General features: G+C 48.3%; 58 protein-coding genes, 1 riboswitch and 1 other annotated feature (2 of these 60 cut by a window edge). Of the genes, 40 read left to right on the top strand and 18 right to left on the bottom strand.

Annotated elements, in window-relative coordinates; translation table 11 throughout:
• Nucleotides 1-715, bottom strand: partial view of a DHA2 family efflux MFS transporter permease subunit gene (locus KJS57_RS01105; RefSeq protein WP_280520348.1) — the start only. It extends 788 nt beyond the left edge of the window; the window shows 715 of its 1,503 coding nt (coding positions 1-715); its start codon is at nucleotides 713-715; its stop codon lies beyond the left edge, outside the window.
• A 125-nt stretch (nucleotides 716-840) separates the two neighbouring features.
• Here KJS57_RS01105 and KJS57_RS01110 point away from each other — a divergent pair, with 125 nt between their 5' ends.
• The 10 genes from KJS57_RS01110 (at nucleotide 841) to KJS57_RS01155 (ending at nucleotide 12,679) form a co-directional block, all read left to right on the top strand.
• Nucleotides 841-1,395 carry a TetR/AcrR family transcriptional regulator gene (locus tag KJS57_RS01110; protein WP_213653435.1) on the top strand — a complete coding sequence of 185 codons (555 nt, stop codon included), beginning with the start codon at nucleotides 841-843 and terminating at the stop codon, nucleotides 1,393-1,395.
• A 76-nt stretch (nucleotides 1,396-1,471) separates the two neighbouring features.
• Nucleotides 1,472-1,969: a DinB family protein gene (locus KJS57_RS01115; RefSeq protein ID WP_213653436.1), complete on the top strand. Its 498-nt coding sequence runs from the start codon at nucleotides 1,472-1,474 to the stop codon at nucleotides 1,967-1,969.
• Between the two features lie 144 nt (nucleotides 1,970-2,113).
• Nucleotides 2,114-2,194, top strand: a riboswitch (glycine riboswitch).
• Between the two features lie 144 nt (nucleotides 2,195-2,338).
• A complete protein-coding gene (locus tag KJS57_RS01120; protein WP_213653437.1) occupies nucleotides 2,339-3,682 on the top strand; it encodes an amino acid permease in 1,344 nt (447 codons plus the stop codon).
• A 54-nt stretch (nucleotides 3,683-3,736) separates the two neighbouring features.
• Nucleotides 3,737-4,002, top strand: a binding site (T-box leader).
• A gap of 65 nt (nucleotides 4,003-4,067) precedes the next feature.
• Nucleotides 4,068-5,744 carry a 2-isopropylmalate synthase gene (locus tag KJS57_RS01125; protein WP_213653438.1) on the top strand — a complete coding sequence of 559 codons (1,677 nt, stop codon included), beginning with the start codon at nucleotides 4,068-4,070 and terminating at the stop codon, nucleotides 5,742-5,744.
• Between the two features lie 178 nt (nucleotides 5,745-5,922).
• Nucleotides 5,923-7,122: a macrolide family glycosyltransferase gene (locus tag KJS57_RS01130; RefSeq protein ID WP_213653439.1), complete on the top strand. Its 1,200-nt coding sequence runs from the start codon at nucleotides 5,923-5,925 to the stop codon at nucleotides 7,120-7,122.
• Between the two features lie 167 nt (nucleotides 7,123-7,289).
• Nucleotides 7,290-7,967, top strand: coding sequence for a helix-turn-helix transcriptional regulator (locus KJS57_RS01135; RefSeq protein ID WP_213653440.1), 678 nt, complete (start codon nucleotides 7,290-7,292; stop codon nucleotides 7,965-7,967).
• A gap of 35 nt (nucleotides 7,968-8,002) precedes the next feature.
• Nucleotides 8,003-9,181 (top strand): MalY/PatB family protein, encoded by a 1,179-nt coding sequence (locus tag KJS57_RS01140; RefSeq protein ID WP_213653441.1) that lies wholly within the window; start codon nucleotides 8,003-8,005, stop codon nucleotides 9,179-9,181.
• 33 nt (nucleotides 9,182-9,214) lie between these two features.
• Nucleotides 9,215-10,705 carry a Na+/H+ antiporter NhaC gene (gene nhaC / locus KJS57_RS01145; protein ID WP_213653442.1) on the top strand — a complete coding sequence of 497 codons (1,491 nt, stop codon included), beginning with the start codon at nucleotides 9,215-9,217 and terminating at the stop codon, nucleotides 10,703-10,705.
• Nucleotides 10,706-10,752: 47 nt separating this feature from the next.
• Nucleotides 10,753-11,136 (top strand): RidA family protein, encoded by a 384-nt coding sequence (locus KJS57_RS01150; protein WP_213653443.1) that lies wholly within the window; start codon nucleotides 10,753-10,755, stop codon nucleotides 11,134-11,136.
• A gap of 157 nt (nucleotides 11,137-11,293) precedes the next feature.
• On the top strand, nucleotides 11,294-12,679 hold the full coding sequence (locus KJS57_RS01155) for an MATE family efflux transporter (protein ID WP_213653444.1): 1,386 nt from the start codon (nucleotides 11,294-11,296) through the stop codon (nucleotides 12,677-12,679).
• 102 nt (nucleotides 12,680-12,781) lie between these two features.
• Here the strand turns inward: KJS57_RS01155 and KJS57_RS01160 are convergent, their stop codons facing one another.
• Genes KJS57_RS01160 through KJS57_RS01175 form a run of 4 tightly spaced genes read right to left on the bottom strand, consistent with a single transcriptional unit; the run spans nucleotide 12,782 to nucleotide 16,722 of the window.
• Nucleotides 12,782-13,591: an ABC transporter ATP-binding protein gene (locus KJS57_RS01160; protein ID WP_213653445.1), complete on the bottom strand. Its 810-nt coding sequence runs from the start codon at nucleotides 13,589-13,591 to the stop codon at nucleotides 12,782-12,784.
• Entirely contained in the window at nucleotides 13,591-14,622 is a 1,032-nt protein-coding gene (locus KJS57_RS01165; RefSeq protein WP_213653446.1) for a FecCD family ABC transporter permease, read from the bottom strand. The genes KJS57_RS01160 and KJS57_RS01165 overlap by 1 nt, the downstream gene beginning before the upstream one ends.
• Complete coding sequence (locus tag KJS57_RS01170; RefSeq protein ID WP_213653447.1) at nucleotides 14,619-15,635, bottom strand: FecCD family ABC transporter permease; 1,017 nt, start codon at nucleotides 15,633-15,635, stop codon at nucleotides 14,619-14,621. The genes KJS57_RS01165 and KJS57_RS01170 overlap by 4 nt, the downstream gene beginning before the upstream one ends.
• Nucleotides 15,628-16,722 carry an iron-siderophore ABC transporter substrate-binding protein gene (locus KJS57_RS01175; RefSeq protein WP_213653448.1) on the bottom strand — a complete coding sequence of 365 codons (1,095 nt, stop codon included), beginning with the start codon at nucleotides 16,720-16,722 and terminating at the stop codon, nucleotides 15,628-15,630. The genes KJS57_RS01170 and KJS57_RS01175 overlap by 8 nt, the downstream gene beginning before the upstream one ends.
• 241 nt (nucleotides 16,723-16,963) lie before the next feature.
• Here KJS57_RS01175 and KJS57_RS01180 point away from each other — a divergent pair, with 241 nt between their 5' ends.
• Together KJS57_RS01180 and hprK are read left to right on the top strand one after the other, a co-directional pair.
• Complete coding sequence (locus KJS57_RS01180) at nucleotides 16,964-17,638, top strand: HAD family hydrolase (RefSeq protein WP_213653449.1); 675 nt, start codon at nucleotides 16,964-16,966, stop codon at nucleotides 17,636-17,638.
• A gap of 66 nt (nucleotides 17,639-17,704) precedes the next feature.
• Nucleotides 17,705-18,619, top strand: a complete 915-nt coding sequence (gene hprK / locus KJS57_RS01185) for an HPr(Ser) kinase/phosphatase (protein ID WP_211024925.1) — start codon at nucleotides 17,705-17,707, stop codon at nucleotides 18,617-18,619.
• Between the two features lie 64 nt (nucleotides 18,620-18,683).
• On the opposite strand, the gene KJS57_RS01190 is transcribed toward hprK, so the two are convergent.
• Complete coding sequence (locus KJS57_RS01190; RefSeq protein ID WP_213653450.1) at nucleotides 18,684-19,628, bottom strand: copper amine oxidase N-terminal domain-containing protein; 945 nt, start codon at nucleotides 19,626-19,628, stop codon at nucleotides 18,684-18,686.
• A 142-nt stretch (nucleotides 19,629-19,770) separates the two neighbouring features.
• Here KJS57_RS01190 and KJS57_RS01195 point away from each other — a divergent pair, with 142 nt between their 5' ends.
• The 9 genes from KJS57_RS01195 (at nucleotide 19,771) to KJS57_RS01235 (ending at nucleotide 26,924) form a co-directional block, all read left to right on the top strand.
• A complete protein-coding gene (locus tag KJS57_RS01195) occupies nucleotides 19,771-20,532 on the top strand; it encodes a spermidine synthase (protein WP_213653451.1) in 762 nt (253 codons plus the stop codon).
• 70 nt (nucleotides 20,533-20,602) lie between these two features.
• Entirely contained in the window at nucleotides 20,603-21,259 is a 657-nt protein-coding gene (locus KJS57_RS01200) for a deoxynucleoside kinase (protein ID WP_373316681.1), read from the top strand.
• 115 nt (nucleotides 21,260-21,374) lie between these two features.
• Complete coding sequence (gene pnuC / locus KJS57_RS01205) at nucleotides 21,375-22,052, top strand: nicotinamide riboside transporter PnuC (protein ID WP_211024764.1); 678 nt, start codon at nucleotides 21,375-21,377, stop codon at nucleotides 22,050-22,052.
• Nucleotides 22,049-23,059, top strand: a complete 1,011-nt coding sequence (locus tag KJS57_RS01210) for an AAA family ATPase (protein WP_213653452.1) — start codon at nucleotides 22,049-22,051, stop codon at nucleotides 23,057-23,059. The genes pnuC and KJS57_RS01210 overlap by 4 nt, the downstream gene beginning before the upstream one ends.
• 24 nt (nucleotides 23,060-23,083) lie before the next feature.
• Nucleotides 23,084-23,977, top strand: coding sequence for an NUDIX hydrolase (locus tag KJS57_RS01215; RefSeq protein WP_213653453.1), 894 nt, complete (start codon nucleotides 23,084-23,086; stop codon nucleotides 23,975-23,977).
• Nucleotides 23,974-24,525 (top strand): riboflavin biosynthesis intermediates N-glycosidase, encoded by a 552-nt coding sequence (gene ybiA, locus KJS57_RS01220; RefSeq protein ID WP_213653454.1) that lies wholly within the window; start codon nucleotides 23,974-23,976, stop codon nucleotides 24,523-24,525. Before KJS57_RS01215 ends, ybiA begins: the two co-directional genes overlap by 4 nt.
• Before the next feature lie 40 nt (nucleotides 24,526-24,565).
• Complete coding sequence (locus tag KJS57_RS01225; protein WP_213653455.1) at nucleotides 24,566-25,393, top strand: TIGR02452 family protein; 828 nt, start codon at nucleotides 24,566-24,568, stop codon at nucleotides 25,391-25,393.
• Between the two features lie 82 nt (nucleotides 25,394-25,475).
• Nucleotides 25,476-26,351, top strand: a complete 876-nt coding sequence (locus tag KJS57_RS01230; RefSeq protein ID WP_213653456.1) for a GyrI-like domain-containing protein — start codon at nucleotides 25,476-25,478, stop codon at nucleotides 26,349-26,351.
• A gap of 21 nt (nucleotides 26,352-26,372) precedes the next feature.
• Nucleotides 26,373-26,924 (top strand): GNAT family N-acetyltransferase, encoded by a 552-nt coding sequence (locus tag KJS57_RS01235; protein WP_213653457.1) that lies wholly within the window; start codon nucleotides 26,373-26,375, stop codon nucleotides 26,922-26,924.
• A gap of 146 nt (nucleotides 26,925-27,070) precedes the next feature.
• Here the strand turns inward: KJS57_RS01235 and KJS57_RS01240 are convergent, their stop codons facing one another.
• Nucleotides 27,071-27,931, bottom strand: coding sequence for a hypothetical protein (locus KJS57_RS01240; RefSeq protein ID WP_213653458.1), 861 nt, complete (start codon nucleotides 27,929-27,931; stop codon nucleotides 27,071-27,073).
• A gap of 206 nt (nucleotides 27,932-28,137) precedes the next feature.
• Here KJS57_RS01240 and KJS57_RS01245 point away from each other — a divergent pair, with 206 nt between their 5' ends.
• The 6 genes from KJS57_RS01245 to KJS57_RS01270 all read left to right on the top strand — a co-directional run bounded on the left by KJS57_RS01245 (nucleotide 28,138) and on the right by KJS57_RS01270 (nucleotide 36,889).
• Complete coding sequence (locus KJS57_RS01245) at nucleotides 28,138-31,044, top strand: glycoside hydrolase family 3 protein (protein WP_213653459.1); 2,907 nt, start codon at nucleotides 28,138-28,140, stop codon at nucleotides 31,042-31,044.
• 139 nt (nucleotides 31,045-31,183) lie between these two features.
• Nucleotides 31,184-31,384 (top strand): hypothetical protein, encoded by a 201-nt coding sequence (locus KJS57_RS01250; RefSeq protein WP_213653460.1) that lies wholly within the window; start codon nucleotides 31,184-31,186, stop codon nucleotides 31,382-31,384.
• 131 nt (nucleotides 31,385-31,515) lie between these two features.
• Nucleotides 31,516-32,169: a hypothetical protein gene (locus KJS57_RS01255; RefSeq protein ID WP_213653461.1), complete on the top strand. Its 654-nt coding sequence runs from the start codon at nucleotides 31,516-31,518 to the stop codon at nucleotides 32,167-32,169.
• A gap of 199 nt (nucleotides 32,170-32,368) precedes the next feature.
• Nucleotides 32,369-33,886, top strand: coding sequence for a malate dehydrogenase (quinone) (gene mqo, locus KJS57_RS01260; protein WP_280520349.1), 1,518 nt, complete (start codon nucleotides 32,369-32,371; stop codon nucleotides 33,884-33,886).
• Nucleotides 33,887-33,901: 15 nt separating this feature from the next.
• Entirely contained in the window at nucleotides 33,902-34,378 is a 477-nt protein-coding gene (locus tag KJS57_RS01265) for a nucleoside deaminase (RefSeq protein ID WP_211024784.1), read from the top strand.
• A gap of 1,071 nt (nucleotides 34,379-35,449) precedes the next feature.
• The gene (locus KJS57_RS01270) at nucleotides 35,450-36,889 is read left to right on the top strand and encodes a S1 family peptidase (RefSeq protein ID WP_211024786.1); all 1,440 of its coding nucleotides are present in this window, start codon (nucleotides 35,450-35,452) and stop codon (nucleotides 36,887-36,889) included.
• A gap of 74 nt (nucleotides 36,890-36,963) precedes the next feature.
• Here KJS57_RS01270 and KJS57_RS01275 read toward each other — a convergent pair whose 3' ends face one another.
• The gene (locus tag KJS57_RS01275; RefSeq protein WP_211024788.1) at nucleotides 36,964-37,350 is read right to left on the bottom strand and encodes a DUF3221 domain-containing protein; all 387 of its coding nucleotides are present in this window, start codon (nucleotides 37,348-37,350) and stop codon (nucleotides 36,964-36,966) included.
• An 86-nt stretch (nucleotides 37,351-37,436) separates the two neighbouring features.
• Nucleotides 37,437-37,790 carry a helix-turn-helix domain-containing protein gene (locus KJS57_RS01280; RefSeq protein ID WP_213653463.1) on the bottom strand — a complete coding sequence of 118 codons (354 nt, stop codon included), beginning with the start codon at nucleotides 37,788-37,790 and terminating at the stop codon, nucleotides 37,437-37,439.
• 185 nt (nucleotides 37,791-37,975) lie between these two features.
• Here KJS57_RS01280 and KJS57_RS01285 point away from each other — a divergent pair, with 185 nt between their 5' ends.
• From KJS57_RS01285 to KJS57_RS01310, 6 genes are all read left to right on the top strand, one after another.
• Nucleotides 37,976-38,980, top strand: coding sequence for an asparaginase (locus tag KJS57_RS01285; RefSeq protein WP_211024792.1), 1,005 nt, complete (start codon nucleotides 37,976-37,978; stop codon nucleotides 38,978-38,980).
• Nucleotides 38,981-38,982: 2 nt separating this feature from the next.
• A complete protein-coding gene (gene aspA, locus KJS57_RS01290) occupies nucleotides 38,983-40,401 on the top strand; it encodes an aspartate ammonia-lyase (RefSeq protein ID WP_373316682.1) in 1,419 nt (472 codons plus the stop codon).
• Between the two features lie 231 nt (nucleotides 40,402-40,632).
• Nucleotides 40,633-41,199, top strand: coding sequence for a TetR/AcrR family transcriptional regulator (locus KJS57_RS01295; protein WP_211024794.1), 567 nt, complete (start codon nucleotides 40,633-40,635; stop codon nucleotides 41,197-41,199).
• A 124-nt stretch (nucleotides 41,200-41,323) separates the two neighbouring features.
• Entirely contained in the window at nucleotides 41,324-42,445 is a 1,122-nt protein-coding gene (locus KJS57_RS01300) for an ABC transporter permease (RefSeq protein WP_213653464.1), read from the top strand.
• The gene (locus tag KJS57_RS01305; RefSeq protein WP_213653465.1) at nucleotides 42,445-43,161 is read left to right on the top strand and encodes an ABC transporter ATP-binding protein; all 717 of its coding nucleotides are present in this window, start codon (nucleotides 42,445-42,447) and stop codon (nucleotides 43,159-43,161) included. Before KJS57_RS01300 ends, KJS57_RS01305 begins: the two co-directional genes overlap by 1 nt.
• Nucleotides 43,162-43,336: 175 nt before the next feature.
• Entirely contained in the window at nucleotides 43,337-44,740 is a 1,404-nt protein-coding gene (locus KJS57_RS01310; RefSeq protein WP_213653466.1) for an enhanced serine sensitivity protein SseB, read from the top strand.
• A 15-nt stretch (nucleotides 44,741-44,755) separates the two neighbouring features.
• On the opposite strand, the gene KJS57_RS01315 is transcribed toward KJS57_RS01310, so the two are convergent.
• Nucleotides 44,756-44,971, bottom strand: a complete 216-nt coding sequence (locus KJS57_RS01315) for a hypothetical protein (RefSeq protein ID WP_211024802.1) — start codon at nucleotides 44,969-44,971, stop codon at nucleotides 44,756-44,758.
• A 173-nt stretch (nucleotides 44,972-45,144) separates the two neighbouring features.
• Here KJS57_RS01315 and KJS57_RS01320 point away from each other — a divergent pair, with 173 nt between their 5' ends.
• Entirely contained in the window at nucleotides 45,145-46,044 is a 900-nt protein-coding gene (locus KJS57_RS01320) for a 3-hydroxyacyl-CoA dehydrogenase (protein ID WP_213653467.1), read from the top strand.
• 79 nt (nucleotides 46,045-46,123) lie between these two features.
• On the opposite strand, the gene nspC is transcribed toward KJS57_RS01320, so the two are convergent.
• Together nspC and KJS57_RS01330 are read right to left on the bottom strand one after the other, a co-directional pair.
• Entirely contained in the window at nucleotides 46,124-47,251 is a 1,128-nt protein-coding gene (nspC, locus tag KJS57_RS01325) for a carboxynorspermidine decarboxylase (RefSeq protein WP_213653468.1), read from the bottom strand.
• A 1-nt stretch (nucleotide 47,252) separates the two neighbouring features.
• Complete coding sequence (locus tag KJS57_RS01330) at nucleotides 47,253-48,491, bottom strand: saccharopine dehydrogenase family protein (protein WP_213653469.1); 1,239 nt, start codon at nucleotides 48,489-48,491, stop codon at nucleotides 47,253-47,255.
• A gap of 654 nt (nucleotides 48,492-49,145) precedes the next feature.
• On the opposite strand from KJS57_RS01330, the gene KJS57_RS01335 reads away from it, so the two are divergent.
• The 3 genes from KJS57_RS01335 to KJS57_RS01345 all read left to right on the top strand — a co-directional run bounded on the left by KJS57_RS01335 (nucleotide 49,146) and on the right by KJS57_RS01345 (nucleotide 51,514).
• Nucleotides 49,146-49,913, top strand: a complete 768-nt coding sequence (locus tag KJS57_RS01335; protein WP_213653470.1) for an SDR family oxidoreductase — start codon at nucleotides 49,146-49,148, stop codon at nucleotides 49,911-49,913.
• 161 nt (nucleotides 49,914-50,074) lie between these two features.
• The gene (locus KJS57_RS01340; RefSeq protein WP_213653471.1) at nucleotides 50,075-50,839 is read left to right on the top strand and encodes an SMI1/KNR4 family protein; all 765 of its coding nucleotides are present in this window, start codon (nucleotides 50,075-50,077) and stop codon (nucleotides 50,837-50,839) included.
• 45 nt (nucleotides 50,840-50,884) lie between these two features.
• Nucleotides 50,885-51,514, top strand: a complete 630-nt coding sequence (locus tag KJS57_RS01345) for a hypothetical protein (protein ID WP_213653472.1) — start codon at nucleotides 50,885-50,887, stop codon at nucleotides 51,512-51,514.
• A gap of 71 nt (nucleotides 51,515-51,585) precedes the next feature.
• Here the strand turns inward: KJS57_RS01345 and KJS57_RS01350 are convergent, their stop codons facing one another.
• Nucleotides 51,586-51,960 carry a hypothetical protein gene (locus tag KJS57_RS01350; RefSeq protein ID WP_213653473.1) on the bottom strand — a complete coding sequence of 125 codons (375 nt, stop codon included), beginning with the start codon at nucleotides 51,958-51,960 and terminating at the stop codon, nucleotides 51,586-51,588.
• Nucleotides 51,961-52,186: 226 nt separating this feature from the next.
• On the opposite strand from KJS57_RS01350, the gene KJS57_RS01355 reads away from it, so the two are divergent.
• The 3 genes from KJS57_RS01355 to KJS57_RS26755 all read left to right on the top strand — a co-directional run bounded on the left by KJS57_RS01355 (nucleotide 52,187) and on the right by KJS57_RS26755 (nucleotide 54,570).
• Nucleotides 52,187-53,068, top strand: coding sequence for a MerR family transcriptional regulator (locus KJS57_RS01355; protein ID WP_213653474.1), 882 nt, complete (start codon nucleotides 52,187-52,189; stop codon nucleotides 53,066-53,068).
• Between the two features lie 131 nt (nucleotides 53,069-53,199).
• A complete protein-coding gene (locus KJS57_RS01360; protein WP_213653475.1) occupies nucleotides 53,200-54,303 on the top strand; it encodes an amidohydrolase family protein in 1,104 nt (367 codons plus the stop codon).
• A 21-nt stretch (nucleotides 54,304-54,324) separates the two neighbouring features.
• A complete protein-coding gene (locus tag KJS57_RS26755; RefSeq protein ID WP_213653476.1) occupies nucleotides 54,325-54,570 on the top strand; it encodes a TetR-like C-terminal domain-containing protein in 246 nt (81 codons plus the stop codon).
• A gap of 118 nt (nucleotides 54,571-54,688) precedes the next feature.
• Here the strand turns inward: KJS57_RS26755 and KJS57_RS01370 are convergent, their stop codons facing one another.
• The 5 genes in view from KJS57_RS01370 to KJS57_RS01390 are tightly spaced (at most 28 nt apart) and all read right to left on the bottom strand, a layout consistent with a single transcriptional unit that may run on beyond the window.
• Nucleotides 54,689-54,985: a spore coat protein gene (locus KJS57_RS01370; protein WP_213653477.1), complete on the bottom strand. Its 297-nt coding sequence runs from the start codon at nucleotides 54,983-54,985 to the stop codon at nucleotides 54,689-54,691.
• Between the two features lie 10 nt (nucleotides 54,986-54,995).
• Nucleotides 54,996-55,196 carry a hypothetical protein gene (locus KJS57_RS01375; protein ID WP_213653478.1) on the bottom strand — a complete coding sequence of 67 codons (201 nt, stop codon included), beginning with the start codon at nucleotides 55,194-55,196 and terminating at the stop codon, nucleotides 54,996-54,998.
• A 28-nt stretch (nucleotides 55,197-55,224) separates the two neighbouring features.
• Complete coding sequence (locus KJS57_RS01380) at nucleotides 55,225-56,361, bottom strand: zinc-dependent alcohol dehydrogenase (RefSeq protein WP_213653479.1); 1,137 nt, start codon at nucleotides 56,359-56,361, stop codon at nucleotides 55,225-55,227.
• Complete coding sequence (locus KJS57_RS01385; protein WP_213653480.1) at nucleotides 56,358-56,744, bottom strand: spore coat protein; 387 nt, start codon at nucleotides 56,742-56,744, stop codon at nucleotides 56,358-56,360. Before KJS57_RS01385 ends, KJS57_RS01380 begins: the two co-directional genes overlap by 4 nt.
• A gap of 12 nt (nucleotides 56,745-56,756) precedes the next feature.
• Nucleotides 56,757-56,790, bottom strand: the final stretch of a protein-coding gene (locus tag KJS57_RS01390; RefSeq protein WP_213653481.1) for a spore gernimation protein GerQ. 209 nt of this gene lie beyond the right edge of the window; the window shows 34 of its 243 coding nt (coding positions 210-243); its start codon lies off the right edge, out of view; it ends in the stop codon at nucleotides 56,757-56,759.

Genomic DNA, 56,790 nt, shown 5'->3' on the forward strand with positions numbered 1-56,790 from the left:
TACTGCCCGCACTGCTGAATCCGTATAACATCAAACCGAATCCGACGGTGGATAAAAGAACGCTTATGACATCAAGCTTCGACTTAGACGTTTCGGATACATTGACTAAATACTTGAAGGCTAACGCTATGACAATAAGGACAAGCGGGATGAGACCGATGAATAACCAGCGCCAAGAGTGATACTCGACTATAAATCCTGAGAGAGTCGGACCAATCGCAGGTGCGAAAATCATGGCCAGACCAAGCAGCCCCATAGCGCTGCCTCTTTTTTCAACGGGGAAAATCGCCAGCACGACACTCATCATGAGCGGCATGACGATTCCCGCACCGGCAGCTTGGATCATTCGACCCAACAATAGCACCATAAAGCTTGGCGCAGCCGCACAAATGATGGAACCGATTAATAAGAACGCCATGGCGCTAATAAATAACTGACGCGTCGAGAAGCGTTTCATTAAGTAGGCCGTAACCGGAATCAATATTCCGTTGACCAGCATGAATCCCGTAGAAATCCATTGTACGGTCGTTGCCGTGACCTCAAATACATCCATCAGATTACTCAAGGCGACATTCAATAATGTCTGATTAAGTGTGGATAAGAAACAGCCAAAGATTAAAATGGTGAGTAAAATCCCTTTGTTGATTTTCTTTATGTCTTCTTGCATTGCTGATGTCCTCTCCTCGTTGCTTTTGCTTTTTCGACATAGTGTCAATAAAATATATCTTATCAAGATTTAAGATTGATGCCTATTTGCAATTTTGCTGAAAATGTCGACTAATCGACAGATGCAGCCGATTGGTTGATGAAGTGACAAATAAACGATAATCGAGGGATGAAATGCCTGAACAAAAAAGAATCGACCCACGGGCCGTTCGCTCAAGAAAGATGCTGAAGAATGCCGTATTTTCATTACTGGCAGAACATATGGAAATTTCCCAATTGACCGTCCAAAAAATTGCCAACCGTGCAGAACTAAACCGGGCAACGTTTTATTTGCATTATGAGGATATTAATGACTTGCTGCGCCAGATTGTACATGAGATCTTTGATGACCTATCCATGAAAGTCGAGCCGCTGTTACAGGTGCCAAGCAACGACGAACAACAGCAGCTGGTTACATTTTTAAACTACTTTTATGAATACCGGAGCATTTTTGCCGTATTGGTTGAGCACACAGGCTTCAAAACCCACCTATCCAACTTATTGAAAAGCTCTATTGAAAAACGTAGAGGAGAAAGGAACATAAATTCCACGGGGAGGGTGGCTTCCGTCGATATTGTTGCCGCCTCGCTGCTGGGGATTATTATTTGGTGGATTAAGGAGGATACTGAATATAGCGCTGAATACATCGCGGATCAGATTACCCTGATGTACAAGAGGCGATATTTGTAACAGTGACAAGGTCTGTCACTATTAGCGATTAAGATAGATTTGAAAGATAACTTAATCGAAATAAGGAGATGAAATGATGTATAACACAGTTGGAGATTTTATCGTCGAATGGAAGAACGAAGCGGCATTAACCCAGAAGGTGCTGGACGGCTTGACCGATGAATCGCTCTCGCAGCCGGTGTACTCCGATGGCCGCACGTTAGGGAGGATTGCGTGGCATTTCGTTACGAATATTCCGGATTATTTAACGGAGTTTGGAGTCTCGATGGAGAAAGTATCGAATCAAGATGAAGTACCAAGTGCAAAGAAGATGGCGGAAACCTTTAAGACAGTTAGCTCTCAAGTGGTGAACGCTCTTCAAGAGCAGTGGAGTAATAGTACGTTGAAGAAAACCCAGAATGCCTTCGGAAGAGAAGAGTCTAACGCAACCATCTTCATGGGATTGATCAAGCATATTGCCCATCATCGCGGTCAAGTTACTGTATTGATGCGCCAAGCCGGATTGCCGATACCTGCTGTATATGGCCCCTCGAAGGAAGGCTGGGCTCTAATGGGGATCACTCCTCCGCGTTGAGGCTTGTGATTCACCGGTATAGCGACTTTTATCACTGATTAAATCATCACATCGCAAGTATTATGGTAAAATATCAGAACGGCAACAGAACTTCAATAATTTCATAATTCGCAAGCTATGATTGCTATGGATCACACTATAGCAGGAGCAGCTTCTGGAGAGACTGCGGGATTTCCGCGGCGCCGAAGGGTTCACAATCTCAGGCAAAAGGACAGAAGAGTACTGAATATTTATTTGTCATGCTGATCGCAATCGCTATTAGCAGGGCAAATACTATTTCATATTCTTTATGAACCGGGAGATTGGATGACATCCAATCTCTTTTTTGTTTTTTACCAAAGTAATGCAAACATTAAGGGGGAACTAGGTATGGCACAACCGGAATTAAAGAGAGAGCTGGCCAATCGGCATGTTCAACTCATCGCCATCGGCGGCACCATCGGTACAGGATTGTTTTTGGGTTCCGGCAAAGCGATTCAACAGGCGGGTCCGTCCATCATGATTACGTATCTGCTCGTGGGCATCGCCGTATTTTTCGTAATGAGAGCGCTGGGAGAACTGCTGTTATCCAAAGCGGGCTATCAATCGTTTACGGACATTGCCGAAGATTATCTCGGACCGCGAGCCGCATTTATCACTGGCTGGACTTATTGGTTTTGCTGGATCATGACGGCGATGGCCGACGTTATCGCTGTGGGCGTATACGTGCAATATTGGTTTGATATCCCGCAGTGGATACCGGCCGTCATCTGCCTGATCATTTTATTGGGGCTCAATCTGTTAACCGTCAAAAACTTTGGAGAACTGGAGTTTTGGTTTGCGTTAATCAAGGTCATCACAATTCTCGCTTTGATCGGCATCGGGATCATTTTGCTGATTATGGGATTCAATACGGATGCCGGATCGGTCACGATCACGAACCTCTGGAAACACGGAGGAGTATTTCCGAACGGTGTCACAGGCTTTTTATTTTCTTTTCAAATGGTGGTCTTCGCTTATGTTGGCGTGGAATTGGTAGGCGTATCGGCAGCCGAAACGTCCAATCCGGAAAAAAACATCCCATCGGCAATCAATAAAATACCGCTGCGGATTTTGTTCTTCTACGTTGGCGCTCTTTTCGTCCTGCTGTGCATCAACCCGTGGACTCAGCTCACGGCGTCGGAAAGTCCTTTTGTAAAAACCTTTAGTTTGGTAGGAATTCCGCTTGCCGCAGGCATTATTAACTTTGTTGTATTGACTTCGGCCGCTTCGGCCTGCAACAGCGGGATGTTCTCGACAAGCCGGATTCTCTATAATTTGAGCAAGAACCGGCAGGCGTCGCCGCACTTCGGAAAGTTGAATAGAAATCATGTGCCGGGGAATTCGCTATTCATTTCTACGCTGGTCATCTCTGCGGGGGCTCTTTTGAGCAAGCTCGTTCCGGAGCAGGCATTCGGAATTGTGACGACCATAAGTGCCATTTGTTTCATCTGGGTTTGGGGTGTCGTTCTCATATGCCATATCAAATATAAGAAAACCCGGCCTGAATTGCAGGCTAAATCGAAGTTCAAGGCTCCTTTCACGCCGGCCGTGAACTATGCCGTCTTAACGCTGTTTGCCGGAATTCTCATCATTATGCTAATCGCAGCGGAAACGCGTCCGGCTTTATTGTTTACGCCGCTATGGTTTGTTCTGTTGTTCATCTTGTATTCGATCGGAAGCAGGAAGGGATAAAATTACAAAAGACAATTGACAAAGCGGCCCGGACGTTATAGCATGACAATAATATCTAATACGTTGAAAAGGAATAGTAAGCTTTTCTAAGCGATCAGAGAGCTGTTGGTTGGTGTGAAACAGCCGCGAGGAATTACTGAACTCACCTTGGAGTTGCCCGCTGAACCAGTGAAGTAGGCGGAGCCGGAGTCCTGACCGTTATCTTCAGGAGGATATGAGTTTACCGGTTTACCGGGAAACCGTATCCGTAGAGTGCATGCCGTGTATGGCGTGAATTCGGAGTGGTACCGCGTAAGATGTCACAGTCTTTCGTCTCTGTTATCTGTTAATGGAGATGGAAGGCTTTTTTGTGTTAAATCAAAAAACGAGAGAAGGTTGGATACCCATGAAAAACGTTGACAAATACGCTAGAGGATACTTTGCACCGCCGGAAACAAGCTTGAAATGGACTACCAAAGAATATATTACGGAAGCCCCGATTTGGTGCAGCGTTGACTTGCGTGATGGAAATCAGGCATTGATCGTACCGATGAATTTGGAGGAAAAGCTGGAATACTTCAAAATGCTCGTGGAGATCGGGTTCAAAGAAATCGAAGTCGGGTTCCCCGCAGCGTCGGAAACGGAATTCGCCTTCTTGCGTACCTTGATCGAGCAGGATCTGATCCCGGACGATGTAACGATTCAGGTGCTTACGCAGTCGCGGGAGCACATTATCCGCAAAACGTTTGAGTCGCTGAAAGGTGCAAAAAAGGCTGTCGTGCATTTGTATAACTCGACTTCCTTGGCGCAGCGGGAACAAGTCTTCCGCAAATCGAAAGAGGAAATTATCGACATCGCCGTGAGTGGCGCCAAGTTGTTGAAGGAATGTGCATTGGAAACGGAGGGGAACTTCCAATTCCAGTATTCGCCGGAAAGCTTCACGGGTACGGAGATTGAGTTTGCTCTGGAGATTTGTAATCGAGTTCTCGACGAATGGCAGCCGACTGCGGAAAATCCGGTGATCATTAACCTGCCCGCAACGGTATCCATGTCGATGCCGCACGTTTACGCCAGCCAGATTGAGTATGTAGGCGAACGCTTGAATTATCGGGAACATGTCATTTTGTCGGTTCATCCGCATAATGACCGTGGAACGGGGGTAGCGGACGCCGAGTTGGCGATGCTGGCTGGAGCTCAGCGCGTGGAGGGCACTCTGTTCGGAAACGGGGAGCGTACAGGTAACGTAGACATTGTGACGCTGGCTCTGAACATGTACTCGCACGGGGTTGATCCGAAGCTGAATTTCGAGACGCTTCCTGAAATTCTTGCCGTTTATGAACGATTGACCAAGATGAGAGTGAGCGAAAGACATCCGTACGGCGGCGAGCTCGTATTTACGGCGTTCTCCGGTTCGCATCAGGATGCGATTGCCAAGGGTATGAAATGGCGCGAAGAGAAGAATCCGCAGTATTGGTCGGTTCCTTATCTGTTGATCGATCCGAAGGATATCGGCAGACAGTACGAAGGTGATATTATCCGGATCAACAGCCAGTCCGGCAAAGGCGGAATCGGTTACGTGCTGCAGCAGAAGTATGGGCTCGATCTTCCTCAGAAGATGCGCGAGCACTTCGGATATTGCGTGAAGAACGTATCGGACCACCAGCAGAAAGAGCTGATGCCGGATGAAATTTACGACATTTTCTTAAAGGAATATGTAAATCTTAAAGCGCCTATCGAGCTGGTCAAATATCGTATTAACGGCGATGAAGACTTTGAGACAGTCGTTGTTGTACGGACGGGCGACGGGGACAAGGAGATTAAAGGTGCAGGGAACGGAAGACTGGACTCGGTCAGCAATGCCCTGCAAACCTATCTTGGGTTGGAATACAGCGACCTGGTCTATACGGAACACGCTTTGGAAATCGGCTCTAAGTCACAAGCGGTCTCTTACATCGGAATCAAAGCTTCGAATGGCCAGGTATACTGGGGCTGCGGCATAGATGTGGATATTATGACCTCGTCGATCAAAGCTTTATTCAGTGCGGTAAATCAAATGAGCCGGAGTATTAACGGGAACCGTTAAGTTCTATACGGAACACAGTTGCAGGATTTCATAAAGGGCGGGGCTTGCTTGCAAAAGCAATGGCCCCGCCCTTTTAGTTCAAAGGTAGAGGCCGTATCTTCCGCCTGTTTTGGAGTCACACTATAAGTAGAATAATAGTATTTTTGTCTGCACATTAGCGTACGAAGGAGTGATAACCATGGCGCGTGTATTGTTTATAAATGCCGGTTCGGAGGGACATATTAATCCGACGATCGGTGTAGTGCAAGAACTGGTGTCACGAGGAGAGGAAGTCATATATTTCTGTATCGAAGCCTTTCGGGAGCGTATAGAGAAGGTCGGAGCTACCGTGCGGACCTTGGATGATCAAAAATTCATCAAGGCTTTTATCTCCGGCGGTAGAGATTATTTGCTTCAAAGAATCAACGGTCTTTTGCTTACGGCAGATATAGTCATACCGAGCGTTCTTGAACAGACCGAAGGGGAGCACTTTGACTACGTCATTCATGACTCCATGTTTGGTTGCGGCCGCATGATTGCTCAAATATTAAAGCTTCCGGCTATTAGCTCTGGTACTACTTTTGCAGAGAACAGAGAATCCTTCGATAAAATGTTGGAACAATTTAATAAGCAAACCCCTGTGAACATAGCCAAGCCCATATACGATCAATTTCAAAGCCTGACGGACACGATTATGGAACAATATGATATAGAAATTCGCTCCCCCTACGAAGTGTATTGTAATCCAGCCCCGCTTACCCTCGTTTACACGACCAGGGAATTTCAACCTGATGGAGAAGCCTTTGATCCCTCTTATAAATTCGTAGGTCCATCCATCGCTGCGCGATCTGCGCAAACAGGTTTCGACCTTCCGGTAATTCAGGGGAAAGAACTCATTTACATTTCGCTGGGTACCGTCTTCAACCAGGCCAAAGATTTCTATAAGCTTTGTTTTGAGGCCTTCGGAGATACGGACTATAGGGTAGTCTTGGTGATCGGGGATAAAGTCGGGGTTTCCGATTTAGGGGAGGTTCCCGGAAATTTCATCGTGAAAAATTACGTTCCGCAAATGGAAGTGCTGCAACGCACGAATTTGTTCATAACTCATGGCGGAATGAATAGCGCCCATGAAGGCCTTTATTTCGGGGTTCCGCTAATCGTCATTCCGCAAAGCGCAGACCAGCCGATCGTCGCGGAGCAAGTTGCCCGACTGGAAGCAGGGATTGCCTTCCCCATGCCAAGCTTGACGGCAAATAAGCTGCGCGAAGCTGCAAACCAGGTGTTAAGCCATTCATCGTTCAAGGAAAATGTCGTAAGGGTTGGAGCATCCTTTCGGCAGTCAGGCGGCTATCGACAAGCAGTGGATGAGATACTCAAGTTTACAGCAAACATTCTGTAAGTCGGACAAATCAGAGAAGATATAGCAACTCTCATTTTATAATTTTTTCAAAAAATTAACTCTTGAAAACGTTTCATCCTCGTTGTAATATATTTTTATCAAGATAATAAATTATTATATCGATAAAAGAGATAAAGGTTATTCGGAAAGGAGAGTGTAAACATTAAATGAACAACAACCGCTATTATCTGGAGAAGTTTTTTCCGGTTGCTTCTTTTATCGCCGCGATTGTCGGGCCCAAATGTGAGGTAGTGGTGCATGATATCAGCGATCCGGAGAGATCGATTATTTTCATTGAAAACGGATTCATCAGCGGTCGGAAAGTAGGCGACGGATCTACCGACCTGGTATTGAAAATTCTAAAAACCGAAGCTTACCGGGAAGAACCGTTTATTGCCAACTATAAGGCTACCGGGAAATTTGGACAGAACTTCAGATCCTCTACTTATTTCATCAAAAATGACGATCAAGAGTTGGTCGGACTCATGTGTTTGAACATAGACGTTACTCACATGGAGGTAGCGGCTGAATGGGTGCAGCATATTTTACAGGGCGGCTCGCCGTCCTTCCTGGCCTCACCGGAAGCTCCCCCGCGCCAGCAAGAAAAGCCGTCAGCCGAATACCTCCAAGGTAATCCCGACGACTTGCTGCAGCATATGATCGGTTCGGTGATCGGCAAGCTGGCCATACCGCCGGATCGGCTATCGTCCCAGGAGAAGATCGACATTGTTCGTGAGCTCAATGATCTTGGCGTCTTCTTATTGAAGGGCGGCGTTTCCGAGGCTGCGGCTGCCTTATCCATTTCGGAGCCGACGGTATATCGTTACTTACAGAAGCTTAAATAACAATTACGTGGCAACATATTAAGGATGGTGACATCATGAAATACAACTTTGACGAGGTCATTTCCAGACTGGGAACGAATAGCGCAAAATGGGACGGAACTACTCAGCAGTTGGGAGACGACATGCTGGTTCTCTCCGTGGCGGATATGGATCTGCAAGCTCCGCCTGCGGTAGTTGATAGAGTGGCGGAAGCGGCCCGGCACGGGATATACGGGTATACGGATCTCTATTCGCCTTATTATGAAAGCGTTCGTCATTGGCTGGACAAGGCTTATGACTGGCAGGTCCCCGCAGAATGGATCGTGTTCAGTCCCCGGATCATTCAGGCGGTCTCTATTCTTATAGACCGGTTCACAGAGAAGGGTGAGCGGATCTTGATTCATACGCCGGCATATCAGCCGATCGCCAATGCCGTCAAGCTGAATGGAAGACAATTGGCGGAGAGCCCCCTTCGGCTCATCCACGGCCGATATGAGATCGACTTCGAAGACATGGAGCGTCAGATGAAGGAAGGCGTGAAGATGGTTCTTCTTATCTCACCCCATAATCCGACAGGCCGGGTATGGACCGAGAATGAGCTGCAGCGCATGGCCGACTTATGTTGCCGTTATGATGCATTGATTGTCTCAGACGATATTCATGCCGATTTTATCCACGAAGGGCATGAGCATACGGTGATTGCCAAGTTGTCTGAGGAGGTGGCGAACCGCTCTATTATTTGCACCTCGCCGGGCAAAACGTTTAACCTGGCTAGCTTGGAGATCGCCAATATCGTCATACCGAATCAGCAATTAAGAGAAAAATTTCAGCTCGGGCTTAAACAGGCCGGCATTCATAATCCCACCTTTTTTGCGGTACCGGCGCTGGAAACGGCCTACACGCAATGCGATGATTGGCTGGTCGAGCTTCGCTCCTATATTGCGGACAATATTGTTTTTACCGAGAAATATTTTGCGGAGCATATGCCGGAGCTAAAGATTATTATGCCGGAGGGTACTTACCTGCTGTGGGTAGATTGCTCGGCATGCAGCACAAATGAAAGCGATTTAGTGGAGTGGATCCAGCAAAAAAGCCGGGTAAGCGTCAGCTTCGGCACCTCGTTCGGGGAGGTCGGAGAGGGGTATATCCGTCTCAATGCCGGAGCGCCCCGGGCTCTTCTGAAGGAAGCGTATGAGCGGATGTCGAGATATTACCCGTTACGTCATAACCAATAAATTATTCTTTTACATCATAAGGGGGAACTTATCATGGCCAAGCCGATTAAAGAGAAAGTCATTAAGCAGCCTACTCTGTTCTTGGCTTTAGTACCGATCATCACCATGGTTTTACTGCTCTCATTGGGTTATGTATTATTTGAGTTGCCGCCGGAGCCGCTCATTATTGCATCCACCATCGTAGCCGGGATCATCGCCATTAAATTGGGGTACAGCTACGACGATATCATGGGCTCGATTGCTCAAAAAATAGGCAAGACGATGCCGGCCATTCTGATTTTGATCACCGTCGGGTTTATGATCGGTGCCTGGATGGTCGGAGGCACGATTCCAATGATGATATTCTATGGACTTAAAATCATTAATCCTCAGTTTTTGCTCATAACTGCGTTTCTTGTAACATCGGTGGTATCCCTGTGTACCGGAACCTCTTGGGGATCGGCCGGGACCATCGGGATCGCCTTTATGGGCGTAGGGGCCGGACTGGATGCCAACCTTGCGGCTGTGGCCGGTGCGGTGGTTGCCGGAGCTTATTTCGGGGACAAGTTGTCGCCTCTGTCGGATACGACCAATTTGGCGGCGCTGGCTACCGGAGTTAATCTCTATGAGCATATCGGCCATTTGCTTTACACCACGGTTCCTTCCTTCATTGTGGCCAGTGTGGTATTTGTAGTTACCGGTTTGAACACGCACGGCGCGGGTACGGCTATTCCTGAAAAGGTTACTGAAATTATGAATACGTTAAGCACGGTATTCCATTGGAATCTGTTGTTAGTGCTTCCGATTCTGATCGTTCTCTATGGATCGGTCCGGAAGAAACCAACGGTTCCCGTCATGCTGATCTCCTCTGCGGTCGCGATGGCGAATGCCCTGATCTTCCAGGGATTTACCCTGCATGATGTCGTTACCTCCGTCGTGAACGGTTTTGACATTGCGATGGTTCATGTTCAAGGCTTTGATGCCGCAGCGGTGATCCCGGATATTCCGAGACTTCTGAACCGCGGGGGTATGAACTCCATGATGGGCACCTTGTTGATCTGTTTCAGTGCTATTACGTTCGCCGGTACGATTTCGCTTACGAAATCGCTTGAATTGATCGTAAACAAGATCCTCAAGCATGTGCGCTCCACGGGCTCCCTTATTCTTGCAACAATTGCTACCGGCCTTACGATGATCGGGGTTACCAGCAACGGTCAGGTATCGATTCTAATGCCGGGCGAAATGCTGCGGGAGGCTTATATCCGGCGGGGATTGCATCCGAAGAATCTGGGACGGACAGTCGAAGACTCGGCGACAATCATTGAACCTATTCTGCCATGGACGGCTGCGGGGGCTTATATGGCCGGCACGCTGGGTGTAGCCACGCTGTCCTACTTGCCATGGGCTGTACTATGCTGGACAGGCATCATCTTTGCAATCATTTGGGGATTTACCGGCTTTGGGATTACCAAGCTCACCCCGGACCAGCAACAGGAAATGCTGAAGGAGTACAGTGGAGAGACTGTTTTGGCGAGTGAAAAATAAATAAAATGGCGTCCCTTAATTGGCGCCTATCAAAGGAGAGAACTTTCATGACACAATCCGAAAGAAAAGCAATTGCAACCAACGAGGCTCCCGGAGCGATCGGTCCTTATTCTCAAGCCGTTCAATTTGGAAACATGATATTTACCTCAGGCCAGCTCGGCATGAACTCCGCCGGAGAATTTCCGCCGACGGTGGAGGAGCAAGCCAAGCAATCGCTAAGCAATGTGAAAGCCATTCTGGAAGCGGCGGGCTTTGGTATGGAACAGATCGTCAAAACGACCGTGTACCTGCAGGATATGACCGATTTTGCCTCAGTGAACGAGGTGTATGCTACCTTTTTCTCCGAACCTTATCCTGCACGCAGTGCCGTTGAAGTAGCCAAGCTGCCGAAGAACGGTCTGGTTGAAATCGAAGTCATCGCCGTAAAATAATCAGATGATAAGCGCATAATTCGGAGTACCGCATAAGTTAAAGTCTTTCGTCTCCTAACGGAGATGGAAGACTTTTTTGCGACCCGTAGACGATTTCCGCAATGGACGCTAAACTAGGGAAGTCGAAAGCAAAAAAACAATTAGGAGCATGTACAACGTGACTGTAACCGATCGAATTCCATCTTGGAAAAAACTTAGTCTCTTTGCCGTGACCTGGCCCATTCTCGTCGATTCCGTACTGCGGATGATGCTGGGCACGGTTGACGTGTTTATGTTAAGCCGCATTTCCGACAAGGCCACGGGTGCGGTAGGTTTGGCCAACGAAATTATTTACTTTTGCATTTTGATGTTTGGGTTTGTCGGCATCGGCACCAGCGTCGCGGTCTCCCAGTATATCGGTGCCGGGCGTGAAAAAGAAGCAAGCCGCATCTCGGCGATGGCCATTACGATGAACCTGATCTTCGGCATCCTCGTCAGTATGACCCTCTTGTTTTTCGGAGAGACCCTTCTGCACTTGTTGAAACTGGATCCCGAACAAATCGGAATCGCCAGCCATTATCTAAGGATCATCGGCGGGTTTATCTGGATTGAGGCACTCTCTTATGCGGTTTCCTCCGTCATCCGTGCCAGCGGACATACGAAGAGCGTGATGTATGTGACGCTGGGCGTCAACTTATTGCATGTGACAGGAAACTATTTACTTATTTTCGGTAACCTGGGCTTTCCGGAGATGGGCGTAACAGGAGCGGCTATTTCGACGGTCGTCAGCCGTTTTCTGGGAATCATAGTTCTCCTCGTGATTTTATACCGCCGCATTCCCGCGCCGATTCGTTTGAAGGATTATGTGACTTGGAAAAGATCCTATGCGAAGCAGGTTCTTAGCGTGGGCCTGCCTGCTGCGGGCGAGCATCTCGCTTGGCAGTCGCAGTACCTGATGATTATGAGCTTTGTTAATATGATTGGCATCACGGCGCTGAACACGCATGTATATGTAATGAACGTATCCAATTACTTCATGGCTCTGGCCTTGGCGATCGGGGCGGGTACGGAAATTATCGTCGGGCAGATGGTCGGTGCGGGAGAAATGAAAGAAGCGTACCGGAGACTGATGAAGAGCGTGAGAATCAGCTTCATATTAACCTTCGCCGTCGTAGGCGTCGCCGTAATCTTCCGGCATGGACTGATTGGCATGTTTACGGAGGACCCTGCTATTATAGCGGCAGGGGCGAGTATTTTCCTGCTCTCCCTCATCATTGAACCGGGCCGGACATTCAACATCGTCATTATCAATTCCTTGCGCGCCGCCGGGGATGCGCGTTTTCCCGTTATGATGGGCGTACTCTCGATGTGGGGAGTCTCGGTACCGCTCGCCTACTTCCTGGGCGTACATCTCGGGTTCGGGCTGATTGGCGTATGGATCGCCTTTACGGTTGACGAGTGGCTGCGCGGGCTCATCATGCTGCTTCGTTGGAGAAGCCGGGCCTGGGAGAAGAAGGCGCTCGTTAAGCCTGTTCATGTGATAGAGAACGACTTGGCTTCCTAAGGATTTGGAATCCCGCACAAACAACCGCCTGATAGCCGGGTTAGGATAATAGTTCAAAAAAAGGACCAGCCTGGAGGCTGGTCCTTTTATATTTCCGCTATCCTAAACTTCCTGATTCACATGATACCTTCCTCTAGGCACCACCAATGGAGATCCCGAAATCGGATCTTCGATCACGGTGCAATCCAGTCCGAAAATGTCCTTAACCAAGGTGCTTGTAATGACCTCTGACGGCTCGCCCTCAGCGACAAGCTTTCCCTGATGAAGCGCAAAAATATGGTCGGCATAACGCGCTGACAAGTTGATGTCATGGAGAACCATGACAATCGTGGTTCCGTGTTTCCGGTTCAGATCGGTGAGCAGGTCCAAAATCTCGACTTGATAGGTGATATCCAAAAAGGTCGTCGGTTCATCGAGAAATAAAATGTCGGTTTCCTGTGCGAGAGCCATGGCAATCCAGACGCGCTGGCGCTGCCCGCCGGACAGCTCGTCGATCGGATGGTTGGCAAACTCCGTGATATCCATAATTCTCATGGCTTCGGCCACGGCCTCGTTATCCTTTTTAGTCCATCCGCCGAACAGGGACTGATGCGGAAACCTTCCCCGACCAACCAGATCCGCTACAGAGATTCCTTCCGGCACGATAGGGGATTGAGGCAGCATGCCTATTACCCGGGCCAATGGCTTGGACGGGAGCTTGCCCAGCGGCTTTCCGTCGAGCGTAATGGTTCCGGAAGTGGGCTTTATCAGCCGTGCAAGTGTTTTAAGAAGCGTTGATTTACCGCAACCGTTGGCCCCGATAATAACGCTTATTTTATGGCTGGGTATGACCAGGCTTACGTCTTGGATAACCGTTTTATTCTCATAGCCCGCTACGAGCTGTTCGGCTTGAAAAAGATGTGTCGGCTTCATTATAACTCTCCCTTTCGATTCATTTGGATCAGCAAGAAAATCAGATACGGTGCTCCGAGTAATCCGGTAATGATGCCCACAGGGAATCTGTACTCAAAAGCAAATTGTCCGATTAGATCTGCCGCCAAAACCAAATTAACGCCTACAAGACCCGCCGGAATGACGTTGGAGAAGCCGACTCCCGCCAGTCTTTTCGCGATCGGTCCCGAAAGGAAGGAGACGAAGGCTATGGGACCCGTGGTGGCGGTAGCCATAGCTATCATGAAGACGGAACCCAGTATGAACACAATTCTAGTCTTGTCTGTAGCAACCCCGAGAGAAGAGGCCGATTGTTCTCCAAGCTCCAAAATATCGAGATGTCTTCCCAGCAGGATCACGACAGGGGCCAAAACAAGCACCGTTATGACAAGGGGAGGCAACTGATGCATTTGAGAGCCATTGAGGCTGCCCGAAAGCCATCTGATCGCTGCGGGAACATCCTGTTCCGCGCTAACCAGCAGCAGATAGGAGATCAAGGCGTCAAGCATGGCCTGCATACCGATCCCGACAAGGATTAATCGCCCGATGGAGAAAGACGTTCCTCTGGACAATAGATAAATGACGATCACCGTAGCCAGACCGGCAATCACCGAAGCCACAGAAACTACCGCTCCGCTCGTATGCAGGATGATGATGCAAAAAACAGCCGCCGCACTCGAACCGGAGGTAATCCCGAGGACATTCGGATTGGCAAGCGGATTGCGCAGCATGGTCTGGAAGGTGTACCCGGCAACGCCAAAGGCAAATCCGGCAAACAGGCCCGCGAGCATTCTCGGCAGACGAATCGTATTCACCGCAAAAGACACGCCTTTAAGCTGCTCTCCCGTAAGTGCTCGAATTACGTCTTTAACCGGATAGATCGTGTTCCCCAATAAAAGCATGGCGCAGCATAGGCCAACTGCAAGAATAGCAAGGATGCCGGTAACAAGGATCCATCTGCGGCGTCTTTGCCGCCGTCCCGTGACAATAAATTGAATGGATTGATTATTCATAATGAACGCACTTTCGATTTTATGGCTAATAGGATTAGGATGGGAGCACCGATAAACGCCGTAACAACGCCGACTTCCAGTTCTCCTGGGCTGCCGATGAGCCGGCCGCATACATCGGATATCGTCAAAATGATCGCTCCCGAAATAGCTGACATGGGTATAACGAAACGCAGGTCGGGGCCAAGAATCAGCCGTATGACATGGGTGGATAAAAGCCCGATAAAACCAATTGGCCCTGCAAGCGCAGTGGTAGCACCGCATAAGAGGACACCGGCCAGAGCCGCAACCAGTCTCAGCGTTCCGGTTCGAACGCCTTGTCCGGCCGCCACCTCATCCCCCAGTGCCAGTGCATTCAGAGCAGGAGCGGTAAGGATCGCGGTCAATACCCCGATGACCAAAAACGGAATAAACGTAGCAATCCCGCTCCAGGTTGCCGAACCTACGCTTCCCACTTGCCAAAACCGGAATTGATCCATGACATAAGAACGCGGAATCATGATGGCCGTAACCAAGGAAGAAAGGGCAGCGCTTGTAGCGGCGCCCGCCAGAATAAGCTTAATGGGCGTGGCACCTCCACGCCCCATTGAGCCAATTCCGAATACGAACACTGCAGTAATCGCAGCCCCGGCTAAAGCCAGCCATATATATTGATTAGCGGTACTTATGTTTAAGAATGCAATTCCGCAAACTACAAATAATGAAGCGCCCGTGTTTACCCCTAGGATACTCGGGTCCGCGAGCGGGTTACGAGTTACCGCCTGCATAAGCGCTCCGGAAACCCCGAGTGCCGCACCGCAGAACAAACTGAATACCGTTCGGGAAATCCTCTTGCGGACCACGCTCGCCCCGTAGGAGTCGACATCAGGGTGAAATAGACCGTCGATCAGTTCGGGAATTCTCACCAGCCGGGAGCCCAGGACCAGAGAGGCGAGCACGCATATGCCCAGCAAGACTAAACAAATGATAAGCACCTTCGTAAAATTCCGCGGAATAAGAGAGTTAGAACTATTCATGGATCTTGCTTATAGCTCCGTCAATTAAACCTAAATATTCATCGATAGTATAAGAAATCGAAAGCGGGTTCGGATTCCCGGAAGCCGCCAGAGGGGTACCGTCACCAATGAACACTACGGAACCGCGTTGAATCGCCGGGATTTTGCCAAGCAGAGGATCCGCTTTAACCGCTTGATACAAGTCCTCGCCGCCATATCCGATCAAGATATCGGCATCGTTCAGAACGTCGGCATTTTCAGCGCTTAAATTCATGGAATAGCTGGTAGGGTCCGTAATCTGTTTCGTAACACTTTCAGGGTAAACCATGCCTAACTCAAGCAGGAATGAGCCGCGTGGATCCGCAGGGGTATAAATATGTAACTTGGACATATCTTTAGCCGAGAAGTTCACCCAAACCACTTTTTTACCCTGCATATCAGGATGGGCGCTTGATTTTTCCTTAATTAAGTTCTCAGTGTCTTTAATGAGCTGTTCGCCTTCCGCTTTCATACCCATACCGGTTGCATTCAGCAGAACCTGCTCACGCCATGTAGTCAGCCAAGGCGTAGTCGGATAGGCCACCACCGGGGCGATCTGAGTAAGAATATCGTAGTCTTCCTGCGTAATGCCGGAGTAAGCCGCGAGAATTACATCCGGATTTGAGTCCGAAATCGCTTCGAAATCAAGGCCGTCCGTATCTTGAAATACATTAGGGTCCTTTACGCCAAGTTCCTCCAGCTTTTTGGCTGTCCATGGCAACAATCCGCTGTCATCCTGAACGCCGTAATTCGCCGCCGAGAAACCTACGGGTACAACTCCAAGGGCAAGAGCGACATCATGGTTCGCCCATTGAATGGTAGCGACGCGCTCAGGCTTTTTCTCAATAACAGTTTCGCCAAAAGCGTGCTTGATCACGATCGGATATCCGGAAGCTTCATCTTGAGAGGCTGGAGCTTCGGTGTTAGTTGAACTATTCGCCGAATTGTTCGCAGCTGCGGATGGTGTAGAATTAGGGCTTGTTTTCTCTCCGGAACAACCGGCAAGAACGAGTATAAACGCAAACGAAAATAATAATGTTTTTAACGGGAACCCTTGTTTCAGCTTCATGAATTGTACCCTTCCTTATATAAGATTTAGTTTTTATCGTTTATTTGATAATGATTATCAATGTCACTAAATATATAATCGCTTGAGTTAATTGTCAATGGAAAATTTGGAAGCGGCATTAACTCTTGGTATTGTGCATCGATATCGTTGATTACTCATATAGAAAGGGATTATATCGTTTACTATAATTGGAATGACGGCGCAAATCGCCAAAGGATTAGATTAAGAATAGGGAGGAACCATGCTGCAATCAATCATTTTCGATATGGATGGCACGTTATTTCAAACCGATAAAATCCTGGAATGGTCCCTGGAGGATACGTTTAACCATTTGCGTGCGCTAAATAAATGGGATCGGGCAACCCCGCTCGATCAATACCGTCAAATTATGGGCGTACCCCTTCCGAAGGTATGGGAAACTTTGTTACCTCATCATTCCAATGAAGTGCGGAAGAAGACCGATGCTTATTTTCTGGAGAGGTTAATTGAGAATATCAAAAGGGGAAAGGGTGCTCTTTATCCTAACGTGAAGGAAGTTTTCACTTTTGCAAAAGAGAATAATTGCTCGATCTACATAGCCAGTAATGGGTTAGCGGACTATTTAAATGCCATTGTGAATTATTACGATTTGGACCACTGGGTGACCGAAACATTCAGTATCCAGCATATCGAATCCTTGAATAAGTCAGACTTAGTCCGGTATATTATAAAAAAATATGGTATAACGAATGCAGCGGTAGTGGGAGATCGGCTTTCGGATATAAAGGCAGCCAAGGACAATGGGTTAGTAGCCATAGGTTGTAATTTTGACTTTGCGCAAGCCAGCGAGCTTTCCCAGGCTGACATCGTCATTGATGATTTGCTAGAATTAAGAACGATTTTACCCCGATTGCAGGATTCGCTTTCCAGAGAGTAGAACTGAAATAAATGTAAGATGACCAGGCGCATTCCGGGTACGCCCTAGTTGCAGGAGGAGAACAATATGAAGTCGATCACCGTTCAAAGTCTTACGGAAACGTTCCAATTGGAAGTGCTTGCGGGAGCCAGCCGAATGGACCGGACGATTACCCGTCCGCGGACGCATAGGCCTGGACTGGAGTTTGTCGGGTATTTCGATTTCTTTCCTATGGAGCGGGTGCAGGTGCTCGGCCGCAAGGAAATTACTTATTTACTTACGCTGAGTATAGAGGAACGCAAGCTGCATATCGGGAATATCGTCAAATACCATCCGCCGTGCTTTATTGTGACGTCAGGACAGCAGGAGATTCCCTATCTGAAGCTGTTCTGCGATCAGGAGGGCATTCCGCTGCTGCGGACGCCGGAGACGACCACCGAATTTATCGCCAAGCTGGACAGGTATCTGGTGAAGGCGATGGCTCCCGAAATATCCATTCACGGGGTATGCGTGAACGTATCGGGCATAGGCATTCTGCTCAGAGGCAAATCGGGAATCGGCAAAAGCGAGACAGCGCATACGCTCATCCGCAGAGGCCACCGGTTCGTGGCCGACGATATTGTGGTGCTCAAAAAGCTTGGCCCGGCCACACTTCTGGGCACGCATAACGAGACAACACGCGAATTCCTAGCGCTGCGAAGCATCGGACTGATCAACGTCGTACGTCAATACGGGCGCAGGGCGTTTCAGGACGAAACGAGAATCGTGCTCGATATTGAGCTTGCCCCGTGGCAGGAAAATTCCTTAAATAACGAGCTGGAGGTAGTGCCTCAGTTCACCGAATACCTCGGAGTTCAAATTCCGCATATCGAAGTCCAGCTTCAGCCTGGACGCGATGTAGCCGGTTTGATCGAGGCAGCGGCTAACAATTGGTATCTCAAGCAACTGGGTTACAGCGCGGCCGAAGAGTTCATGCAGCGGATCGAGAACGAGATGCAATAGGAAATAAAGAAGGAGCCGGCGGGAAACGCCGGCTCCTTTTTTTTATTTGTACGGACTAATTTATTCAGATCGCATCTAAAGCGACTTTGACTTTGGATTCAACGGATGCATTCACGTACTTCATGCTCAGGGCGTATCCGCTGTCAGTGGGTTTTAATAAGATGATGATCTTAGTGTCTCCCATTTTCCAAGTACTTGATAAGGAACCCTCGTTGGCAAGAAGCGTAAGGTATTGATCAAGTTTTACCGCATCGATATCCTTGTCGATAACAAAGGAGCCTGCGACCGGCTTGCCGTAATCCCGAAGCGTACTATGGAACATGCCGGAATAAACGCCCAATATATAGGCTTCGTTTTGGCCGGAAATGTCTGGGAAGTAGGCCGATGCAGCCAGTTGGTCTTTGTAAAAGATATATAATTCTTCAAAGTCTTCCGGCGATTCTTGGTACAAAAGGAGGTAAATATCGCCCGTTCCGCCTTCATCGAGAAGCGACTTTTCTCCGGAAACCGACTTCATTTGGTCCGTGGTAATTCCCCATGGCGGAATAAAGGCGGTTGACGCCGGTTTTTCCCCGATCCAGGCGATTCCCATAGAAGCATCCGCCCCGATGGCTTTGCCGGTCAATTGCTTAACGGCCGATAAAGGAATGTAGATAGTTCCGTTCAACGCCTTGGCCGGTACGGAAAGAAGAACTGCAGATCCGTTGATTTTTGCCTTTTTGCTTCCTGTGGTTACGATGATGTATGAGCCTGCTGAATTTTTTGCCGTAATCGCCTTACTTTTGCTATCTACGGTCGTGGTATACTTTAGATCGGTTAGAACCGCCTTCATCGGAATTAATGTAGTTCCTTTTTCCACGATGGTTGGCAATTTTGATGATGAAATGTTGCCGTCGACATAAAGAGTGTAAGATGCGGGAGCTGCGGCGGAAGCCAAGGGAGCGTAAGAGAATAGACCTGTGAAGATAGTCAGGCACCCTACGAGCGTCAAGTAAACTATTTTTTTCATAATGTCTCCTTTGCCATGTTTATGGCTTCGAAATAATAGGACTAATTTCTTAAATATAACATAGCTGGCGTTAAATAACGCCTAATATTTTCCTTATAAACAACATTTTTTTGATATGAAATACGGAAAGGAAGTAAGGTGGATGCAAGTACTGTATGAGGAGGAAGATGAGGTTCGGGGCAAGCTGATGGTTTATGAAACAGCCCAGTTGGATGGGGAATTCGGTAGATATCGCGTTCTGGCATTTTCGGATGGAGCAGCTCAAGGGGTATTGGACTTAGACGATCCGGAAAGCATCGTATTCGAATATCCCCGGGCCATTCTTCATCTTATGGATACCTATCTCCCGGACTACAGTGAAGCGTACGTCATCGGTCTTGGCATCGGAACAATACCTGCGAGACTCCAGGATAAACGGGTAAAGGTGGCGGAGATCGATCCCCGGGTTAAGGAGGTCAGCCGTCGTTACTTCGGGTATTCCGCGACTAATGTAGAGGTTGGCGACGGACGAAACATGCTGGAAAAAGAGCCGAATCTCGCCTATGATTATGTAGTTCTTGATGCTTTTACGGAGAAGGATACGCCGCTTCATTTGCTGTCGGAGCCCTTCTTCATGCTGTGCAGGGACAAGCTGAACGAGCGGGGTGCGCTCATCATGAATCTGTTTGGCCGCGGGTCATCCGATAATCTGATCCGGGCCGTTCACACCACGTTACAGTCTGTATTTCCTTATACTTGTTGCTTTGAATTGCCGCAGACGGGCGCGGCTGATAAAAGAAATATACTTCTTATGGGAGCGCAGCAGCCGATACGTTATCGCGAAAAGGAGATGGCCGGCTTTGTAGCCTTCAAACCGGAGGAGGGGTATATCATCCAGGATCGGGAGGATGAATACCGATTGTGAAAATCGGGCAAGAACGATATAATTCAACACTTATGAGAGATACAAGGTAAGGGTAAAGGAGCCTAAAATCATGAACTACGGAATACCGGATAATGCAATGATAACCGTGGCGGGCACGGTCGGGGTTGGCAAATCAACATTGACTACCGCACTGGCGAATCGGCTGGGGTTCAAGACCTCGCTGGAAAAGGTGGATCATAACCCTTATTTGGAGAAGTTTTATGCCGACTTCGAGCGTTGGAGCTTTCATTTGCAGATCTATTTTTTGGCTGAACGATTTAAGGAACAGAAAGTTATTTTTGCCGCGGGCGGAGGGGTTGTCCAGGACCGTTCCATTTACGAGGACACCGGAATCTTTGCAAAAATGCATGCCGATCAAGGCACGATGTCAGCGACGGACTACCAGACGTATACCAGTCTCTTCGAGGCTATGGTGATGACGCCTTATTTTCCGCACCCGGATGTGCTGATTTACTTGGAGGGCAGTCTTCCGGCCATCTTATCCCGCATTCAGGATCGCGGCCGCGAAATGGAGATTCGGACGGAAGTATCGTATTGGGAGCATATGCATACCCGGTATGCCGAATGGATCGAAGGCTTTACCGCATGTCCGGTGCTGCGGCTGAATATCGAGGAATACGACGTGAACGACCCGGCTTCGCTGGATGATATAGTTCACCGGATTAGCGATACGATTCAGTTGAAACAGATCCCCCAGTTGGGATAGTAAATTTGAGCCTGCGACAGGGAGGGAAAATATTCTTGCCATTCGCAGGCTATTCTGTTATTTTTGATAGTAACAAATTGTTATTATCATAAAGTTACGAAGTGAGGGATGTATGATGAAGAAGATGGCGGGTAGTTGGAACCTGTTCGAAATAACCTGGTTGGTGTTGTTTACCTCAATCGCTGTCGGGTTTACCTTCATTTCCAAGGATTCGTTATTCGGGTTTACGGTGTTTATCACCGGGGTGCTGTGCGTAGTGCTTGCGGCTAAGGGCAATCTGATGAGTTATGTGTTCGGCATGTACAATACCTTCGGTTATGCCTACTTGGCTTATATTAACGGTCTGTTTGGAGAGGTCATGTTGAACCTGCTATTCTTTGTTCCCATGAACGTTATTGGCTTCTATATGTGGAAAAATAACCGCCAAGACGGCAAGCTCGCCATGCGCCAGATGGAGCTTAAAGGTCTGCTGCTCGTTGGGGCGGTATGCGTATCGGGCTGTCTGCTGCTGGGATTCGGGCTTTCGTTCATCCCCGGGCAGAACTCGCCTTACATCGATGCCATTACGACGGTGTTGTCGGTGGTGGCTACCTTTTTAATGGTGCGGAGATTTAAGGAACAATGGCTGGTCTATATCGTGCTGAATTTGTTCACGGTGCTGCTGTGGGTGATTCGGATGGTGGAGGGCAGCGGTGAAGGCTTGTTGATGATCGTCATGTGGAGCGCCTATCTGGTGAACGCGGGATACGGCTACTACAATTGGAACAAAGGGGCCAAGGAGGCGACAGTATGAAGACGCTGGGATTAACGCTGGGAAAGTTCGCCCCGCTGCATAAAGGGCATCAGTTCATGATCGAAACGGCGCTGCAAGAGGTCGACGAATTGATCGTGGTGATTTACGAGACGACGGTCACCCCGATCCCGCTTCACATCCGGGCAAACTGGATTCGGGAACTCTATCCGGTGGTTCGCGTGATCGAAGCCTGGGACGGACCGGACGGGTATTCGAACGACCGGGAGCATGAGATCCGGGAAGAACAGTATATTTTGGGCTTGCTGAATGGTGAACAAGTAACACACTTCTACTCCAGTGAGTTTTACGGCGAGCATATGAGCTTAGCGCTGGGTGCGGTGGACCGGCGGGTGGATGAAGCCCGCGAAGTGGTTCCGGTTTCGGCGACGATGGTCCGTTCCGATCCATATAAGTACAGAGAGTTCGTAAGCGATATCGTATACCGGGATTTAATTACGAAGGTAGTCTTTGTGGGAGCGATGTCGACGGGCAAGTCGACCCTTACCGAAGCGCTGGCACAGCGGTATCACACGACTTTTGCGAGCGAATACGGACGCGATTTTTGGACCGAGCATCAGGTGGACCGCAGAATCGGCCTGGAGGCATTCGATGAAATCGCGGTGGGACATATCGAACGCGAGGAGCAGGCATTGCTGGAGGCGAACCGGGTTCTATTCGTCGATACGAATGCGATTACGACGTACATGTTCGCCCTGGATTACCACGGCCGGGCGCCGGAGCTCTTGACCCGAATCGCTCTGGAGAACGCACAGCGGTACGATCTGTTCTTTTTATGCGATGACGACATTCCTTACGACGATACGTGGGACCGCAGCGGGGATCAGAAGCGGCATGTTTTTCATAAACAGATTATCGCAGACTTGAAGGCGCGGCGAATTCCCTACATTACACTGCGGGGAAGCCTGGAGGAACGCATGAGCAAGGTAGACGAGGTGCTGGCGAAGTTCGAGCCCTACCGGAACTATTTCGGGGAGCTGCACGGTTAGAATAAGATAATGGAGGCGAACCCGATGGATATGCTGGATCGCGATGGACTTACAGAACTCGAGTTTTTGGAGCAATACCGGGCAGGGGATTTCGAGCGGCCTTCAGTGGCGGCGGATATGGTCATTTTCACCGTTACGGATTCGGAGGCGGACAGCTATCGCAAACTGCCGGAAAAAGAGCTGCGCATTCTGCTCATTCGCCGGGGGGGTCACCCTTTTCTGGGCAAATGGGCGCTGCCCGGCGGCTTCGTCCGTCCGAACGAGACGACGGAACAGGCCGCGGTAAGGGAGCTGCGTGAGGAAACCGGCGTAGACGACGTTTATTTGGAGCAGTTGTATACGTTCAGCGATATCGGGCGGGACCCGCGAACCTGGGTGATGAGCTGCAGCTATATGGCCCTGATCAACAGCGACCAATTGGAGCTTAAGGCCGGAGACGACGCGGCCGAAGCGGCCTGGTTCAAGCTATCCTACAGATTGCTGCGGGAACGAAAGGAATTGGTCGAGGACGGATACGTCAAGACGCTGGAGTTTGAGCTCAAGCTCAGCAGCGAAGGAGAAGAGCTCTCAGCGGTCGTGGCGAGGACGGTGACAGCAAGGGCTACATCGTCGGGAACGGATTATTCGATTGTATCGAATGACGGACTGGCTTTTGACCATGCCAAGATCATAGCATGCGCGATCGAGCGGCTGCGGGGCAAAGTGAATTATACCGATATTGCGCTGCACTTAATGCCGAAGCTGTTTACTTTAACGGAATTGCAACAGGTTTACGAGGTCATTATGGACAAAGAGCTGCTGAAGGCGGCCTTCCGGCGCAAGGTGGCTGATCTCGTGACGGAGACCGATCATTACACCGAAAACGCGGGGCACCGCCCATCCCGCTTATATCGGAGAAATTTGGAGGATTTACGATGATATACAATCTTGAAGAGTTAAGAAAAGCATATAACGCGGGAAAGACATTCAAGTATGTGTTCTTTTGGGGCCATACGCCGCCTAAAGACGGGAGCGTCGACAAAAGCTGCTTCAGTCAATGGTGGATGTGCCCGTTCACGATAGAGGGGACGGAGTATTCCTGCGCGGAGCAGTTTATGATGGCCGAGAAGGCCAGGCTGTTCGGTGATGAGGAAATGCTGGAGTCGATCCTGAAGGCCAAGCATCCGAAGGAGATGAAGGCTTACGGGCGCGCGGTCGGAAACTTCGATAAGGAGATTTGGGACAAGGAATGCTACAGTATTGTCAAAAGAGCGAGCTTGGCTAAATTTTCACAGAATCCGAAGCTTGGCGATTATCTCAAGTCAACGAAAAACCGCATCCTCGTCGAGGCCAGTCCGCGGGACCGCATCTGGGGGATCGGTATGGGTCAGTTCAATCCGGACACGGAGAATCCCGTGAAATGGCGGGGCAGAAACCTGCTCGGCTTCGCGCTGACCGAGGCAAGGGACGAGTTGCTACGGAGTTAGGTTTTGCAGAAACAGTTGATGAAGAAAGAAGGGAAGATAAATGAATCGAAAAGAAATTGCCGAGGAAACTTTGATGATCCAACGGCAAGGCTTTTATGAAGCTGATGGACGCCGAATAGACTTCGCCTCGGCGCAGAAGCATTCGGAGGACCGCAGCGAGTTGATCTCGCCGGAGCGGGGGGAAGAGCTGGTACGCGAAAGTGCCGGGCTGCCCCGGCTGTCGCAGGCCGCCGTTTGTTCCGTCGCCAATGAGGCAACGGTAAAGGCCATTCTAGATTTTGCGGAGGCTGGGAAAGAAAATGTGGGCGTGCTGAACTTTGCCAGCGCTAAAAATCCGGGTGGCGGATTTCTGAACGGAGCGATGGCTCAGGAAGAAAGCCTCGCGGCATCCAGCGGGCTGTACGAAACGCAGCTGCGAAATGAAGGCTACTATAAAGCGAACCGGGCCTGCAAATCAATGATGTACACCGATCATGCCATCTATTCGCCGGACGTGGTGTTCTTCCGAGACCCGCGATTTGGACTTTTGGAAGAACCGGTGACCGCTTCGGTATTGACGCTTCCCGCCGTGAACTACGGGCAGGTTTTGCTTAAGGGAGAGGATCCGCTTGAGGCGGAACGCGTCATGAAAGACCGAATGCGCTTAGCGTTAGCGATCTTCGCCCACAAAGGTGATAAGCAACTTATCCTGGGGGCTTATGGGTGCGGCGTATTCCGAAACGACCCGGTGAAGGTGGCGAGATGGTGGCGCGAGCTTTTGGAGGAGGAAGACCTTGGGTCGCTGTTTACGGAAATCCGGTTTGCGGTCTTGGATACTTCGAAAGACGGGAAGTGCATGAAGGCTTTTGAGGAGGAGTTCGGTAGCTGACCGGAACGATTCGGCGTAGCCAAAACTTCGTTATTGACTGCGCCCTTAGGGAACGCATTATCATTTAGCCAGAGGTGAGAACATGGGTTACACGATCGGACAGTTTGCAGGCCTTCATCTGGTATCTAAAAAAACACTAAGGTACTACAAGGACATCGGTCTTCTGGAACCGGCCGGCACGGATCCGGTCAGCGGATATGCCATCTATGAAGACGACCAGCGCGAACGCATGCAGCGCATCCAGTATCTTCGCAGGCTTCGCTTCTCCCTTGAGGAAATCCGTACACTACTACGGAGCGAACCTGAGTCGTGGATAGGTCCTGTACAAGCGCAACTGGCGGTAATTCAATCGGAGGGGCGTCTCCTGCAAGCCATCGAGCATGAACTTCTTACCCTTCAAGGACGAATCCGCGAAGGAAAAGAGCCTTACACATCTATGGCAGTCACAACGGAATACAAAGTGGATACCTTCGAACTTAACGAGCCTATTCATATCATTGGGAGAGCTACGCGCGTGCCTTACAGCAAGCACGAGGAGAAGCAGGTTTTGATCAACCATTTGATCGGGACATTCTTTGGTAATGACGAGCCGGAATTAATTCCAAATCGTGCGCTGCCCGCCGTTAGTTTCGGACTTGTGTGCGAATGCGAAAAGGACATGAGTATGGGGACTTACATGATGGGTGTACAGGTTACAAGCCTGGACGGAATACCCGAAGGCATGCGCAGCTTCACTCTGCCCGCTGGACTTTACGCGCGGGTCACTTTCCAAGCACACGACAGGGAGGCACTTACTGACAGCGCACTGGAAGGTGCATATGATTATTTGTATAAGTGGCTGACAGAATCCGGTTATACGATGGCCGAGATGCTGGCTGCGGAGGTCTATATGGAGGATCGCATGGAAGTGCCGGTAAATCCCGAAATGGAGCTTTGGCAATGGATAGCACAGAGATAGGGTAGAAAGGGGGAGTTAGTTTTGCTTATAAATGAATATTTTAAAAGCGAGCGGCTGTTTTACCGACCTTTCCAAATGGAAGATTTACAAACCTATGTAGAGATGTGTAATGAGAATTCTCGAAGACGATGGTTTTACTTTCAAGAACCGGATTGTCTAACTACTGAATTTTGGACAAAAGAATTTGAAAATAACATAGCAACATGGTCAAAGAAGGTTGATATACTTCAGAACAGATTTGGTTGTGGCCTGGCTATTTCACTGAAAGAAACCGGCAATCTGATTGGCTTTGTTGGTCTTACGAAATTTCATGGGCCGGATGATGAGCTTAAAGATATTGAAATAGGATATCATATCGGAGAAGCCTATCAAGGTAGAGGGTACGGAACTGAAGCAACCAAGGCGGCAGTTGAATGGGGGTTGGCTGAATTACGTACACTTGGTTCGGAGCCTAAGATCATAGGTAAAGCAGAACACGCAAATTGGCCTTCTCGCCGAGTGCTAGAGAAAGCGGGGTTCCGTTTTGTCCTTGCGGAACAGTACTTAAGTGTATATGAGATTGTAGCCCAATAGCCATTTTCTGAAATACATGAAATCGCCGTATTGCAAGAAGCCTAGCCATGTAACTTCCACGACTAGGTTTCCTTTTTGGCACATATTAAGGATAGCACAGTGTTTCGCATTATTTTGATAGCTGCAATGATTTATGATCAGATCGGCTACTTCGCTCCCAATCTTCTAAGAAAAGTCCCTAAGCTGTCTTCCAGGAACCCCATATTTTCAAGTCCTTCATTTGCTATGATATCCCTGATCTCTTTGGCGAACTCAGTCAAGCCGGCCGTGGAAGCATTGCCGAATCTGCTTTCGTCGATGCCTTGCTTCATCTCCTCAAGCAATTTGGCCGATCCCTCTCTGTACTCCTTCACCCAATCCTCACGAGTCGACACTTTTCTGGCGAAAGACTGGAGGATATGATTCCAATCTTCTTTTCCGTTCACAATCGCTTCTTGTAGCTTGTTCAATGTTTCGGGTTCGAACTTACGCATCATATCGGTCAAGTCTATGTAATCGTCCGGTGCCCCAACGGGTCTTTGCGAGGGTGTTACGTAATGAACTTCATTCGTTTCAGGATCAACGGTTCTTGTTTTGGAGATCGCCCCGATTAACGTCATCGTATCCATAAATTCTGCCGCTTCGTTCTCTTTCATGTAATTTTTCGCTATATACTCCGCTTGGGTAAGCCCCAGCTCTAGTAAAGCTGTTCTTGTCTCTTCGCCGGTTATGTCGTTAATGAAATTGGATTGAATGATGCCGTACACCGCTTCCTTCACCTCAGATGGCTGATTTTGCAGCACCCGATTCAGAGAATCATTGATTTGAGCGGTTCCAAAATACTTTAATGAATGATCCACGATATCCGATGCCGCTAACTGCCGTGCTGCCGGACTGATTTCCAAGGTATCGATCTCATGGGACAGCCCCTGAATATTGCCTTCGACCAGGGTCGGCGATTTATCGGAGCGCTGTTTCAAATGTTCATATAAATTTAAGCCGTATTGCGTCGAACTACCAATTTTCATAGAATCCTACACCTTTCCATTATTAGTAAGTCGAATTACTTCCTATATCTGATGTATCGGAATATTATTCCAAATCTTTAATGCTCGCTAATTTCAATTACCCCATCCCTAAATGTCTATGAAAACGCCTCTAATTTGTCGGGTAGCCGGAGGGGTCAATCTTAGGTAGAATGACGCGTAAGGGACTGACACTAAGGAGGTTCAATATGTCTACAACTAACAATTTTCCATTTCAGAACACTTCCCTTCCGCTGGAGGAACGAGTAAACGACCTGGTTTCCCGCTTCACGCTGGAAGAAAAAGTGGGGCTCATGATTCAATATCAAACCGCTGTAGAACGCCTTGGCGTGAAAGCGTATAAGCATGGCACGGAAGCGGCTCATGGCATGGCCTGGCTTGGCGAAGCCACGGGATATCCGCAGCCGATCGGCCTTGGATGTACCTGGGACACCGATTTGATGCAGAGAATTGGCAGCGCGATCGGTGATGAGGCCAGAGGTTTTTATAAAAGAAATCCGGAGATTAACGGCCTGACGCTTTGGGCGCCAACCGTGGATATGGAACGTGACCCGCGCTGGGGCCGGACCGAAGAGGCTTACGGCGAAGATCCGGTGCTGGCGGGCAAGCTGGCAGCAGCGCTCGTTAAGGGAATTCAGGGTGATCATCCGAAATATTTGAAAGCGGTTGCTACGCTAAAGCATTTCATTGCGAACAATAATGAAGTGGGCCGCGGCGACCAATCGGTCAGCATCGACCCACGGAATATGCGCGAGTATTATTTAAAAGCGTTCGAAATTCCGTTCAAAGAAGGCGGCGCCCAGTCCATGATGACGGCGTATAACGCAGTGAATGGCGTGCCTGCCAACCTGTTGCCTGAAGTGGGAGAGATCGTTAAGAAAGAATGGGGCATGGACGGCTTTGTCGTCAGCGACGCTTTCGACGTATCCGGTACGGTGCGTGACCACGGTTACCTGGAGACGCACAAGGAGGCGGTTGCCCGTTCGGTGAAGGAAGGCGGCATCGACAGCATCACTGACGATGGCGAACTGATCAAGCAGGCGTTGCGCGAAGCGCTGGAGGAAGGGCTGCTTGCGGAGAGCGACTTGGATGTTGCGCTGCGCAACACGTTCCGCGTCCGTTTCCGCCTCGGCGAGTTCGATCCGGAGGAAGACAATCCGTATGCGGCGATTGACGAGTCGGCGATTCTGCAGCCGGAGCATGCGAAGCTGGCGCGCGAAGCGGCGGGCAAGGCGGCCGTGCTCCTGAAGAATGAAGGCGGCATGCTGCCGCTGCAGGCCGACAAGCTGAAGAAGGTCGCAGTGATCGGGCCGCTTGGCGGAACGGTATACCGCGATTGGTACAGTGGTTCACTTCCTTACGCAATCACGCCGCTGCAAGGCATTCAGGAGAAGCTGGATGCGCATGGCGGCAAAACGGCCTTCTCCGGCGGCACGGATCGCGTCAAACTGAAGGCAAAACGCAATGGACGTTACGTGCAGGTGCAGGACGGCGAGGCGGCTGGTCTGGCTGCAACCGGCGAGGCTTCCGAACAGGCGGCGGTCTTTGAAGTGACCGATTGGGGCTGGAACAGCCATACGATCATCGCAGAATCGAACAGCCGTTACCTGACAACGGATGACCGGATCGTGAAGGCTTCAGCCGATCAAATCTGGGAGTGGTTCACGAAAGAGGTATTCCTCGTTCGTTCTGCGCAAGAGGGAGCAGGCAATGTAACCTTCTCGACCTGGAACGATACGCCGGTAACGGTGAAGGGCGACAGCGGCGAACTGCTCGTCGGAAGCGGCAGCGCGGAGGAAACGGCAAACGAGATCAACGTGGCGGGCGCTGCGTCCGTGGCAGGCGGGGAAGAAGAACGGATTACCGCCGATGTCTTTGAAGTGGAGACGGTGACGGACAAATTCCAGGCCGCGAAGGATGTTGCGGCCGATGCGGATCTGGCCGTCGTATTCGTCGGCAACCATCCGCTGATTAACGGTAAGGAAACGGTCGACCGTCCGGATATTACATTGCCGGCATCCCAAGAACAACTGATCAAAGAGGTTCTCTCCGTGAACCCGAACACGGTTGTGGTCGTGGTGGGCAGTTACCCGTATGCTTTGAACTGGGCGGATGAGCATGTACCGGCCATCGTATATACCACGCATGCCGGCCAGGAGCTGGGACATGCCGTAGCCGACGTCCTCTTTGGGGACGTGAACCCGGCTGGACGCCTGAATATGACCTGGTACAAATCGGTCGATCAGTTGCCGGAGTTTATGGACTACGACGTCATTAAGGGCGGAAGAACCTACCGGTATTTTGAAGGCGAAGCGCTGTATCCGTTCGGATACGGGCTGTCCTATAGCTCTTTCCGCTATGACGGTCTAAGCCTGGATAAGAAGAAGGTTTCCGCAGAGCAAGATCGCGAAATCGGCCTTACGATTACCGTGACCAATACCGGAGACCGTCCGGGCGAAGAAGTGGTTCAGCTCTACGGGCATGCGGAGCAGTCCCGCGTGAAGCGTCCGCTGAAGCAGCTGCTTGCGTTCCGCCGGGTGCTACTGCAACCGGGAGAGTCGGCAGACGTGAGCTTTACTTTGCCGCTGTCCGAGATAGCTATGTGGGACGTTACCCGCGAACGCTTCTGTATCGAGAACGGCACGTATACCTTCATGGCAGGGGCCTCGTCGGCGAACTTGCCGGTGAGTGCGGATCTTGAGGTGCAAGGAGAGACCATCCCGCCGCGTGACCTGACGCAGCCGGTGAAGGCGATCAACTATGACGCCTACGAAGGCGTCCTGATCGGCGAATGCCGGGAAGGCGGCAGCGCCGCCGAGGTGTCGGGGCAATCCGGCTGGATTGCCTTTGAAGACGCCGAGTTTGGCGCAGGCGCGAACACGGTGAAGCTGCGCGCTGCCAGTCAGACGGCGGGCTCCATTGAGATTCGGCTGCAGAGTCCGGACGGTCCGCTTGCGGGCCGGGCCGAGCTGAAAGCCGGCGGAGCGCAGGAATGGCGGGATTACACCGCTGAAGTGAGCGGTGTAAACGGACGCCAGGACGTATACCTCGTTCTGAATGGCAAAGCATCGCTAAGCACAGTTCAATTTTCATAGACAATATTCGAAAAAGAGTCCCTTTAAAGGGCTCTTTTTTTGTTTTGGGACAAGAAGAGGATGGAATCGCATTCCAAGCTGTTGTATCCTAAAGTTTGGAAGTAATAACAAGACTGGGAAGGGGATTGGAGCAACTGGAGTGAAAAAACGTCTGGTCTTCACGGACCTCAATTTTTACAACCACTGGGAGCGAATCGAAAACGTAAGTGCCTTGGGGGACTATGTGTATTACTGGTTGGAAGGCCGCGTCTATGCGGTCAAAAAAGATGGAGCCGGGCGAAAAGAAATTCAATATTTATCAAATGCGGGCGGAGCCCCTGTCATTTATAAGGATAAATAGAAGACATGTTGCCCATTTCGGCACCGGCTTATCGCCGGTGCCTTTCTGCATTACGACTTGATACTCTTTTGCAATGAATAAGCTTCTAACTATTTAAATTGGGGTTATTATCCACGTAAGGAGGGATCGTTTTGGATACGTTCATCTATGGAATAGTAACGGTGCTGTACATTCTATTGCTCGGGTATGGGGTTGTCCTATGGAGAAAAGATGCCAAGCGTGGGCCCCGCTATTTCCTGTTTTTAGTGACGGCGGCGCTGGTATGGGATAATGGCGTAATGGCCGCCGGTAATTGGATTGGTGAGGGAGAACTGCTTAAGGGGTTGAATCTGGCGCGTTTTTGGCTGCATGCCTTTTGCACACCGTTACTCGTAGTCGTTGCGTTCGATTTGATACGAAGGGCTGGAAGCCCGTGGGCGCGGAGTACGGTTGTCCAATGGGGGGCCTGGATTGTGACGGCAGCACTTATCATTATGCAATTGGTGACAGAGACCATCGGACTAAAAATGAAACCGGTACAGGAATTCGGCGCCTTGCGTTATGTTCCGGCCGGTGAGCACTCGGGGCCCCCTATTATGATCATTATTATTACGGTCTTTTTATTTGTGGCAGGTATTATATTGTGGAAGCGCAAGATCACGTCCGTTTTGTTCTGGGGAACTTTGCTGATGGTAGCCGGAACGGCCATCCCAATTCCGATTGACAGTAAAGCGACGACGAATGTATTCGAGCTTGTGCTCATTGCCTCTTTGTGGATTTCAATGCGAAGATTGTTGCCTCGCTAAGAATAAATCATCTCTGAAAGCTATTGCGCAATGGCAAGAAGACGGGGGTTCCCTTTTGGGAGACCCCTTTTCCGCTTTAAGCTTCCAATCCCTCTCAATTTTATCCGATTAGCTTCTAACTATTAAAATTTATGCTATAATTTTTTATAAAATCGTTAGGCTGCAATGACAAGTAGTGGTGCAAATTTTAAATAGAAGGATGTTAAAAATGAGCCACATGGAAAATAAAAGGGAAAGTGATGTTATTCTTATTGGTGCCGGCATCATGAGCGCGACTTTGGGGACGATTCTGAAGGAATTGGCGCCGGATTGGAAAATGACCGTGTTTGAGAAGCTCGACAAAGCAGGCGAGGAAAGCTCGAACGAGTGGAACAATGCAGGAACCGGACATGCAGCTCTGTGCGAGTTGAATTACACCGTAGAAAAGCCGGATGGCTCAGTAGATATTAGCAAAGCGGTGCAAATTAATGAACAGTTTCAGGTGTCCAGACAGTTTTGGTCTTATCTTGTAAGCCAAGATTTGATCCGCAATCCGCAGGATTTTATTATGCCTTTACCCCACATGAGCTTAGTGCAAGGGGAGAATAATGTATCCTTTTTAAGAAGAAGATTTGAAGCGCTTACGAAGAGTCCTTTGTTTCAGGGCATGGAATTTTCGGACGATTCAAATAAGCTGAAGGAATGGATTCCGCTCATTATGCAGGACCGTGCAGCGAATGTACCGATTGCGGCCACGAAGATCGACTCCGGCACGGACGTCAACTTTGGCGCTTTAACGCGTATGTTATTTGACCACTTGAACAATAAACATGTCGACATCAAATACAAACATATGGTGAGTGATATTAAGCGGACCAAAGACGGCTTATGGAGACTGAAAGTGCGTAATGATCAAGGTCAGCTTGAATATCATACAGCGAAATTCGTCTTTATCGGCGGCGGCGGGGGAAGTCTGTCGTTGCTGCAAAAAACGGGCATTCCCGAAAGCAAGCATATCGGGGGCTTCCCGGTAAGCGGTCTTTTCCTGGTATGCAACAATCCGGAGATCGTAGAGCAGCATCATGCCAAAGTATACGGCAAAGCGGCTGTCGGTGCCCCGCCTATGTCTGTTCCGCATCTGGATACCCGATATATCGATAACAAAAAATCGTTATTGTTCGGGCCTTTTGCCGGATTTTCGCCAAAATTTCTGAAAACGGGATCCAATTTGGACTTGGTTAGTTCCGTGAAATTGAATAATGTTCTTACGATGTTAGCGGCAGGCGTAAAAAGTGTTGCGCTAACCAGATACTTGATTCAACAAGTGATGTTATCGAAGGAAAAGCGGATCGCAGAGTTAAGGGAGTTCGTTCCGAACGCCAAGAGCGAGGATTGGGATATCGTGGTTGCGGGCCAACGCGTGCAGGTTATCAAAGATACGATTACCGGAGGCAAAGGGACGCTTCAATTCGGTACGGAGGTGGTCAGTGCCGCGGACGGCTCGGTTGCTGCATTGCTCGGCGCTTCTCCGGGTGCGTCCACTGCCGTTCACGTCATGCTGGAAGTCATCCGGAAATGCTTCCCGCAGCATCTCAAAGCCTGGGAGCCGAAGATCAAGGAAATGATCCCTTCGTATGGCGTATCCCTGGCGGAAAACCCGAAACTGTTCCACGAGCTTCAAGCTTCTACGGCACTTACGCTTGGTTTGGCGGATAAGAGCCGCGTCAACGTTAATTAATCGGGAGGGTTATCCATGATCAATGAGATCGATATGAAATATCTGCGCCGGTGCGTAGAACTTGCCAAGACTGCACTGGAGGCAGGGGATGAGCCCTTCGGTTCGATCCTGGTCTCTGCGGACGGAGATGTCCTGATGGAAGATCACAACCATGTAGCCGGTGGCGATCATACTCAGCATCCGGAATTTGCATTGGCCCGTTGGGCGGCCAACAACATGACGGTGGAAGAGCGGGCACAGGCGACGGTATATACCTCGGGAGAGCATTGTCCGATGTGCGCGGCGGCCCACGGCTGGGTTGGTTTAGGACGGATTGTTTATGCAAGCTCGTCCGAACAGCTGGCGCAATGGTTGAGTGAAATGGGGGTTCCCGCGTCGCGCGTTCGGAATCTTCCGATTCAGGATGTCATTCGCGATGCTGACCTTGCCGGCCCGGTTCCCGAACTGGCAGAGCAGGTACGGGAGCTTCACCGTCAGTTACATGCAAAGTAACGGCGAAACCGCCGCTCTTTTTTATGGCCTGAAATGAGGAGGGGAGGTTGGGGAATACTTAGAAACATAGCGGTGATTACCCCGGGCAGGCTTTGGTAGTCTTCCGAAACAGTACTATTCGGATGGCCTGCATTAACCAAACCGTTCAGCAAGTGGCAGGGGTGATCGGGATCGTGGTTATATTCTCCATATTTTCAACAAAACAGGGCAGCAAACTTAGCCGTTTTGCAAACGAGTCAACACAAGCAGTAGCTTTGGGATCTACTTTAGTTTTAAAATCGGATTAGTGTTGTCTGTTGCTAACTTAATCTTGTCCTTATTCATCAAAAAGCCGAGTCACCAATAAATGCTGGTTTGAATAAAGCGTTCGGAACTATCACGTTCTGAGCGCTTGTTTTGTTTTCAATTTATTCGGAAGTGCAAAACTCTATCCGGTGAAAGTCCAATCTTAGGAAAAAGCAAGTCCCATACATGAAAACTATATCGTGTATCCGACTAGCCAATACCTGTCTAAGCCAACATTTTGTAAGTGATTACTTTATAGGCCAAAGAGATAAAGTGAGCGTTCTGCAGGAAGGGAGTTATGACTTCATCTATGTATGTACTACTTACGGTGATTAACCAGGGGATCTATTTTGCTTATAAATACAAAAATACTTCTAAATGACTGTTTCTTGCTTGGTGAACAAGGTTAATTCCATTTTAAGGAACTTTTAAATAATACTGGTTATCTTGGGCGGGCTTTTTATAGACATAGAGTTACACACTTGTACCAATTGACTTGCCATATTTTCATTAAGTTATAAGTTTTCCCGTGCTTCTAACCTCTACTTAAGTTATCTACCACCTTTTGCTCTGAGCGGCGGCTTTGAAGGAACGTTTCCTAGTCCATCCATTACCCTAAGGTAAAGTCCTGAACAAAAGGAAGTAATTAAGATTTTACTCAATTATATTGAAAGTACAAAATTTTTATTTTAAAGGGGGTGGTAATTCTTGAAAAGTACTAAGGAATAAGTTCACCATGGGCAACTATACTTCATTTCTACTATATAAAAAGGGAGAGGGTAAACATTGATTAAAAAGGGTTGGAAATCGGCAGGTGTACTTTTTGTGTCTGTACTTTTTCTTTCAATAACTATTTTCTTTGCTACTGGGTCAGCTTATGGTAATAGCGACAAGCAAGTCACACTACCAGATTTCTACAACGCTAATATTCTTTCTGAGGAAGAGATCAATCGTCAACTTGAATTTAGCGAGGAGGTTATTCGAAAGCATAAGAGATATCGTGAAGCTAACAACTTGGATTCTTCTGATGAGGCTATAAAGAATGCTCTAACCTCTACGAATGCGCGGGAGACTATAACTAAATACAGTATTGCCCTTACAGAGGAAGAAGAAAAGTACATTCAAGAGAGAGATGGGCTTATGGAGAAGTATGGGAAACTAATTTCAAGTATGATGAAAGAAAATGGTGTTACTGTTTTCAAAGGTCCAAATAATGAGATTACTGAAAGATACAGCAATGTTGGGACCTTCTATCAAGAGAAAGCTAATGGTTTGAAATTTGTAGTGAGTTTTTCCATACAAAGTGAACAGACAGATCAAATTAGAAAAGCTATTGAGGAAATAGTACCCCCAGAATATTTGGAGTTCAGAGATGTAGACTTCTCAGAAGCAGAGTTGGTGAAGGCATATGAAGACATCACAACAGAAAGTAAAGAGCTAAGTATCACCTTAGAGAATGTAATAGTGGACATTAAGAATAATATCGTAGAGGTTCAGGTTGAAGATAAGATGAATGCAAACCGGATTTCGATAAACTCACTAAAGTTTTCCTCCCCAGGAATTTATAAATTTGAAATTGGTAAGTCTAATGAGCAGCCTGAAGCGAGAACAACTAAACTGGATACCATGGTTGGAGGTTTGTTAATTGCTGACAGTGCAAGTAATTCTACTAATAGCTTAGGTTATTGTTCTATAGGTACATCAGCAAAGAAGAATGGTGATAGGTTCATTATTACGGCAGGCCATTGTTTGGAGTCATGGTCAAGTAATATATATCAAGGTGGGGAGAAGGTTGGAACAGAGCATTATCAGTATGACGGTGATTACGCCGATGTAGGAGTAATTAAAGTAACTGCAAATAAGAAAATTTCAAATTACGTATATAAATATTCTTGGACTGATGGAAAGGTGACATCCTATCAGTCTAATGTAAGCTCGCTTGATATAGGAGACAATGTTTGTTTATCAGGGGCAACCACAGGTTTTAGTTGTGGGGAAATTACAGCGCTGAATGCCAACTCATCTGGTAATATTGGGTTTATACAGACTGATATAGATTCTGCTGGAGGAGATAGTGGGGGGACTTATTGGTATAATAATGTACTAATAGGTATTCATACTGCAGGAGAAGTAAGTGGAACACCTTTTACGAGATTTACTCATATTGCAAATGCAATAGCATATGGTGGCGCTTGGACACCATTTACATCCAATACAGCAGAGTAATATTTTCAGTAGCTCCAATGTAAAATAAAGCGGCAAATTCAATGTTAGAATTTGCCGCTTTATTTATGATGTCATTATGAGATTAGCTCGATTTTCTTGGCAATGCGAGTAGGAGGCATAGTGTCTAATTGTTCATTTTCGCTGCTATAGCGAATTTTAGAGCCAATTTTCAACTCATCTCTTTGAAGTTGTTCTTCAGGAATTTTGCTTATGTCCAGCCAAATCAAGCTTGCATCGTTAGTGCGCAAGATATCCTCAATTGAATGTTGGGTAAGTTCATTTAAGTTGCTTTTTTGTACGTCCGTAGTAAGTAGTAATTTTTGTCGTCCTTCGTGTATTCCTAATATAATTGCTTCGAGGGTAACTTCTTCCGGAGCATGCTCAATTTTATTTATAGTAGTATTACTACCGCATCCAGTAATCAATAAAATGGAAATTAAAGTTAATACAATATACTTCAATCTTCACACCTCCTTAGCAATCAAGACGAATATGTTGGTCAAAAGGTTGCAACTCAACACAGATCGCCTTTCAGGTATAAGGAGGGTTACACCCCTTGATGACCGCTTTCCATCTGAAGCATTCTTTTCATCCTCACAAAAGCCACGAACTCTATCATTTCATCGGCGGATAAAGGTTCCCCGTCAACCGAGATCCCCGGCTCCGGGCGGGTGAGGAGTTCCGTTAATTCCGCGGCGGCTTGTTCCTCTTCCGTTCTTCCGAGAATATAATCTACTGTAGTCTCAAATAAATCGGCCATTTGCAGCAGCGATTGAAGCGAAGGCTCACGGTACCCGGTTTCGTATCCGGCGTAAGTGCTTTTTGCAATTCCGAGTTGGTCGGCGGTCTCTTGCAAGGACCATTTTCTCTTTTTCCTTAACTCCGATAAATGTTCTAGCATGCTCTCAAACTCCATGATTTAAAATTTTGGCATCATTATCATAGCATAGGCTTGATAGGCTAGACCAGAAAAAGTGCGCGAAACGAGTACATTATCTTGATTTCCTCAAAATAAAATCTATAATTACTAGTATAAATACGCGTTTTGCGGAAGTTGATCATTATCCCGTAATGGAGAGGTTGCGAATGAAAAATATATTATTACTGGCTACGGGTGGAACCATTGCATCGGTGGAAGGAAACGAAGGACTTGTGCCGGGGCTGTCGGTCGAGGAGTTGCTTGACTACTTACCCGAGCTGTCCAGCGGCCTCCATATTGACGGAAAAATCTTAATGAACCAGGATAGTACCAATCTTCAGCCCGAAGATTGGGTAACTATTGCTGAGGCGGTTTATAAATATTATGACGACTACGACGGATTTGTTATCACCCATGGGACGGATACGCTTGCTTATACCTCGTCGGCGCTATCTTATATGCTCCAGGGATTGGATAAGCCGGTCGTCCTTACCGGCTCGCAGGTTCCGATCAGCTTCCAGAAAACCGATGCACGGAAAAATGTCTCCGACGCTCTCCGCTTCGCTTCCGAAGAGATCGGCGGGGTGTATATCGTATTTGACGGAAGGGTGATTCTCGGGACCCGGGCAGTCAAAATGCGGACCAAAAGCTATGATGCATTTGAGAGCATTAATCATCCTTATGTCGCCTATATAAATAAGAATGAGGTTAAATACCAATGGAAGCCTGCGAAGGCTGAAGCGCCTTTCTCCCTGAATACGAACCTGTGCAGCGATGTGTTTCTGATGAAGTTGTACCCGGGCATGAAGCCGGAGATATTCGATTGTCTGAAAGGGTTGTATAAAGGAGTTATCATCGAGAGCTTTGGAAACGGCGGCTTGCCTTTTGCAGGGAGAAATCTGCTCCCGAAGGTTCAGGAACTGACGGAAATGGGAATGGCTGTCGTCATCACGACACAGTGCCTGGAAGAAGGAGAAGACTTGCTTCTGTATGAGGTGGGGCACAAGGTAGCGCAATACGACGTGATTCTATCCGGCGATATGAATACGGAGGCGCTTGTTGCCAAATTGATGTGGGCGCTTGGACAAAGCGAGAGCTTGGAAGAGGTCAAGGGAATCGTTGAAACACCGATTGCGGGAGATTTAACAATTCATTCGGAAAAAGAGGACTAATCATGAATAAGATGAGAATCGAGCATGATTTCTTGGGTTCAAAAGAAGTTCCCGCGGACGCTTATTACGGCGTGCAGACGCTGCGGGCGGTGGAGAACTTCCCGATTACGGGATACCGTATCCATGAGGAACTGATCCGGGCGATGGCGATGGTCAAGAAGGCTGCGGCGCTTGCGAATGTCGAAGTGCAGCGGCTGGATGCTTCCCTTGGAGACAAGATCGTTGAAGCTGCGGAGGAAATGATAGCCGGCCAGTGGCATGATCAGATTATCGTTGACCCGATTCAGGGCGGAGCCGGAACCTCGATTAACATGAATGTGAATGAAGTCATCGCTAACCGTGCCATTGAATTGCTGGGTGGAGAAAAAGGGGATTATGTACTTTGCAGCCCCAATTCCCACGTTAATATGTCTCAATCCACGAACGACGCTTTTCCGACGGCGATTCATATCGCTTCTTTGAAGCTGCTCGATAAACTGTTGACCTCGATGGAACAAATGCATATTGGCTTTCAGCAAAAAGCCCAGGAATTCTGCTCGGTAATCAAGATGGGACGCACCCATCTGCAGGATGCCGTGCCGATTCGGCTTGGCCAGGAATTCGAGGCCTACAGTAGAGTCATCGAACGGGATATCCGGCGAATCCAACAATCGCGGGGGCAGCTATACGAGTTGAATATGGGCGCCACAGCTGTCGGAACCGGCCTGAATGCCGAGCCGAAATATATTGAATCCGTCCTACTCCATCTCAAAGAAATCAGCGGCTTACCGCTGAAGGGGACAGATCATCTTGTCGATGCCACCCAAAACACGGATGCCTATACCGAAGTATCCGGGGCCTTGAAGATTTGTATGGTCAACATGTCGAAGATTGCGAATGATTTGCGTTTAATGGCCTCGGGTCCAAGAGCCGGATTAGGCGAGATCACGCTGCCGGCCCGTCAGCCGGGATCGTCAATCATGCCCGGTAAGGTGAATCCGGTAATGCCTGAGCTTATCAATCAGGTCGCATTCCAGGTTATCGGCAACGACCATACGATTTGTCTGGCCTCGGAAGCCGGGCAGCTCGAATTGAACGTGATGGAGCCGGTACTGGTGTTTAATTTGCTGCAGTCGATCAACATGATGAATCATGCGTTCCGCGTATTTACCAGCTACTGCTTGAACGGGATCCAGGCGAACGAAGCCAGATTGAAAGAGTACGTAGAAAAAAGCGTCGGAATCATTACCGCGGTGAATCCCCATATCGGGTATGAGGTAGCGGCTCAAATTGCCAAGGAAGCCATCGCCAGCGGGGCGTCGATCCGGGAACTCTGCTTGAAATATAAGGTGCTGACCGAAGAGCAGCTGAGTTTGATCCTGGACCCTTATGAGATGACCCATCCGGGGGTCGCGGGCTCGGGATTACCGAAGATAAAGTAGTCCGTGGCAACTGGCCCAGGGGCCGGAAGAAGGGCTATATGAGTTTTTGTCTATGCATGAACCCGATTCAGGATCTTCTGAAGCGGGTTCTTCGGCATTGTATCGAGTCTGGCTGAGTAATTTGTATAGAGCAAGTACTCGATAAGGTAGATTATATGCTAAACTGTGGACATGATACTAAGCGTCGGCGAGTTATCTAGGGCATGGAATACTTGGAAAGGAGGCGATACCATGGGAAGAAAACAATCTTTTACAGCAACTGAGCTGCTTGATACGACAAAGAGATTAGTTCTTGAACATGGCTATGACGGTTTTCACCTCAAGTTGTTGTCGGAGCATCTGCCTGGCGCACGAAGCACGATTTACCAATACTATTCCAATAAAGAAGAGATCGTTGCCGCATGCATGAAGCACGTAATAGTCACTGTATTAGAACAAGCGTCAGCCGTTGATGAAACCGATGCGATGAGCGCCCTCCAACAGCTGCTTCTTATCTACGTAGGAGAATCACAGCTTCATCAGCTTCTTGGAGATGCCTATAAAATCAATACGGCGAACTCCCCAGCAGCTGCAAATGACCTGGAATTTGTGGAGCAAGCGCACCTAACCCTTAAATCGCAATTGACCCGATTATTTGAACGAGCGCAACAGGACAAAAAGCTAAGGAATGATATTCCGCTTCCGGTACTTGTTGGCGTCTTCTTTAACCTGATAAATACTCCTAATATGCTGAATATCCCTACTCCCCAGTGGAGTGAGCTCTTATTCCAAATGTGGATTGGAGGGGCCCGCAGTTAGTGTGGAACCCCGAGTTTAATTTGACACATGTGTCAAAAATGTTGTTTAATAAGAGTGACAAATGTATCTGCATATCAAATCTGACACATGTGTCAGATATAAAAATGGGGGAGTGGAACAGATCATGTTTTTAGCCATGAAGGAATTAATGCATAGTAAAATGCGATTTTTAATGATCGTCATTATTTTCGTGCTCCTGGCTTGGTTGGTATTCATCCTATCGGGTTTGGGCAATGGATTATCGACGCTCGCTGCGTCAACATTCAAGAACATGAAGGCCGATTATGTCTTGTTTGAACAAGGATCGCAGAATGCAATGGGTAAATCTCTGTTGTCCGATCAATTAGTTGAGCAGGTGGAGCAGTTGCCTCAGGTGAATGCGGCATCTCCTATGGGAAGTACGATGGCGACGGCACTTAAAGGACAGAGCACGAAGAATGAGGATAAGATTGATATCGCGATCATAGGAATTAACCCCGGCAGCTTCCTGGAGCCAGCCATTGTAGAAGGGAGCGGGTTATCTGCAGAGAATCCGAATCATGTTATCGTGAATGTGACGATGAAGGATGACGGTTTCAAACTTGGGGATACGTTCCAATTGGATGGCTCGACGGAGTCACTAACGATTGTCGGTTTTGTGGAAAATCAGACGTATAACCACGTTACCGCGGTATTTACTCCGATGGAAGAATGGCGAAAGATCACCTTTGCTGCGCCGGGCTCGGATAAAGGCATAGCGGGTCCCGTTAATGCAATAATGCTGCAGGGGAAAGATATCGATTCAAGTGCCATAAATGATAAGCTCCCTGGTACGGACACGGTTACTCGTGCAGAAGCAGTGCAAGGAATGCCGGGTTACAAAGAAGAGAACGGGTCGATTATGATGATGCTCGGCTTTTTGCTGGTCATTTCTGCATTTGTTTTGGGTGTGTTCTTCTATGTAATTACTATGCAGAAGACGAACCAGTTCGGCATCATGAAAGCGATCGGCGCAAGAAACGGATTCTTAAGTAAGGCAATTGTATCCCAAGTGTTCGTGCTATCGTTAATTAGTATCGTAGTTGGTATCTTGCTCACCTACGGGACGGCGGCGATTATGCCCAAGGGGATGCCATTCAAACTCGAAACGAACCTCGTTATTATATATTCCGTTATCTTGCTGATTATCGCTGTATTAAGTTCGTTGGTATCAGTTCGCAAAATTACGAAGATTGATCCGCTAAAGGCGCTTGGGAGGGTCGAATAATGACAAAGGGATTGCAGATTAGTGGGGTCACTAAGTATTATGCTGAAGGAAGCGGCCGTATAGCCGCACTCGATCATGTATCCTTAAAGGTGGAACCAGGTGAGTTCGTGGCTGTAGTCGGACCGTCCGGTTCGGGCAAGAGCACTTTTTTATCTATCGCTGGAGCGCTGCTCCGGCCCTCCGAGGGAGAAGTAACGGTGAATGGTCAACTTATCTCCAAACTATCGGATCGGGAACTGTCAAAAATCCGGTTGCAAGAAATCGGATTCATTATGCAATCATCCAATTTGGTTCCCTATTTAAACGTCCTGGATCAAGTACTGATCGTGAAGAGAATGTCCGGACGTGTAAGTAAGGAGGATAAGGCCTTCGCCATTCAGTTGCTGGAGGAACTGGGGCTTGGATCGAAGCTGAAGAGCTATCCGGAAGAACTATCCGGCGGTGAGAAACAGCGAACGGCGATTGCACGGGCCTTAAGCAATAACCCCAACGTCATCTTGGCGGATGAGCCGACAGCCAGTTTGGACACCAAGCGGGCCCACGAAGTCGTCGAGCTTATCGCGCATGAAGTGAAATCACGCCGAAAGGCGGCAATCATGGTTACCCATGATGAACGTATGCTTGAATACTGCGACAAGATATACCGGATGGAAGATGGAACATTGTCTTTGTTGCAAACGAATCAGAGAGAAGCAATGAATTTGGTTAAAGTTTAGTTTATAGTTTAGAAGCGCAACCGTGAGGTGGCGCTTTTTGTTTAGCTGGGGAAATCATGCACTTATAACAAGGATTATGTTTACTGCTTGGAGAAGTGGTTTATACATGGGAAGATTGAATTGCAACAAGGCCCGTATTCGATTAATCATCAGTAAATAGGAAGGGACGTTTTCGATGAACGAAGCAAGAAAAGACGAGATTGGGAAGAAGTTTCTGTTAAGTCCTTATATATTACTGGAGGAGTGCGGCGAGTTAGAGATTCAAGAGCTGATCTTCTTAATTCATTCCGCAAAATATTTCAAAGAGAAGGGTGCCCTTCCCGGCGATCAAGTGGATGAAAGAATCAAGCTATTCCTCGGTGTGCTGAAAGATAAGATTAAAGACGCCGAATCGCTATTTATCGCCTACGAAAAGAGAACGGGCTATCCCTACCTGGATCCCGAGGGCCGGGTTTGGATGTTTTCGAAGGAGGAGTATGCCGCTAATGCGGAGGATTATTTCAGACAGCAGCTCCTGATGCTCGAAATGAAGAAGCTCGAAAAAGAAGAAATCATGAAGACGCTCGGAGAGTTTCATATCTTAGGGATCCGTAGAATCATCATGGATAATGGACAGTACATGATCGAATTGGACAGGGACGAGCTTTTACCGCCCCCGGATTTTAGCGATACACCTGAGATCAGCATTCCCGTAACGAACCCGGGCTTGCAGCATGCGCTGATTTCCTTTTTTCAGACGATGAGTTCCGGACAATCCTTTGAGGGCAAACAGCAGCTTCTTCAACACCTGGAGGGCCGAATGCTCGACGAGGTCATTCAGGCGAAGTATTTGCTGCCTATGCAATTGAAGGAACAATCTCCATCGACCCCTAACGAGCAAGGCATGACCACATTGAAGGAAGGGACCATCCTTCATTTTGCGGTCCTGGGAGGAAAAGAGGATTCATCTTGGCTGCCGGTATTTACAGACTGGCTTGAATTCGAAAAGGCATACGACAAGACGGTATGGAGCAGCAATATCGTGACTTACGAAGATATGATCGCCTTATCCGAGAGCATGGACGGCATCGTGGTCAATTACCGTGGAATTCCGCTTCAGATCGATGACAAGAATAAACAGCGAATTGAAGCATATAAAAAGGAGCGCCGCGAGGCCCAAAGCGCGGCTCCAAGTGAGGCTCCAAATACAGTACCAAGCGAGACTTCAAGCGAGGCTGAAGATGAGACGCCGAGCGAAACGATTCAAGAGATCACCGTGCCGAAAGATACCGAGGTATTGCTTGGGGAACCTAAGGCGTACCCCACGGAAATGATCGATGCGGTGAAGGCTTACATGAAAACTCAGAAAGCTATAAAAAAGGCTTATTTAAGGTGGATGGTCAAGGGTAACGAACAAGGCTATCTCCTGATCGTGGACTTTGAGGGAAATAAAGAAGAAATATTTGGCGAGATTGCCGCCGCAGCTTCCCCGCATCTGAAGGGACACCTTCTGGATTTGGTCGAACTGAACGACTGGGCCAACAATGAGGTGAAGGATCTCACCCCATTTTATAAGAAGAAACGGTTCGGCCTGCTGTAAAAGGTCCGCCTGCTATTAGCCCGCTTTGCGGGCTTTTTTGCTATATTGCGTTAAGAAATAAGCGGAAGCTGCGATAGACGCAACGAAGGCGAGAAGCATTACAAATAACAAATCTGTGTAGGCATCAAATAACATTTTCATAATGAGATTGCCAAGAACATAGGCTCCGGAGAGAAACGCAACGATGATGAATAAGATCCCGGCGATAAGGTTTAACAAAGGCTTCTTCACAGTCATCCTCCTGACCCGATGGAATGATCTAAATATAATTTATTTAACCAGTTTGTCAATAGATGGAAGGTCCCACGCGCTTATAAAAAAGGATGAGGAATATTCGCAGCCTCTAACGAGGAAACTAGGGGGGATTCACGCGAATTTTAGAATAACGAACAGGAGAATCCGTCATGAATTATAAAAATATTACGGTTGCCGGAAGCGGCGTACTGGGCAGTCAAATCGCTTATCAAACCGCCTTTAAAGGCTTCAATGTAACGGTATACGATATCAATGACCCGGCCCTGGAACGTGCGAAAGAAAGAATTTCGGACTTGAAGTCTCATTATCGGCAGGACTTGAACGCGACCGGGCAAGAAGTGGACGAGGCATATAACCGTATTTCATTCAGCAGTGACCTGTCCAAGGCAGTTGCGGAGGCGGACCTCGTCATTGAGGCGGTTCCCGAAGTGGTGCAGATTAAGGCCGATTTTTATACGGATCTGGGAAAAGTAGCTCCGGAGAAGACGGTATTTGCAACGAATTCCTCTACGTTATTACCGAGCCAATTTGCGGAGGCGACAGGGCGGCCGCAGAAATTTCTCGCTTTGCACTTCGCCAACGAGATTTGGAAGAACAACACGGCGGAAATTATGAAGCATCCGGGAACGGATATGGCGGTGTTTCAGGATGTCGTCGCTTTTGCCAAGGCGATCGGCATGGTAGCATTGCCGCTGCATAAGGAACAACCTGGCTATATTCTGAATTCCTTGCTGGTTCCTTTGCTGGAAGCGGCCCAGCAGCTCTTAATCCGGGAGGTAGCGGACGTCGAAACGATCGATAAAACGTGGATGGTAGCGACGGGCGCCCCGCAGGGGCCATTTGCGATTTTGGATGTGGTAGGGATTAACACGGCATATAATATCGGTTTGGCCAAAGCGGAGGCCTCCGGGGATCCCGAGTTCAAGAAAATTGCAGAAATGCTCAAATCGGAGTACGTCGATAAGGGAAAACTCGGAGCAGCAGCAGGGGAAGGATTTTATAAATATCCGAATCCGAGCTTCTTGAAGCCCGATTTCTTAAAGGCATAGCAGCTGCCTAACCTCTCTCTAATTCAAAAAAACTCCCGCTATGTTGGTTTCATAGCGGGAGTTTTTCTCTGCAACGGCATTACGCCAGTCTTACTTTGAAATCTTCATAGCCGAATTGGCGAACGATGCGGCAATTGCCGTCTTTCTCCTGCACAGCGATAGCCGGCAGCGGCATTCCGTTGAAGGTGTTGGTTTTGACCATGGAGTAGATCGCCATGTCCCCAAACACCAACCGGTCGCCGTTCTTGAGGGGCTGATCGAAGGAATAATCCCCGATCACATCGCCCGTCAGGCAGGTCGGACCTCCAAGCCGATAGGTGTATGGCTTCTCGCCGGCTTCGCCCGAGCCGAACAGCGGCGGACGATACGGCATCTCCAGAACATCCGGCATATGGCATGTGGCCGAAGTGTCCACGATGGCAATCTCGATGCCGTTCTTATGGATATCCAGTACCGAAGTAACCATGTAGCCCGCATTGAGCGCGATGGCTTCACCGGGTTCAAGGTAGACTTCCAGACCGTATTTGTCCTGCATGCGTTTAATGCAAGCTTCCAGTCTAGGAATATCATAGTCTTCTCTTGTGATATGGTGACCGCCGCCAAAATTGATCCATTCCATCTGTGGCAGCCATTCCCCGAACTTTTCCTCCACCGCATTCAGCGTGGTCTCCAAATCGTCCGAGTTTTGCTGGCAAAGCGTATGGAAGTGCAGCCCCGAGACGCCCTCGAGCAGTTCCGGCCGGAAATCATCCCGCTTTACGCCAAATCTGGATCCCGGCGAACAAGGGTCATAAATTTCATGACCCTCTTGCGTGGAGCATTCCGGGTTGATGCGCACTCCCACTTTTCTGCCGGCAGCCAACGCTTTGGATTTATACTTCTCCAGCTGGGAGAAGGAATTGAAGATAATATGATCGCAAATGGATACAATTTCATCGATTTCATCTTCCCGATAGGCCGGGGCAAAGACGTGGGTTTCTTTACCCATTTCCTCGTGACCCAGACGTGCTTCGAACAAACCGCTTGCGGTCGTGCCGCTCAGGTATTGTCCGATGAGGGGGTACATGGCGGTCATGGAGAAAGCCTTTTGTGCCAGCACGATCTTGGCTCCGGTACGCTGCATAACCCCGTTCAGGATTTTCAGGTTTTTCTCGATGAGCGCCTCATCGACTACAAAGCAGGGTGTCGGTAATTCCTCGAACCGCATCTTAGCGAACGAGCTCCGGCTTTCTAGCTTCTTCGGGCAAGGCGTCGACAAGCACCGGATTGAAGTCTTCTACCCAAGGAAGTCCCCATTTGTTCAGCTCTTCCATGAATGGATCCGGATCGAACTCTTCGATATTGAATACGCCAGGTTTGTTCCATTTGCCGGTCATGACCATGGCCGCACCGATCATCGCAGGAACGCCCGTTGTATAGGAGATGGCCTGGGAGCCCACTTCTTTATAGCACTCTTGGTGGTCGCAAACATTGTAAACATAGTAAGTCTTGTCTTGGCCGTCTTTTTTGCCTTTGAAAATGCAGCCGATGTTCGTTTTGCCCACGGTACGAGGTCCAAGGGATGCCGGATCCGGAAGCACGGCCTTCAGGAATTGAAGCGGAATAATTTGCTTTCCTTCGTATTCGATCGGCTCGATGGAAGTCATGCCTACGTTCTCAAGCGCCTTCAGGTGCATGAGGTAGCTTTGGCCGAAAGTCATGAAGAAGCGGATGCGCTTCAGTCCAGGGATATTTTGTGCAAGGGATTCGAGCTCTTCATGGTACAGCAGGTACATATCTTTTTGGCCGACTTCGGCGAAGTTGTACTCTCGCTTGATTTCCATCGGCTTTGTTTCGATCCATTGCCCGTTTTCCCAGTAGCGTCCGTTGGCGGACACTTCACGGATGTTGATTTCAGGGTTGAAGTTGGTTGCGAACGGATAGCCGTGATCGCCGCCGTTGCAATCCAGAATGTCGATATATTCGATTTCGTCAAAATAGTGCTTCAGCGCATAAGCGGAGAATACGCCGGTAACGCCCGGGTCGAACCCGCTGCCCAAAAGTGCCGTGATGCCGGCTTTTTCAAAGCGCTCGCGGTATTCCCATTGCCATTTATATTCGAATTTTGCCGTATCTTCCGGCTCGTAGTTCGCCGTATCCATGTAATGTGTTTTGGTCGCGAGGCAAGCGTCCATGATCGTCAAATCCTGGTAAGGGAGAGCCAAATTCATGACGATATCCGGTTTGTATTCGTTAATCAGAGCAATCAGCTCATCCACGTTGTCTGCATCGACCTGGGCAGTTGTGATTTTCGTTTTGCCGCCGTCGAGCTTCGCCTTCAAGTCGTCGCATTTGGACTTTGTACGGCTCGCAATACAGATCTCTTCGAATACCTCGCTGTTTTGAACGCATTTATGAACTGCTACAGATGCTACGCCGCCGGCGCCAATGATAAGTGCTTTTCCCATTTCTCGATCTCCTAACTCAATTGGATTTTTTTCTGGATTTGGTTCAATGTAAAAACGGCAACAAAAAAAGCAAGCGAAATACGCATTCCATGCGCATCACACTTGCTTTGATATAGTCAGATATTAAGACAGTCCCAATAAGCATTTAAGCATGACTGGACAAACTACTTGTGCGCTCGTCAGTCAGCCATAAAACTTATAGTTTCATGGAAAGGACTTAATATTCAGATATATCATGTTAGGATCAGAGTCTATATAGCAAATAATCACTTTTACCACTCTTATTGACCGTTTCACAAGTTGATGTGCATATGCACTGGTTGTAAAGTAACCAACTTATAAAATTTGAGCTTTTAACTCAATCAATAAGGCAACGAAAGTTGCCAATCGGCATTTGACCCGGCTGTCCGTATGGCCTTAACTTCTTTGGGAAGTGGTCAAAATTATCTGCTTGGAAAGATCCTACATACCTTGAATATTAGCTTTCCAAAATTAATGCTCCTTCATAATAGCAGGATAGGGATTAATGAGCAAGAATTTTTTTAAGCAAATGCATATTTTTTTTGCGGGCATTCTTAACGGAATTAGACAGCAACATTTCAAATCTTACCCCGTGGTATACCTATATTCAAATCCAGCAAAGGAGTTGAATCAATGAGTAGTTTGAAGGGTAAAATCGCTCTGGTCACCGGAGCAAGCCGGGGAATTGGCCGCAGCATCGCATTGCGTCTGGCCGCGGAGGGCGCCTTTGTCGCCGTTCACTATGGAACAAGAATACACGAAGCAGAGAACGTCGTTCGTCAGATTGAGTCAAACGGAGGGCAGGCGTGCGCAATCGGTGCTGATCTGAGTACGCTGGAAGGCGTACATGAGCTGTTTGCAGCATTCGATCATGCCGTCAAGGAACATAGGGGCCAAGATCACCGGTTCGACATTCTTGTCAACAATGCCGGAATCGGCCAAATCATGGGCCTGGAGGAGGCGACGGAACAATCTTTCGACGAGGTGATGAAGATTAACGTCAAAGCCCCGCTTTTCGTTACGCAGCAAGCTTTACCGCGATTAAATGACGGAGGACGCATTATTAATATTTCCTCTTTCGTGACACGGGCGGCATCTCCAAGCGTATTCACCTACAGTATGTCAAAAGGGGCGATCGATACGTTTACGCTTCTTCTGGCCAAACAGTTGGGAAGACGCCATATTACGGTCAATGCCATTCAGCCCGGGATCATTAACACGGAAATGAATGCAGGTACGCTGCAAGATCCTCAGGGACAACAGTTTGCGGCCGGTCTTTCCGTCTTTAATCGATGGGGAGAACCCGAAGATGTCGCGGACATTGCTGCATTCCTTGCCTCACCGGACAGCCGCTGGGTAACCGGCCAATGCATAGATGCCAGCGGCGGATCCCATCTCTGATTTGTGATTTTGTATTCCGGTCCATAGAGTCGATAGGCGGTTGTAAAAGATTGCTAAATCGATGTATCCTAGGTATGAGAATAACGACAATTATGGACCGGAATATGAATGATTCAACTGCGGAATAGTGCAAATGAATCTGCCGAAAAGGAGGATGAGTTTTGGAGAAGAAATACCAGGAAATCGATGACGTCATCGAGAAGATGCGGACAACTTTAGAAGCTATGCGCAAGCAAGATCCCGAATTTTACGCGAAGTACCCCATGCAGCTTGGGACGGAAGCCGAGGCAGAAGACCTGCGCACCGTTTTCGACACATGGCGCTTGCCTGAGGAATATGCCTACTTCTTACGAAATTATATTCCCGAATCGGTAGGCTGGAGCACGGACGAATATATTAATTTGGATATTTACGGGGCAAAGGAGCTGCCGGGAGGCCAATGGGGATACAACTATAATCCCGTTACGAAGGAACCCATTTCGGATTGGCCTGAGCATTATCTTGTCATTGCTTCGGATGAGGGCGACCCCTACTGTCTCGATTTGTCCAGAGGCGATACCGTCGTTTATACGGCGATGCACGGTACGGGCCGATGGGACTTTGAAATTGCATATGACAGTTTGGCGGAGTTTCTTCGCAGCACCTTATTACCGCGAGGCTTCGATGGCGATCTTGATGAAGAAGTATCATACAATTACTGCAAAGTATTCATTACAGGGGAAGGCAAGGACAAGCTTAAAACCTTGTTGTTCATCAAAAAAGCTTTCTCCTGCGACATTCCGCAAGCGAGATCCTATTTATCGGACGTGCCTTTGTTAGTGTATAAAGGGATTGAACAGGGTGCCGCAAACGTGGAGGCCCAATTGAAAAATATTGGTGCGGAATATGAGAAGCGCGAAATCGATTTGGCCGAGTTTTTAGCGTAACATTTCACGGTTACGGACACTCATTGACTTGGGAAGGAGAAGGTTATGGACTACTTCACGGACATGTTTGCAAAGAGAACAGCGTGTATGCTGTATCAAGCGATTCCGGGTCCGGTATCGGAAAATAGTGCAAGCTGGGTCGGCGGAAATGCGCCTGCCTATTTTGATGATCAAGACATTCATGAAGGGGACCAAACCTATTACTTTTACCTAAGTTTATTGAATCCCTTCAAGCCTGGCAGCATGATTTCCATCTTTATTCCCGCTGAATATGAGGATTATTTGGACAACAATATGTATCCCCATTGTTCGATCAAGGTGTTCGAGCATCCGGCTTCAGCAGAGAGCGCCAAAGACCGCTTTACTCACCCCGGGCTGGTCAGACATGCCATTTCAGATGGGGTATTGAACGATGATAAGACAGCTAGGGATCAGTCCTTTTTCATCAAGCTGGGCGGGAACCCGAGACTGATTCAAGAAGAGGACTATTACTTCAAGGATTTGAATGAAGAATCGTTGTCTTTCTTCTTTCAGGTAGACGAAGACGGTTATCCCGATACTCTGCTTCAGGAGGACTGGAGTTATCCTTTCGGGTTTGGAGCCTTATATATTATCGCGAACTTTGGTACGGAGAAAATTCAAACACCTGTAGCCGGCTTTTGGCAGTTTTCATGAGCCCGTGCGCGGAGGTTTAAGATAAATAAGAGTGGCCCGGCGTTAAAAGACAACGCTCGGGCTATTTTTTTTTAAGGTAAATAGGCGTCTACGACCTCGAACTTTTGCTCGTTGCCTATCGTCTTGTACTTTACTTCAACTACCTTGCCTTTTTGAAACGCGGGGATGTTCACGATCTGAATGACAGTCTTTAAGACAGTATGAACGACTTCGCCATCCGGCTTTGTGACGGTCAGGTCAAGCAGGACCTCCGGCTGATCGCCAACTGTCCGATTCGTTTGCCGGATTGAGTTAATCACGGCTTGCGCGGTGGTGCCTTCCGCGAGAATCTCTTTGCGTTCGGAGAAACGCTTCCTCTGGGTACCGATCGTCTTTGTGACCAGAATAATGGTTACTACCATCGTAATAAAAGAGAAAATGCCGATGATCCAAATTATTTTATTCAATGATAAACACCTCGCTGTCCGTCCCTGACGGGGATGGTAAAATGTTCCTGTACTTATCTCGAATTTTAAATTAGCGGTTAAGAGAAGTCTATGTTTTTATTGAAAATTAGAGGTTATGGCGGCCGCATCAGGATTTATAAAAAAGATTAGCGGCTTAAGAAAACGCTTGAAGTTGTCGCGGCGTCAACTGCTACAATAAACCTAGAGCTCGGAAAGGAGATCGAAAATGAACAGATCTGTTGTTTCCATCCATAGATTGGCGGAGCAAATGGGGCTGACGAGCCGCACCTTGCGCCACTGGGAATCTGAGGGACTATTTAAGAGTGAACGGGATACGTCCTCCGGATGGAGAGTATATGATGAGCATGCGCTGTCATGTATCCGAATTACTGCGATATTGCGAAAAATCGATATCCCGATCAAGGATATTAAATCCGTGATTGCAAACCCTTCTTTGGCGCAATTACGCAAGGTTATTGAGAATAAAATCGCGGAAGTGAAGCAGCGGAATGCTGAAGTTGTCTCTTTTCAACAGCAGCTGGATCAGGTCCTAAAGTTCTTTAAACAGCAACCCGAAGATGGTTTTTTAAATTTAGATAGGATCCTTAACGAAATGGAGGATATATGGATGAGCAGTTTGCAAGAAAACAGTTTAATCAAAATAATTACCCTTCCTCCTATGAGGGTAGCTTATAGTATCGCTGTAGGGACATCCCCGGAAGATGAGGCGATGGGCCCCGTGCTGGAATGGATCAAGTCGTCCAATTTGCTCAGTACGGCTCGATTCTTTGGAGGAAACGTAAAACCGATGCCAACCTTTGCCGGAACTCCATACGGTTATGGGATGTGCGCCACCATCCCTGATGGAATTTCTGTTCCCGGGCATCTAAAGGAAATGGTGCTGCCCGGAGGCCTTTTTGCACTGCTTGAGAGCAGTGAGGATGTGAGTCTATCTTGGAAAACGCTAATGAATGAGTTGGCAAAGGACAAAAGGTACAAATCCGACCAGTCAAGATTATGTCTAGAAGAACATATTCGGAATGACAGACCGGATGGATACGGGAACGAATATTATTTGAATCTGTTAGAACCCGTGAAGGCAGTATAAATGCGCAAGCCGTCGTAGAGCGTTTAACCTATTTAGGTTGGCGCTCTTTTTGTCATTTTCTAATGTATCTTTTTTCCATACTGTTATATATTCAAAATAGCTATAAGAATATAAGGATGGAGGAAACGCCTATGCCCGTCAAGCTGCGGTATTTTGTAATTTGCGCGCTGGCTCTCGCAGCAGTCACACTATCAGGATGCGCGCCGAAGCAAACGGAAGTGATCGTCAACCCTATGACCGAGTACGCCCCAAAGGATGAAGTTGCCCTCATCGAGAAGCTCCGCAAAGACAAAGATCCTAGCAAAGAGCTGCAGGAGGTTTACCGCGATCTTACAGTGATCGATATACATAACCACGATGCGCCTAATCCGGTTGCCATTGAGAACTGGGGAAAAGCCGGCATCGACCGCCTCGTTTTGTTCGGAAGTATTTCGGAACCAAGCGCCAAGTACACGGATCAATTAGCCTGGGAGGAATATCAAAAGGCACCCGGGAACGTATATCCCTCCTTTGCGGGATTTCCGATTTACGAGGAGGAGGGCTTAGAAATCGTCCGGAACAATCTGGAGAAGGGCTATTTAAACATCGGGGAAGTGGCTGCCGCTTCTATGTACTCTGAAGTCGTGTCCAGATTGCCTTGGAAGGCCGAGCATCCGAATGACGGTAACCTTCCTGAAATTTATGAGCTTGCGGCCCAGTATCAAGTGCCCATCCTTCTGCATATCGACCCTCCTAACGGCGAGCCCATCGCGAAGCTGGAGGAAGCCCTGGAGGCACATCCGGATGCGACTATCATTTTCGGACATGCCAACGCCTATAATTCTCCGGAGAATATCGAACCGCTCTTAAGCAAACATCCTAACTTATACATCGATTTTTTTGCCGGATTCACAGCCTACAACCCAGGCAGCACCAACAAATTAGAAGATTACGTGCCCCTAATGGAAAAGTACCCGGACAAATTCATGCTGTCCACCGATGCGGGATTCGACCTGTCGAGGGATCAGGCGGCCAAAGCCATCTATGAAATGATCGACCTGCTCTCCCCGGAAACCGCCCTGAAGGTCGCTTATCAGAACTACGAGGGACTGATCGAGCGCCAGCCTCCGACCGAAACGCAGATCGAGACCATTAAGAAGCTGTCTGCCGAAGCCGGGAAGTTCAAGACATATGAACTGAATAAACGGATGGCGAATGAGTTGATTTTTGAGTTGGAGGGGAAAAAGGAAGAGTAAGCATTTGAATGGGGCGCGTCATTGGGGAATGGCGCGCTTCGCAACCGCTTATATGATATCATTGCGCAGACAGTAACCGAGGTTATCGGTGTAAAGTCAGAAAACAGCGCATTTTCAAATAGTGTAACCACTCATTTTTTGACTTCGGGGTTTATTGGAGTATTGGAATGGTGGATCAATAACTCTATGCCTTGCAATGTGCAGGAAACTACTGAGCAACTTATGTTTTTGCTGGAACCATACACCAGGCACCTTGTATCACACTAATCTATTTTGCATATGCGCTGTGCAGGTAGTGGCGCAAGTGGTACTCTTAATTCGGCTAAAATCAAAAAACGCGCCTGAACCATTGTGGTTTGCGCGTTTTGTTGGAATGAATACAGTGTCAGGACGAAATGTTCATAGCGGTCTGAATATTTTTCAGATCAAGCTGAATTTGCTCTGGAATATGGTAAGGATGGTATAAACCATGCTGCACCATGTAATTTGAAATCTTTTCATGAGAGTCTATGGCTTCATCGAGCTGTTTCACCAAAATTTGTTTGATTTCGGGGGAAGTACATTCGGTCACAGCCATGGCGTAGGTTCTTACTCCGCTCTTGGCATTCATCAAAAAATCCATTGCGATCACGTCATCGGTCAGCATATGAAGACCTGTCAGGTGTTCTAATAATGGGTTCATTTTTTATCTCCTATACAGTCACTTTGGACAGCACTCCACCAAGCTCCTGAAGTTGCTGTTGTGATAATTGAACATCTTGCTGCAAAATTTGCATGAGTTCCGGATCGGTTACCAGAGCTTGCATCGTTTTTGATTTGGTCATGCAAACGGTCTTGAACGCGGTTATTTCATGAACCTCCAGCATCTCATGCAAAGCGTAATTGGAATTCATTCGTTTTGTCCTCCCATGTATCCATATTTTAAGGCTTTAAGATGACTTTGATGCAATTATCTGTTTTCGTATCAAACACTTCATAGCCGCGCTTAGCCTCGCTGAGCGGAATGACGTGCGTAACAATGTCTCCAGGGTCAACTTTGCCCGACGTTACCAACTCGTACATATACGGCATATAGTGAACGACTGGAGCTTGTCCGGACCGTATATTCACATTACGCTGCATGATGTCGCCGAGCGGGAATCCGTTATATCGTCCTCCGTATACCCCAGTAATTTGGATGGTCCCGCCTTTACGGACAGCCTGAGATGCAATGATAAATGCGCTCAGGGTCCCGCCTTGCAGTTTCAAACCGCTGGCTAGAAATTCGAGATCGCTCATCTTGCCATCCATTCCTACCGCATCAATCACAACATCTGCGCCGCCTTTGGTCATTTCCTTGAGATTGTTGCCAATATTCATATCCTTTTCGAAGTTTACGATTTCAACATTGTTCGTTCGTTTCGCATGCTGTAAGCGGTAATCAACATAGTCAACGGCGATGACCCGCTTTGCTCCCTTCAGCCAGCAGAATTTTTGGGCCAGAAGTCCGACCGGTCCGCATCCCAGCACGATGACCGTATCTCCATTCTTGACGCCCGCATTATCTACACTCCAGAATGCCGTCGTCATGGCATCGGCGATCAAGCTTAGCTTTTCGTCTGGTTGCTCGCAGTTTTCTGGAATCTTGAAGTGGGTGAAATTAGCAAACGGAACTCGTAAATACTCGGCTTGCCCGCCAGGGTAACCACCGGTTGTTCCGGAGTAGCCGAAATATGCACCCATATCGCCATGTTCGTTTGAATTGTCGCATTGGCTTTCCAGCTGATTCTTACAATAAAAGCATTCTCCACAAGCGATGTTGAAAGGGATGATCACCCGGTCGCCTTTCTTTACCTTGGTCACTCCAGGGCCTACTTCTTCTACAATCCCCATCGGTTCATGCCCGATAACATAGTTTTCCTGAAGGTTAGGGATCATCCCGTGAATCAGGTGAAGGTCCGAACCGCAAATGGCGGAACTGGTGACTCTTACAATCATATCGTCCGGTTTCTCAATCCTTGGATCCGGCACCTCTTTGACCACGACATTTTTAATTCCTTGATACGTTACCGCCTTCATGCTTTGTGTCCTCCAATATGTTCATCCGGGGTCCGATCAAACATCCCTTTACGGGAGGTATCATCCGGGAACAAATTCATCTGCCCGATCATTAATGTATTTTTCGCCGAAAGCTGGTCGAGTTGGTACTGTTCGTTCAGCTCGTAAGGATGGAACCATTTTTTGCGAATCATAAGCTCCGTGATTTCTTGGTGCATTGCAATCCCCTGCTTAAGATGATTGCGCAGCAGCGCTCTTACATCCGGAGAAGCCGTTTCCGTCAGGGCGATGGACAAATTTCGCACACCCTCCTTGGCACGAAGAAGGAAGTCCATTGCAAATGTCATATCCGCCATCTCCGGCATATTTAACGAATTGATCGGGTCTAAATAATCGGTGTTCATTGGCGCTCCCCTTTAATGTATGATAGGTGTCGGGCTATTCGGAACA

The sequence above is a fragment of the Paenibacillus vini genome (genome assembly GCF_018403325.1).
In the GTDB taxonomy this organism is placed as follows: domain Bacteria; phylum Bacillota; class Bacilli; order Paenibacillales; family Paenibacillaceae; genus Fontibacillus; species Fontibacillus vini.

What these genes read in the sequence shown, in the direction of transcription:
- KJS57_RS01125 (WP_213653438.1), top strand. Translation starts at nt 4,068, where the DNA reads ATGAAAAACGTTGACAAATACGCTAGAGGATACTTTGCACCGCCGGAA.
- ybiA (WP_213653454.1), top strand. Translation starts at nt 23,974, where the DNA reads ATGATATACAATCTTGAAGAGTTAAGAAAAGCATATAACGCGGGAAAG.
- KJS57_RS01245 (WP_213653459.1), top strand. Translation starts at nt 28,138, where the DNA reads ATGTCTACAACTAACAATTTTCCATTTCAGAACACTTCCCTTCCGCTG.
- hprK (WP_211024925.1), top strand. Translation starts at nt 17,705, where the DNA reads ATGAAGTCGATCACCGTTCAAAGTCTTACGGAAACGTTCCAATTGGAA.
- mqo (WP_280520349.1), top strand. Translation starts at nt 32,369, where the DNA reads ATGTTAAAAATGAGCCACATGGAAAATAAAAGGGAAAGTGATGTTATT.
- KJS57_RS01110 (WP_213653435.1), top strand. Translation starts at nt 841, where the DNA reads ATGCCTGAACAAAAAAGAATCGACCCACGGGCCGTTCGCTCAAGAAAG.
- KJS57_RS01295 (WP_211024794.1), top strand. Translation starts at nt 40,633, where the DNA reads ATGGGAAGAAAACAATCTTTTACAGCAACTGAGCTGCTTGATACGACA.
- KJS57_RS01375 (WP_213653478.1), bottom strand. Translation starts at nt 55,196, where the DNA reads ATGAATTCCAATTACGCTTTGCATGAGATGCTGGAGGTTCATGAAATA.
- KJS57_RS01200 (WP_373316681.1), top strand. Translation starts at nt 20,603, where the DNA reads ATGAACTACGGAATACCGGATAATGCAATGATAACCGTGGCGGGCACG.
- KJS57_RS01225 (WP_213653455.1), top strand. Translation starts at nt 24,566, where the DNA reads ATGAATCGAAAAGAAATTGCCGAGGAAACTTTGATGATCCAACGGCAA.
- KJS57_RS01385 (WP_213653480.1), bottom strand. Translation starts at nt 56,744, where the DNA reads ATGAACACCGATTATTTAGACCCGATCAATTCGTTAAATATGCCGGAG.
- nhaC (WP_213653442.1), top strand. Translation starts at nt 9,215, where the DNA reads ATGGCCAAGCCGATTAAAGAGAAAGTCATTAAGCAGCCTACTCTGTTC.
- KJS57_RS01135 (WP_213653440.1), top strand. Translation starts at nt 7,290, where the DNA reads ATGAACAACAACCGCTATTATCTGGAGAAGTTTTTTCCGGTTGCTTCT.
- KJS57_RS01170 (WP_213653447.1), bottom strand. Translation starts at nt 15,635, where the DNA reads ATGAATAGTTCTAACTCTCTTATTCCGCGGAATTTTACGAAGGTGCTT.
- KJS57_RS01140 (WP_213653441.1), top strand. Translation starts at nt 8,003, where the DNA reads ATGAAATACAACTTTGACGAGGTCATTTCCAGACTGGGAACGAATAGC.
- KJS57_RS01355 (WP_213653474.1), top strand. Translation starts at nt 52,187, where the DNA reads ATGAACAGATCTGTTGTTTCCATCCATAGATTGGCGGAGCAAATGGGG.
- KJS57_RS01195 (WP_213653451.1), top strand. Translation starts at nt 19,771, where the DNA reads ATGCAAGTACTGTATGAGGAGGAAGATGAGGTTCGGGGCAAGCTGATG.
- KJS57_RS01370 (WP_213653477.1), bottom strand. Translation starts at nt 54,985, where the DNA reads ATGAACCCATTATTAGAACACCTGACAGGTCTTCATATGCTGACCGAT.
- KJS57_RS01335 (WP_213653470.1), top strand. Translation starts at nt 49,146, where the DNA reads ATGAGTAGTTTGAAGGGTAAAATCGCTCTGGTCACCGGAGCAAGCCGG.
- aspA (WP_373316682.1), top strand. Translation starts at nt 38,983, where the DNA reads ATGAATAAGATGAGAATCGAGCATGATTTCTTGGGTTCAAAAGAAGTT.
- KJS57_RS01310 (WP_213653466.1), top strand. Translation starts at nt 43,337, where the DNA reads ATGAACGAAGCAAGAAAAGACGAGATTGGGAAGAAGTTTCTGTTAAGT.
- KJS57_RS01285 (WP_211024792.1), top strand. Translation starts at nt 37,976, where the DNA reads ATGAAAAATATATTATTACTGGCTACGGGTGGAACCATTGCATCGGTG.
- KJS57_RS01210 (WP_213653452.1), top strand. Translation starts at nt 22,049, where the DNA reads ATGAAGACGCTGGGATTAACGCTGGGAAAGTTCGCCCCGCTGCATAAA.
- KJS57_RS01215 (WP_213653453.1), top strand. Translation starts at nt 23,084, where the DNA reads ATGGATATGCTGGATCGCGATGGACTTACAGAACTCGAGTTTTTGGAG.
- KJS57_RS01180 (WP_213653449.1), top strand. Translation starts at nt 16,964, where the DNA reads ATGCTGCAATCAATCATTTTCGATATGGATGGCACGTTATTTCAAACC.
- KJS57_RS01380 (WP_213653479.1), bottom strand. Translation starts at nt 56,361, where the DNA reads ATGAAGGCGGTAACGTATCAAGGAATTAAAAATGTCGTGGTCAAAGAG.
- KJS57_RS01130 (WP_213653439.1), top strand. Translation starts at nt 5,923, where the DNA reads ATGGCGCGTGTATTGTTTATAAATGCCGGTTCGGAGGGACATATTAAT.
- KJS57_RS01150 (WP_213653443.1), top strand. Translation starts at nt 10,753, where the DNA reads ATGACACAATCCGAAAGAAAAGCAATTGCAACCAACGAGGCTCCCGGA.
- KJS57_RS01190 (WP_213653450.1), bottom strand. Translation starts at nt 19,628, where the DNA reads ATGAAAAAAATAGTTTACTTGACGCTCGTAGGGTGCCTGACTATCTTC.
- KJS57_RS01165 (WP_213653446.1), bottom strand. Translation starts at nt 14,622, where the DNA reads ATGAATAATCAATCCATTCAATTTATTGTCACGGGACGGCGGCAAAGA.
- KJS57_RS01280 (WP_213653463.1), bottom strand. Translation starts at nt 37,790, where the DNA reads ATGCTAGAACATTTATCGGAGTTAAGGAAAAAGAGAAAATGGTCCTTG.
- nspC (WP_213653468.1), bottom strand. Translation starts at nt 47,251, where the DNA reads ATGCGGTTCGAGGAATTACCGACACCCTGCTTTGTAGTCGATGAGGCG.
- KJS57_RS01240 (WP_213653458.1), bottom strand. Translation starts at nt 27,931, where the DNA reads ATGAAAATTGGTAGTTCGACGCAATACGGCTTAAATTTATATGAACAT.
- KJS57_RS01320 (WP_213653467.1), top strand. Translation starts at nt 45,145, where the DNA reads ATGAATTATAAAAATATTACGGTTGCCGGAAGCGGCGTACTGGGCAGT.
- KJS57_RS01360 (WP_213653475.1), top strand. Translation starts at nt 53,200, where the DNA reads ATGCCCGTCAAGCTGCGGTATTTTGTAATTTGCGCGCTGGCTCTCGCA.
- KJS57_RS01115 (WP_213653436.1), top strand. Translation starts at nt 1,472, where the DNA reads ATGTATAACACAGTTGGAGATTTTATCGTCGAATGGAAGAACGAAGCG.
- KJS57_RS01345 (WP_213653472.1), top strand. Translation starts at nt 50,885, where the DNA reads ATGGACTACTTCACGGACATGTTTGCAAAGAGAACAGCGTGTATGCTG.
- pnuC (WP_211024764.1), top strand. Translation starts at nt 21,375, where the DNA reads ATGAAGAAGATGGCGGGTAGTTGGAACCTGTTCGAAATAACCTGGTTG.
- KJS57_RS01175 (WP_213653448.1), bottom strand. Translation starts at nt 16,722, where the DNA reads ATGAAGCTGAAACAAGGGTTCCCGTTAAAAACATTATTATTTTCGTTT.
- KJS57_RS01160 (WP_213653445.1), bottom strand. Translation starts at nt 13,591, where the DNA reads ATGAAGCCGACACATCTTTTTCAAGCCGAACAGCTCGTAGCGGGCTAT.
- KJS57_RS01300 (WP_213653464.1), top strand. Translation starts at nt 41,324, where the DNA reads ATGTTTTTAGCCATGAAGGAATTAATGCATAGTAAAATGCGATTTTTA.
- KJS57_RS01305 (WP_213653465.1), top strand. Translation starts at nt 42,445, where the DNA reads ATGACAAAGGGATTGCAGATTAGTGGGGTCACTAAGTATTATGCTGAA.
- KJS57_RS01230 (WP_213653456.1), top strand. Translation starts at nt 25,476, where the DNA reads ATGGGTTACACGATCGGACAGTTTGCAGGCCTTCATCTGGTATCTAAA.
- KJS57_RS01330 (WP_213653469.1), bottom strand. Translation starts at nt 48,491, where the DNA reads ATGGGAAAAGCACTTATCATTGGCGCCGGCGGCGTAGCATCTGTAGCA.
- KJS57_RS01265 (WP_211024784.1), top strand. Translation starts at nt 33,902, where the DNA reads ATGATCAATGAGATCGATATGAAATATCTGCGCCGGTGCGTAGAACTT.
- KJS57_RS01120 (WP_213653437.1), top strand. Translation starts at nt 2,339, where the DNA reads ATGGCACAACCGGAATTAAAGAGAGAGCTGGCCAATCGGCATGTTCAA.